Annotated in this window: 52 protein-coding genes and 1 tRNA gene (1 of these 53 only partly in view); 23 read left to right on the top strand and 30 right to left on the bottom strand. The window is 66.5% G+C overall.

Going from position 1 to position 56,631, the window contains the following annotated elements; genetic code table 11:
• The 3 genes from HWX39_RS26210 to nagE form a co-directional block, all read left to right on the top strand.
• Nucleotides 1–689, top strand: partial view of an SIS domain-containing protein gene (locus tag HWX39_RS26210; RefSeq protein WP_175970815.1) — the 3' portion only. 328 nt of this gene lie to the left of the window's left edge; 689 of the gene's 1,017 nt are visible here — the last part of the coding sequence; its start codon lies off the left edge, out of view; it ends in the stop codon at nt 687–689.
• Between the two features lie 15 nt (nt 690–704).
• Nucleotides 705–3,287 (top strand): phosphoenolpyruvate--protein phosphotransferase, encoded by a 2,583-nt coding sequence (gene ptsP / locus HWX39_RS26205; protein ID WP_175970688.1) that lies wholly within the window; start codon nt 705–707, stop codon nt 3,285–3,287.
• Nucleotides 3,288–3,374: 87 nt separating this feature from the next.
• Nucleotides 3,375–5,138, top strand: coding sequence for an N-acetylglucosamine-specific PTS transporter subunit IIBC (nagE, locus tag HWX39_RS26200; RefSeq protein ID WP_175970687.1), 1,764 nt, complete (start codon nt 3,375–3,377; stop codon nt 5,136–5,138).
• A 150-nt stretch (nt 5,139–5,288) separates the two neighbouring features.
• Here the strand turns inward: nagE and HWX39_RS26195 are convergent, their stop codons facing one another.
• The 6 genes from HWX39_RS26195 to rpoH form a co-directional block, all read right to left on the bottom strand.
• Nucleotides 5,289–7,772 (bottom strand): family 20 glycosylhydrolase, encoded by a 2,484-nt coding sequence (locus tag HWX39_RS26195; protein WP_175970686.1) that lies wholly within the window; start codon nt 7,770–7,772, stop codon nt 5,289–5,291.
• A 554-nt stretch (nt 7,773–8,326) separates the two neighbouring features.
• Nucleotides 8,327–8,449, bottom strand: coding sequence for a cytochrome bd-I oxidase subunit CydX (gene cydX, locus HWX39_RS26190; RefSeq protein WP_006477761.1), 123 nt, complete (start codon nt 8,447–8,449; stop codon nt 8,327–8,329).
• A gap of 60 nt (nt 8,450–8,509) precedes the next feature.
• Nucleotides 8,510–9,646, bottom strand: coding sequence for a cytochrome d ubiquinol oxidase subunit II (gene cydB / locus HWX39_RS26185; protein WP_175970685.1), 1,137 nt, complete (start codon nt 9,644–9,646; stop codon nt 8,510–8,512).
• Nucleotides 9,647–9,677: 31 nt separating this feature from the next.
• On the bottom strand, nt 9,678–11,258 hold the full coding sequence (locus HWX39_RS26180; RefSeq protein WP_175970684.1) for a cytochrome ubiquinol oxidase subunit I: 1,581 nt from the start codon (nt 11,256–11,258) through the stop codon (nt 9,678–9,680).
• Entirely contained in the window at nt 11,248–11,532 is a 285-nt protein-coding gene (gene cydP / locus HWX39_RS26175) for a cytochrome oxidase putative small subunit CydP (RefSeq protein WP_175970814.1), read from the bottom strand. Before cydP ends, HWX39_RS26180 begins: the two co-directional genes overlap by 11 nt.
• 361 nt (nt 11,533–11,893) lie before the next feature.
• Nucleotides 11,894–12,829 carry an RNA polymerase sigma factor RpoH gene (gene rpoH, locus HWX39_RS26170; RefSeq protein ID WP_175970683.1) on the bottom strand — a complete coding sequence of 312 codons (936 nt, stop codon included), beginning with the start codon at nt 12,827–12,829 and terminating at the stop codon, nt 11,894–11,896.
• A 359-nt stretch (nt 12,830–13,188) separates the two neighbouring features.
• Here rpoH and HWX39_RS26165 point away from each other — a divergent pair, with 359 nt between their 5' ends.
• Together HWX39_RS26165 and HWX39_RS26160 are read left to right on the top strand one after the other, a co-directional pair.
• On the top strand, nt 13,189–13,758 hold the full coding sequence (locus HWX39_RS26165; RefSeq protein ID WP_175970813.1) for an acyloxyacyl hydrolase: 570 nt from the start codon (nt 13,189–13,191) through the stop codon (nt 13,756–13,758).
• A gap of 45 nt (nt 13,759–13,803) precedes the next feature.
• Entirely contained in the window at nt 13,804–14,187 is a 384-nt protein-coding gene (locus tag HWX39_RS26160) for a nuclear transport factor 2 family protein (RefSeq protein ID WP_011353245.1), read from the top strand.
• 143 nt (nt 14,188–14,330) lie between these two features.
• Here the strand turns inward: HWX39_RS26160 and leuA are convergent, their stop codons facing one another.
• Both leuA and ybiB read right to left on the bottom strand, forming a co-directional pair.
• Nucleotides 14,331–15,977 (bottom strand): 2-isopropylmalate synthase, encoded by a 1,647-nt coding sequence (gene leuA, locus HWX39_RS26155; RefSeq protein ID WP_175970812.1) that lies wholly within the window; start codon nt 15,975–15,977, stop codon nt 14,331–14,333.
• A gap of 380 nt (nt 15,978–16,357) precedes the next feature.
• Nucleotides 16,358–17,332, bottom strand: coding sequence for a DNA-binding protein YbiB (gene ybiB, locus HWX39_RS26150; protein WP_175970682.1), 975 nt, complete (start codon nt 17,330–17,332; stop codon nt 16,358–16,360).
• Nucleotides 17,333–17,524: 192 nt separating this feature from the next.
• Between ybiB and maiA the strand changes: the two genes are divergently transcribed.
• Nucleotides 17,525–18,169 carry a maleylacetoacetate isomerase gene (maiA, locus tag HWX39_RS26145; RefSeq protein ID WP_175970681.1) on the top strand — a complete coding sequence of 215 codons (645 nt, stop codon included), beginning with the start codon at nt 17,525–17,527 and terminating at the stop codon, nt 18,167–18,169.
• 85 nt (nt 18,170–18,254) lie between these two features.
• On the opposite strand, the gene ftsY is transcribed toward maiA, so the two are convergent.
• Nucleotides 18,255–19,409 (bottom strand): signal recognition particle-docking protein FtsY, encoded by a 1,155-nt coding sequence (gene ftsY, locus HWX39_RS26140; protein ID WP_175970680.1) that lies wholly within the window; start codon nt 19,407–19,409, stop codon nt 18,255–18,257.
• 216 nt (nt 19,410–19,625) lie between these two features.
• Between ftsY and rsmD the strand changes: the two genes are divergently transcribed.
• From rsmD to HWX39_RS26125, 3 genes are all read left to right on the top strand, one after another.
• Nucleotides 19,626–20,240 (top strand): 16S rRNA (guanine(966)-N(2))-methyltransferase RsmD, encoded by a 615-nt coding sequence (rsmD, locus tag HWX39_RS26135; protein WP_175970679.1) that lies wholly within the window; start codon nt 19,626–19,628, stop codon nt 20,238–20,240.
• A gap of 111 nt (nt 20,241–20,351) precedes the next feature.
• Nucleotides 20,352–20,849 carry a pantetheine-phosphate adenylyltransferase gene (coaD, locus tag HWX39_RS26130; protein ID WP_039346084.1) on the top strand — a complete coding sequence of 166 codons (498 nt, stop codon included), beginning with the start codon at nt 20,352–20,354 and terminating at the stop codon, nt 20,847–20,849.
• A gap of 59 nt (nt 20,850–20,908) precedes the next feature.
• A complete protein-coding gene (locus tag HWX39_RS26125) occupies nt 20,909–21,175 on the top strand; it encodes a YfhL family 4Fe-4S dicluster ferredoxin (RefSeq protein WP_175970678.1) in 267 nt (88 codons plus the stop codon).
• Between the two features lie 84 nt (nt 21,176–21,259).
• Here HWX39_RS26125 and hisC read toward each other — a convergent pair whose 3' ends face one another.
• The 8 genes from hisC to HWX39_RS26085 all read right to left on the bottom strand — a co-directional run bounded on the left by hisC (nt 21,260) and on the right by HWX39_RS26085 (nt 28,415).
• Nucleotides 21,260–22,327, bottom strand: coding sequence for a histidinol-phosphate transaminase (hisC, locus tag HWX39_RS26120; RefSeq protein WP_175970677.1), 1,068 nt, complete (start codon nt 22,325–22,327; stop codon nt 21,260–21,262).
• 116 nt (nt 22,328–22,443) lie between these two features.
• A complete protein-coding gene (gene pth / locus HWX39_RS26115) occupies nt 22,444–23,043 on the bottom strand; it encodes an aminoacyl-tRNA hydrolase (RefSeq protein ID WP_031403074.1) in 600 nt (199 codons plus the stop codon).
• A gap of 121 nt (nt 23,044–23,164) precedes the next feature.
• Entirely contained in the window at nt 23,165–23,770 is a 606-nt protein-coding gene (locus HWX39_RS26110) for a 50S ribosomal protein L25/general stress protein Ctc (RefSeq protein ID WP_175970676.1), read from the bottom strand.
• 161 nt (nt 23,771–23,931) lie between these two features.
• Complete coding sequence (locus HWX39_RS26105) at nt 23,932–24,888, bottom strand: ribose-phosphate pyrophosphokinase (RefSeq protein ID WP_069248896.1); 957 nt, start codon at nt 24,886–24,888, stop codon at nt 23,932–23,934.
• 44 nt (nt 24,889–24,932) lie between these two features.
• Nucleotides 24,933–25,009 (bottom strand) — tRNA-Gln (locus HWX39_RS26100).
• 55 nt (nt 25,010–25,064) lie between these two features.
• A complete protein-coding gene (gene ispE / locus HWX39_RS26095; protein ID WP_175970675.1) occupies nt 25,065–25,946 on the bottom strand; it encodes a 4-(cytidine 5'-diphospho)-2-C-methyl-D-erythritol kinase in 882 nt (293 codons plus the stop codon).
• Between the two features lie 25 nt (nt 25,947–25,971).
• Nucleotides 25,972–26,592 (bottom strand): lipoprotein insertase outer membrane protein LolB, encoded by a 621-nt coding sequence (gene lolB / locus HWX39_RS26090; protein WP_175970674.1) that lies wholly within the window; start codon nt 26,590–26,592, stop codon nt 25,972–25,974.
• A complete protein-coding gene (locus HWX39_RS26085) occupies nt 26,592–28,415 on the bottom strand; it encodes a tetratricopeptide repeat protein (protein ID WP_175970673.1) in 1,824 nt (607 codons plus the stop codon). Before HWX39_RS26085 ends, lolB begins: the two co-directional genes overlap by 1 nt.
• A 394-nt stretch (nt 28,416–28,809) precedes the next feature.
• Between HWX39_RS26085 and mutM the strand changes: the two genes are divergently transcribed.
• Both mutM and mutY read left to right on the top strand, forming a co-directional pair.
• The gene (mutM, locus tag HWX39_RS26080) at nt 28,810–29,637 is read left to right on the top strand and encodes a bifunctional DNA-formamidopyrimidine glycosylase/DNA-(apurinic or apyrimidinic site) lyase (RefSeq protein ID WP_034189270.1); all 828 of its coding nucleotides are present in this window, start codon (nt 28,810–28,812) and stop codon (nt 29,635–29,637) included.
• Nucleotides 29,638–29,661: 24 nt separating this feature from the next.
• On the top strand, nt 29,662–30,768 hold the full coding sequence (mutY, locus tag HWX39_RS26075) for an A/G-specific adenine glycosylase (protein WP_175970672.1): 1,107 nt from the start codon (nt 29,662–29,664) through the stop codon (nt 30,766–30,768).
• Nucleotides 30,769–30,967: 199 nt separating this feature from the next.
• On the opposite strand, the gene HWX39_RS26070 is transcribed toward mutY, so the two are convergent.
• From HWX39_RS26070 to kdsD, 11 genes are all read right to left on the bottom strand, one after another.
• Nucleotides 30,968–31,603: an LON peptidase substrate-binding domain-containing protein gene (locus tag HWX39_RS26070; protein WP_175970671.1), complete on the bottom strand. Its 636-nt coding sequence runs from the start codon at nt 31,601–31,603 to the stop codon at nt 30,968–30,970.
• A gap of 27 nt (nt 31,604–31,630) precedes the next feature.
• Nucleotides 31,631–32,539 carry an RNase adapter RapZ gene (gene rapZ / locus HWX39_RS26065; protein ID WP_175970670.1) on the bottom strand — a complete coding sequence of 303 codons (909 nt, stop codon included), beginning with the start codon at nt 32,537–32,539 and terminating at the stop codon, nt 31,631–31,633.
• Nucleotides 32,540–32,614: 75 nt separating this feature from the next.
• The gene (gene hprK / locus HWX39_RS26060; protein WP_011353227.1) at nt 32,615–33,583 is read right to left on the bottom strand and encodes an HPr(Ser) kinase/phosphatase; all 969 of its coding nucleotides are present in this window, start codon (nt 33,581–33,583) and stop codon (nt 32,615–32,617) included.
• A gap of 129 nt (nt 33,584–33,712) precedes the next feature.
• Nucleotides 33,713–34,252 carry a PTS sugar transporter subunit IIA gene (locus tag HWX39_RS26055; RefSeq protein WP_226201053.1) on the bottom strand — a complete coding sequence of 180 codons (540 nt, stop codon included), beginning with the start codon at nt 34,250–34,252 and terminating at the stop codon, nt 33,713–33,715.
• A gap of 169 nt (nt 34,253–34,421) precedes the next feature.
• Nucleotides 34,422–34,781: a ribosome-associated translation inhibitor RaiA gene (gene raiA / locus HWX39_RS26050; protein ID WP_006477786.1), complete on the bottom strand. Its 360-nt coding sequence runs from the start codon at nt 34,779–34,781 to the stop codon at nt 34,422–34,424.
• 157 nt (nt 34,782–34,938) lie between these two features.
• Complete coding sequence (locus HWX39_RS26045) at nt 34,939–36,444, bottom strand: RNA polymerase factor sigma-54 (protein ID WP_175970669.1); 1,506 nt, start codon at nt 36,442–36,444, stop codon at nt 34,939–34,941.
• 159 nt (nt 36,445–36,603) lie between these two features.
• Complete coding sequence (gene lptB, locus HWX39_RS26040; protein ID WP_011353224.1) at nt 36,604–37,380, bottom strand: LPS export ABC transporter ATP-binding protein; 777 nt, start codon at nt 37,378–37,380, stop codon at nt 36,604–36,606.
• Entirely contained in the window at nt 37,377–38,042 is a 666-nt protein-coding gene (lptA, locus tag HWX39_RS26035; RefSeq protein ID WP_012329239.1) for a lipopolysaccharide transport periplasmic protein LptA, read from the bottom strand. The genes lptB and lptA overlap by 4 nt, the downstream gene beginning before the upstream one ends.
• 20 nt (nt 38,043–38,062) lie before the next feature.
• Nucleotides 38,063–38,677: an LPS export ABC transporter periplasmic protein LptC gene (lptC, locus tag HWX39_RS26030; RefSeq protein ID WP_175958408.1), complete on the bottom strand. Its 615-nt coding sequence runs from the start codon at nt 38,675–38,677 to the stop codon at nt 38,063–38,065.
• Nucleotides 38,678–38,680: 3 nt separating this feature from the next.
• Nucleotides 38,681–39,217 (bottom strand): HAD family hydrolase, encoded by a 537-nt coding sequence (locus HWX39_RS26025; RefSeq protein ID WP_175970668.1) that lies wholly within the window; start codon nt 39,215–39,217, stop codon nt 38,681–38,683.
• On the bottom strand, nt 39,217–40,200 hold the full coding sequence (kdsD, locus tag HWX39_RS26020) for an arabinose 5-phosphate isomerase KdsD (RefSeq protein ID WP_175034935.1): 984 nt from the start codon (nt 40,198–40,200) through the stop codon (nt 39,217–39,219). The genes HWX39_RS26025 and kdsD overlap by 1 nt, the downstream gene beginning before the upstream one ends.
• A 126-nt stretch (nt 40,201–40,326) precedes the next feature.
• Here kdsD and HWX39_RS26015 point away from each other — a divergent pair, with 126 nt between their 5' ends.
• From HWX39_RS26015 to purU, 5 genes are all read left to right on the top strand, one after another.
• The gene (locus tag HWX39_RS26015; RefSeq protein ID WP_175970667.1) at nt 40,327–42,333 is read left to right on the top strand and encodes a monovalent cation:proton antiporter family protein; all 2,007 of its coding nucleotides are present in this window, start codon (nt 40,327–40,329) and stop codon (nt 42,331–42,333) included.
• Between the two features lie 82 nt (nt 42,334–42,415).
• Entirely contained in the window at nt 42,416–42,982 is a 567-nt protein-coding gene (locus HWX39_RS26010; protein WP_011353218.1) for an adenine phosphoribosyltransferase, read from the top strand.
• A 43-nt stretch (nt 42,983–43,025) separates the two neighbouring features.
• The gene (locus tag HWX39_RS26005) at nt 43,026–43,640 is read left to right on the top strand and encodes a LysE family translocator (RefSeq protein ID WP_175221625.1); all 615 of its coding nucleotides are present in this window, start codon (nt 43,026–43,028) and stop codon (nt 43,638–43,640) included.
• A 5-nt stretch (nt 43,641–43,645) separates the two neighbouring features.
• Nucleotides 43,646–44,512 (top strand): DUF4743 domain-containing protein, encoded by an 867-nt coding sequence (locus HWX39_RS26000; RefSeq protein WP_175970666.1) that lies wholly within the window; start codon nt 43,646–43,648, stop codon nt 44,510–44,512.
• 73 nt (nt 44,513–44,585) lie between these two features.
• Nucleotides 44,586–45,470, top strand: coding sequence for a formyltetrahydrofolate deformylase (gene purU / locus HWX39_RS25995; RefSeq protein WP_175970665.1), 885 nt, complete (start codon nt 44,586–44,588; stop codon nt 45,468–45,470).
• A 141-nt stretch (nt 45,471–45,611) separates the two neighbouring features.
• Here the strand turns inward: purU and HWX39_RS25990 are convergent, their stop codons facing one another.
• Together HWX39_RS25990 and uvrA are read right to left on the bottom strand one after the other, a co-directional pair.
• Nucleotides 45,612–46,697, bottom strand: coding sequence for an AI-2E family transporter (locus HWX39_RS25990; protein WP_175970664.1), 1,086 nt, complete (start codon nt 46,695–46,697; stop codon nt 45,612–45,614).
• Nucleotides 46,698–46,946: 249 nt separating this feature from the next.
• The gene (gene uvrA, locus HWX39_RS25985) at nt 46,947–49,832 is read right to left on the bottom strand and encodes an excinuclease ABC subunit UvrA (RefSeq protein ID WP_175970663.1); all 2,886 of its coding nucleotides are present in this window, start codon (nt 49,830–49,832) and stop codon (nt 46,947–46,949) included.
• A 264-nt stretch (nt 49,833–50,096) separates the two neighbouring features.
• Here uvrA and HWX39_RS25980 point away from each other — a divergent pair, with 264 nt between their 5' ends.
• The 7 genes from HWX39_RS25980 to HWX39_RS25950 form a co-directional block, all read left to right on the top strand.
• The gene (locus HWX39_RS25980) at nt 50,097–51,284 is read left to right on the top strand and encodes an MFS transporter (RefSeq protein ID WP_175970662.1); all 1,188 of its coding nucleotides are present in this window, start codon (nt 50,097–50,099) and stop codon (nt 51,282–51,284) included.
• A gap of 101 nt (nt 51,285–51,385) precedes the next feature.
• Nucleotides 51,386–51,934 (top strand): single-stranded DNA-binding protein, encoded by a 549-nt coding sequence (locus HWX39_RS25975; protein ID WP_175970661.1) that lies wholly within the window; start codon nt 51,386–51,388, stop codon nt 51,932–51,934.
• 120 nt (nt 51,935–52,054) lie between these two features.
• Nucleotides 52,055–52,603: a G/U mismatch-specific DNA glycosylase gene (mug, locus tag HWX39_RS25970; RefSeq protein WP_175970810.1), complete on the top strand. Its 549-nt coding sequence runs from the start codon at nt 52,055–52,057 to the stop codon at nt 52,601–52,603.
• A complete protein-coding gene (locus tag HWX39_RS25965) occupies nt 52,590–53,213 on the top strand; it encodes a DNA-3-methyladenine glycosylase (RefSeq protein ID WP_175970660.1) in 624 nt (207 codons plus the stop codon). The genes mug and HWX39_RS25965 overlap by 14 nt, the downstream gene beginning before the upstream one ends.
• 101 nt (nt 53,214–53,314) lie before the next feature.
• Entirely contained in the window at nt 53,315–54,079 is a 765-nt protein-coding gene (locus tag HWX39_RS25960; protein ID WP_039345972.1) for a ParA family protein, read from the top strand.
• 500 nt (nt 54,080–54,579) lie between these two features.
• A complete protein-coding gene (gene phaP, locus HWX39_RS25955) occupies nt 54,580–55,164 on the top strand; it encodes a TIGR01841 family phasin (RefSeq protein ID WP_175970659.1) in 585 nt (194 codons plus the stop codon).
• Nucleotides 55,165–55,456: 292 nt separating this feature from the next.
• Nucleotides 55,457–56,631: acetyl-CoA C-acetyltransferase (locus HWX39_RS25950; RefSeq protein ID WP_175970658.1), on the top strand; the 1,175-nt coding region annotated here is incomplete at its 3' end.

Genomic DNA, 56,631 nt, shown 5'->3' with positions numbered 1-56,631 from the left:
CGCGCACCGTCGCCGCCGTGAACGTGCTGCCGTCGCCGCTCGCCGATGCGTGCGAGCACCAGTTGCCGCTGCTTGCCGGCCCCGAACTGTCGGTGGCCGCGACCAAGAGCTATATCGCGATGCTGTCGCTGTCCGCGCAGATCGTGGCCTACTGGCAGCGCGACGCCGCGCTGATGACCGCGCTGCGCGGTCTGCCCGACGTGCTCGCGCGAGCCGGCCAGCTCGATTGGTCGCAGGCCGTTGCCGCGCTGGCGGGCGTCGAACGGATGATCGTGATCGGCCGCGGCCTGGGCCTCGCGATCGCGCAGGAAGCCGCGCTGAAGCTGAAGGAAACGTCCGGCATCCAGGCCGAGGCGTTCTCGAGCGCCGAAGTCCGTCACGGCCCGATGGAGCTGATCGACCGCGACTATCCGCTGCTCGTGTTCGCGCCGCCGGGGCCCGAGCAGGCCGGCCTGCTGCAGCTCGCCGAAGACATGCGCGCCCGCGGCGCCGCCGTGCTGCTCGCGGCGCCCGCCGGCACGCCCGGCACATCGGGCACGGTGCTGCCGCTCGCGCAGTCCGCCCATCCGGCGCTCGACCCGATCGCCGCCATTCTTTCGTTCTACGTGATGGCGGCGGATCTCGCCGTCGCGCGCGGCCGCAATCCCGACACGCCGCGCCACCTGAACAAAGTCACCGAAACGCACTGATAGCCGAGACCGCCGATGAGACGCGCCGAGGAGTCCCAGTTGAAGAGCCCCACCCCCGATCAGATCGTCCTGCTTGCCCCGTTGACGGGGCCGATCGTCGCGCTGGCCGACGTACCCGATCCGGTGTTCTCCGGCGGCATGTTCGGCGACGGCATCGGCATCGACCCGCTCGCGGGCCAGCTCGTCGCGCCGTGCGCGGGCGTCGTGTCGCATCTCGCACGCACGGGCCATGCCGTGACGATCACGACGCCGCAAGGTGCGGAGGTCCTGCTGCACATCGGCATCGACACCGTTGAGCTGAACGGGCAGGGCTTCATCGCGCACGTCGAGGCCGGCGCGCGTGTCGAGGCGGGCACGCTGCTGATCGAGTTCGACCAGGACGCGGTGGCGCGCAGTGCGCATTCGCTCGTGTCGGTGATCGCGATCGCGAACTCGGATGCGTTCGAGGTCGTCGAGCGCGCCAGCGGTTTCGCGACGGCCGGCGAGACGCCGCTGCTGGCGTTGCGCGGCAAGGGCGAAGCGGCCGCGCAGGCGGCGCAGGTCGGCGCCGCCGCGCACAACGAAGTGCGCCGCGAAATCGTGCTGGCGCAGCCGGGCGGCCTGCATGCGCGGCCGGCCGCGCGTGCGCGTGAAGCCGTGCGCGGGCTCGACGCAAGCGTCGACGTGCTGTTCGACGGCCGCAAGGCATCGATCGCGAGCGTCGTCGGCCTGCTCGGCCTCGGCGCCGGGGAAGGCGCGACGGTCGAACTGGTCGGCCGCGGCGCGCACGCGCAGCAGGCCGTCGATGCGGTCGAGCACGAGCTGTTGCGCGAAGCGCACGGCGAAGTCGAGGAAAAGCCGGCGCGGCTGAGGTCGCCCGCGCCGCAGACGGTCGCGCGCAACGTCGGCGCGCCGATCGACCCGAACACGCTCGCGGGTGTGTGCGCGGCGCCCGGCATCGCGGTCGGCACGCTGGTGCGTCTCGACGACGCGGAAATCGTGCCGCCCGAGCAGGCATCCGGCACGCCGGCCACGGAAAGCCGTCAGCTCGACCAGGCGCTGAAGGCCGTCGATGCGGAACTCGACGAAACGGTGCGCAACGCATCGGCGCGCGGCGCGGTCGGCGAAGCGGGCATCTTCGCGGTGCATCGCGTGCTGCTGGAGGATCCGACGCTGATCGACGCGGCACGCGACCTGATCAGCCTCGGCAAGAGCGCAGGCTTCGCATGGCGCGCGACGATCCGCACGCAGATCGACACGCTGTCGAAGCTCGACGACGCGCTGCTTGCCGAACGCGCAGCCGACCTGCGCGACATCGAGAAGCGCGTGCTGCGCGCGCTCGGTCATACGAACGGCGCCGCGCGTGCGCTGCCGGACGAGGCCGTGCTCGCGGCCGAGGAGTTCACGCCGTCCGACCTGTCGTCGCTCGATCGCGAGCGCGTGACCGCGCTCGTGATGGCGCGCGGCGGCGCGACGTCGCATGCGGCGATCATCGCGCGGCAGCTCGGCATTCCGGCGCTGGTCGCGGTCGGCGATGCACTGTACGCGATTCCGGACGGCACGCAGGTCGTCGTCGATGCAAGCGCGGGCCGGCTCGAGCACGCGCCGACCGCACTCGACGTCGAGCGCGCGCGGCACGAGCGCCAGCGCCTGGACGGCGTGCGCGAGGCGAACCGGCAACTGGCGGGCGTTGCCGCCTCGACCGTCGATGGCCGTGCGATCGAGGTCGCCGCGAACATCGCGACGCTCGACGACGCGAACACCGCGGTCGACAACGGCGCAGACGCGGTCGGCCTGCTGCGTACCGAACTGATGTTCATCCATCGCCAGGCTGCACCGACGGTCGTCGAACACCAGCAGAGCTACCAGTCGATCGTCGACGCATTGCAGGGCCGCACGGCGATCATCCGCACGCTCGACGTCGGCGCCGACAAGGAGGTCGACTACCTGACGCTGCCGCCCGAACCGAACCCGGCGCTCGGCCTGCGCGGCATCCGCCTCGCGCAGGTGCGCCCCGACCTGCTCGACGATCAATTGCAAGGCCTGCTCGCGGTGAAGCCGTTCGGCGCGGTGCGCATCCTGCTGCCGATGGTCACCGACGCGGGCGAGCTCGTGCGGTTGAGAAAGCGTATCGACGAATTCGCGCGCGCACAGGGCCGCACCGAGCCGATCGAAGTCGGCGTGATGGTCGAGGTGCCGTCGGCCGCGCTGCTGGCCGACCAGCTCGCGCAGCACGCGGATTTCCTGTCGATCGGCACCAACGACCTGACGCAGTACACGCTCGCGATGGACCGCTGCCAGGCCGACCTGGCCGCGCAATCCGACGGCCTGCATCCGGCCGTGCTGCGCCTGATCGACATCGCGGTGCGCGGCGCCGCGAAGCACGGCAAGTGGGTCGGCGTGTGCGGCGCGCTCGGCGGCGATCCGCTCGCGGTGCCGATTCTGGTTGGCCTCGGCGTGACCGAACTGTCGGTCGACCCGGTGTCGGTGCCGGGCATCAAGGCGCGGGTGCGCCGTCTCGATTACCAGTTGTGCCGTCAGCGCGCGCAGGATCTGCTCGCACTCGATTCGGCGCAGGCGGTAAGGGCAGCAAGCCGCGAGGTCTGGCCGCTCGACTGAACGTCGAGGGCAGGCTCGCGACCCGTTTTACTACGAAAGCAATTAGGTCAACGACGCTTAACGACGAGACAAGGATTGGAGGACTGAATGAACGGGAATCCGTTTCTGAAAATACAGGGCCTGGGCCGGGCGCTGATGCTGCCGATCGCGGTATTGCCGGTTGCCGGCATCCTGCTGCGACTCGGTCAGCCTGACGTGTTCAACATCAAGATGATCGCCGACGCCGGCGGTGCGATCTTCGACAACCTGCCGCTGCTGTTCGCGATCGGCGTGGCGGTCGGGTTCGCGAAGGACAACAACGGCGTGGCGGCGCTCGCGGGCGCGATCGGCTACCTGATCGAAACCGCGATCATGAAGGACATCGATCCCAAGCTGAACATGGGCGTGCTGTCAGGGATCATCGCGGGTGTCGTTGCGGGCCTGCTGTACAACCGCTACAAGGACATCAAGCTGCCGGACTACCTCGCGTTCTTCGGCGGCAAACGGTTCGTGCCGATCATCACGGGGCTGGCCTGCGTGGTGCTCGGCATCGTGTTCGGGTATGTCTGGCAGCCGGTCCAGCATGCGATCGACGCGGCCGGCCAGTGGCTGACGACGGCGGGCGCGATCGGTGCGTTCGTGTTCGGCTTCCTGAACCGCCTGCTGCTCGTCACGGGCCTGCACCACATCATCAACTCGCTCGCATGGTTCGTGTTCGGCAACTTCACGCCGCCCGCCGGCGGCGAGATCGTGCACGGCGACCTGCACCGCTTTTTCGCGGGCGACCCGACCGCGGGCACCTTCATGGCGGGCTTCTTCCCGATCATGATGTTCGGCCTGCCGGCCGCGTGCCTGGCGATGCTGCACGAAGCGCCGAAGGAACGTCGCGCGATGGTCGGCGGCCTGCTGTTCTCGATGGCGCTCACGTCGTTCCTGACCGGCGTGACCGAGCCGATCGAATTCAGCTTCATGTTCCTCGCACCGGTGCTGTACGTGATCCACGCGGTGCTGACGGGGCTGTCGCTCGCGATCTGCCAGATCCTCGGCGTAAAGCTCGGCTTCACGTTCTCGGCCGGCGCGATCGACTACATCCTGAACTACGGGCTGTCGACGAAGGGCTGGATCGCGATTCCGCTCGGCATCGCGTACGGCGCCGCGTACTACGGACTGTTCCGCTTCTTCATCCGCAAGTTCAACATGGCCACGCCGGGCCGTGAGCCGGCATCGGCCGATTCGGCAGTCGAATCGTATGCATCGGGCGGCTTCGTCGCACCGGCTGCGGGCGCCGCCGCGGCTGCGCCGCGTGCGCAGCGCTACATCGCCGCACTCGGCGGGGCAGGCAACCTGTCGGTCGTCGACGCATGCACGACGCGTCTGCGCCTGACCGTCGTCGATCCGGAAAAGGTTTCGGAGCCGGAACTGAAGTCGATCGGCGCGCGCGGCGTGCTCAAGCGCGGCGGCAACAGCGTGCAGGTGATCATCGGGCCCGAGGCCGACATCATTGCCGACGAGATGCGTGCCGCCATCGGTAGCGGCGCGGCGGGCGCGGCATCGACGGCGACGGCTGCCGCGGCGCAGCCCGTCACCGGCGCGGCCGCCGGCCCGCTCGATCCGGAGCCGACGCGCTGGCTCGCGGTGTTCGGCGGCGCGACCAACGTCGCGTCGCTCGATGCGGTCGCGACCACGCGCCTGCGGGTGGTCGTGCGCGATCCGTCGGCGGTCGATCGTGATCGTCTCGGTGCACTCGACGTCGCGTGGGTGTCGCTCGACACGTTCCACATCGTCTGCGGCAACGCGGCGGCACGCTATGCCGAACAGCTCGGCGCGCGCCTGCCGCCGTCGGGCAGCGGGGCGGCTGCACAACCGGCCTGATGCGATGAAGCCGGCCTGATCCGCGATGCGGGTTCGGGCCGGCCGGCAAAACGAAAACGGCTTGCGATGCGTCGCAAGCCGTTTTTGCTTGGTGCGGATGAAGGTGCGATGCGCCCGCCAGCATCGCGCATCGCCTGGTCGCTCAGTGGATCACGGAGTCGTCAGCGTGAAGGTCGGCTTCCGGTAGCCGACGCCGGCCCGGTCGAGCTTCGGCAATTCGCGTTGCGCGAGCAGCGTCGCGAAGCCGGCCCAGTCGCGCTGCAGCGCGGCGACGTCGACGTGATGCGTGTCGCCGCGCTTGAAGCGCACGCCGGCCGCATACGGCAGCTCCCAGTCGGCCCGGTGCCATGCGCGCTCGGCCAGCGCGAGCAGCCTCGGATAGGCCATGTACTCGAGGAAGGTGTCGTTGCGCATCACCTCGCCCCACGCCTGCCCCTGCATGCCTTCGATGCGTGGCGCGGGGCCCGTGCCCGTGACCTCGAACGCGTTGCCGTCACGGTCGCCCATGACTTCGGCGTTCTGCGGCAGGTTCTCTGGCGCGAGCGAGAACACCTTGTACTCGTCCGTCGCGTGCGAGCCCCAGTAGTAGCCGCGCTCGCGCGGGTTGAGCGTGTACGGGAAGTCGAAGTACAGGTAGTCGGGCAGTGCCAGTACCGTCAGGTAGCCCTTGCCGCTCAGGTCGCGTGCGCTATCCGATGCGCCCCAGAAGATCGTGTCCCACAGCGACACCATCACGTGGCGCGTGCCGAAGTCCTGCGGCCCGTTGGCATGCTTGATGCCGTCCTGCCACGCGGCCATCGTGTCGATCCCGTTCGCGTTGACCGCCGCGCTTACCTGTTGCGCGAAACGCGTCGGCAACTCGTCGATCGACTTGATCTCGCCGCGCTGGAGCAGCGCCGTGCACGCGGGCGAACGCGCCCACGGCTTGTCCTGCGCGGCGAGATCGATGCGCCCCTTGTTCGGATCGGTGCCGTTCAGCGGCTGGAAACCCGCGCCGAGGAAGATGTTCTTCGCCTCGTCGCCGCCGTAGTGCCAGATGTGCAGCGGCGCCTGCGCGTCGGCATGCATCGCGGCGATCTCGCGGATCACCTTCGATGCGAAATTGAGCGCGCCCGGCACGCAGGGGTTCAGGTCGCTGCGCCGGTCGTAGAACTGCACCGTCGTCAGGTTCGACGCGTCCTGCGGATCGAGCAACCGGTATGCGTTCGCTTCCTGCTCGCGGCCGGCTGCATGCAGCCGCTTGTAACGTGCCTCCATCGTCACGACGGCCGCGCGCGCATGCGCGGGCATGTCGATCTCGGGGATGATCTCGACGAAATGCGCGGCCGCGTAGCGCACCAGCGACACGTAGTCGTCACGCGTCAGGTAGCCGCCGCCCGAGCGGTTGTCCGGGCCGGAGCCGAGCTGCGGCAGCAGGCAGCGCGTCTCGCTCGGGTCGTGGCAGCGGCGTCCCCCGATCTCGGTCAGTTCGGGCAGGCCGGGAATCTCGATGCGCCAGCCCTCGTCGTCGGACAGATGCAGGTGCAGGCGATTGAGCTTGTACGCGCTCATCTGGTCGATCAGGCGGCGCAGCGTGGCCGGGTGCTTGAAGTTGCGCGCGAGATCGACGTGCATCCCGCGATGCGTGAAGCGCGGCGCATCCTCGACCCGCATCGCCGGGATAGGGCCGCCGCCGGCGGGTGCGAGCGAGTAGAGCGTCTGCACGCCGTAGTAGAGGCCGGCGCGATCGTAGCCTTCGATCAGCACGCCGCGCGGCCCGATTGCGAGCCGATAGCCGCCCGGCGTCGCGATGTCGGCCGGCAGCCGGCGCGGCGCGACGGCGCCACGCACCGGCACGCGCGCGCCGTCGAGCCCGAGTGTCGTCGCGCGTTCGCGCAGCGCCGCGACCTGTGCGTCCGGTAGATCGGGTAGCGCGAGCTCGACGCCGCGCAGGTCGAGCGTGCCGGGCAGCGGCTGCTCGCGCTTCACGCTCGGCAGCGCGCGGCTCGCATCGGGCCGCGCGGCCACGGGCGGCGCATTGCCGGTCGAGTTGTTCTGCGCGTCGGCCGGCAGCGATTCGACGTAGCGCAGCTCGTCGTCGGTGTCGTTGTAGCGGAGCACCGCGGGCGGCGCGCCATCGACGACCACGTACGGGCGCGGGATCACGTCGCTGTAGCGCAGCAGCCAGTATTCGGCGACGAACGGCAGCTCGATGCGCTCGCCGGGCGCAAGCCGCACCGAGCCCGGCTGCGGCGTCAGTTCGTACAGATCGCCCGTGAGCCGCCGCAGCGCGAAGCCGGGGCGGTCGATCCGCAGCAGGCGGCGGATGCTGTGCAGGTAGAGCTTCCAGCCGCCGTCGGCGATCGCCTGGTGGCCGCGGTTCTGCAGGATCAGGCGGCCCGTCGCGCAGGCCGCGCCGTCGGCGCCGAGATCGGCGCACGGCACTCCGGCCGCGGCCGCGTGATTGTTGTCGACGGCGACGCGCAGCGCGAGGCCGTTCGACAGCCGCGCCGCGAGATCGGCCGGTTGCGCGGCCGATGGTGCGGCGCCCGCGGTCGCGACAGCGGCGGTCGACGCCAGCTGGGCGCCGATCGCGACCGGCGACAGCGCCGCGATCAACAGGCCGGCAAACAGGGATGGCAAGGTGCGCTTCATTCGAACTCCTGAGAAAAAAGGGGGCGTGGCGGCGTCGTGGAGCGACGTCGCTGCGTTCGGGTCTTTCAATGGAGCTGCGGGAGATACAGCACGCGGGGCGATGCGGCCGCACCGCGCACATTCGGCACGCGGGGCGTGCGTTACGGAACGGGGGGCGGGCAGGCGTGCCGATCGGACCGGCGGGGCGGCGTACGCGTGCTCATCGGTGGCGCGCGGCAACTGCCGCGGCGGCGTGGCAGCCGCAGCCGGTTGCGCTCGACCGGCCGCGCCCGCCGTCGACGGCGGGCGCGGCCTCCCACGGATGACGACATGGCGCGCAGGCGCGCGCCACATACGGAATTCGCATGTCTCCCCCACCAGATGGATTCGGCCTGTCAGCGGCCGTGTCCAAAGATCTTATGAAACCTTTTATTGGTATTCAAGTGGTATCAATCTGGCGCTAAATTGGCATCGGCGTGCCGGGCCTGTCAGCGCGGCCGGAACGAAAAAAAACCTCGCGCGAAGCGAGGTTCTGTCCGGACAGCGGCGGTGCGATCCGCCGCACGCGTCGTACGTCAGTCGCGGCGCGCCCGCACGGGCGCTTCCTGCGTCTTCTGCCGCGCTTCGAGCCACATCGCATTGACGATGCCGAACGACAGCGCGACGCCGATACCGAGAATCCAGCTGAAATACCACATGATCCGACTCCTTGCGAAACGGTGGGCGAGGGTGCGTGCGCCCCGGCCCGGTTCAAAGCATCAATACATCGAATGCTTGTTCTCTTCGAGCACTTCGCGCGTGACCTTGCCGCGCATCACGCGATACACCCAGCTCGTATAGAGCAGGATGAGCGGCAGGAACACGATCACCGCGAACAGCATCACCTGCAGCGTCATGTGGCTCGATGTCGAATCCCACACGGTCAGGCTGCTGCGCGGGTCGAGCGACGACGGCATGATGAACGGGAACATCGAGAAGCCGGCTGTCAGGATCACGCCGACGATCATCAGGCCCGTGCAGAAGAACGCCGTCTTTTCCTGCTTCGAGCCGGCGAGCAGCAGCGCGAACAGGCCGCCCGCGATTCCGACGACGGGCGCCGCGATCATCCACGGATACTCGCCGTAGTTCGCGAGCCACAGGCCCGAGCCGGCAGCGACGTCCTTGAGCAGCGGGTTCGCGACCGTATCGGTCGGCGCGGCGTGCGTGATGTGGAAGCCGCCGATAGTCGACGCGACCAACACGCCGGCCAGTACGAACAGCACGACCGCGAGGAACGACGCCGCCCGCAATGCGATCGATGCACGGCGTGCGATCACGCCTTCCGTCTTCATCTTGATGAAGGCCGCGCCGTGCGCGACGAGCATCGTGAGGCTGACGAGCCCGCACAGCAGCGCGAACGGGTTCAGCAGCGCCCAGAAGCCGCCGTAGTAGGTCACGCGCAGGTCGCTGTCGAACTTGAACGGCACGCCTTGCAGCAGGTTGCCGAACGCGACGCCGAACACGAGCGCCGGCACGAAGCCGCCGACGAACAGGCCCCAGTCCCAGCCCGCGCGCCAGCGCGGGTCAGGCCGCTTGCTGCGGTAGTCGAAGCCCACCGGCCGGAAGAACAACGCGAACAGCACGAGCAGCATCGCGAAGTAGAAGCCGGAGAACGACGCCGCGTAGACGAGCGGCCAGGCCGCGAACATCGCGCCGCCGGCCGTGATCAGCCATACCTGGTTGCCTTCCCACGTCGCGCCGACGGTGTTGACGATGATGCGGCGTTCCTCGTCGGTCTTGCCGAGGAACGGCAGCAGCGCGGTCGCGCCCATGTCGAAGCCGTCGGTGACGGCGAAGCCGATCAGCAGCACGCCGACGAGCAGCCACCAGATCAGCTTGAGAGTTGCATAGTCCATAGCGATTCCTTGTTCGGTTTGAGGTGCGTGCTCACGCCGGGGCGCGCTCGCTGGCGGCCGCGATTTCGTGGTGATAACGGCCGGTATGCAGCGACGACGGGCCGAGGCGCGCGTACTTGAACATCAGTTTGATCTCGATGACGAACAGCACCGTGTAGAACGCGATGAAACCGGCGAGGCTCAGGTACAGGTCCGTGGGCGTCAGGCTCGACGCGGACAGATGCGTCGGCAGGATGCCCGCGATCGTCCAGGGCTGGCGGCCGAGCTCGGCGACGACCCAGCCGAATTCCGCGGCGAGCCACGGCAGCGGAATCGCCCACACCGCATAGCGCAGGAACCAGCGGCGGTTGTCCTGCAGCAGCTGGCGGCGCGCGCAGAACCAGAACGCGGCGACGAAGGTCGCGAGGAACAGGAAACCGAGGAACACCATGATCCGGAACGAGAAGAACACGGGCGCGACCGGCGGGATCGTCTTCATGGCGGCGGCCTTGATCTGCTCGGGCGTCGCATCGACCACGTTCGGCGTGAACTGCTTGAGCATCAGCCCGTAGCCGAGATACTGCTTGTGCTGGTCGAACAGTTCGCGCGTGGCCGCGCTCGTGTCGCCTTCCTTCATCTTCTGCAGCGCGCCGTACGCGATCATCCCGCTCTGGATGTGCTCCTCGCTGTGCTTCGCGAGTTCGCGCAGGCCGACCACGGGTTCGTCGACCGAGCGCGTCGCGATCAGGCCGAGCGCGTACGGAATCCTGATCGCGTAGTCGGTACGCTGTTCTTCCTGGTTCGGAAGGCCGATCAGCGTGAACGAGGCGGGCGCCGGCTGCGTTTCCCATTCGGACTCGATCGCGGCGAGCTTCATCTTCTGCACTTCGCCGGTCGTGTAGCCCGACTCGTCGCCGAGCACGATCACGCAAAGCGTCGACGCGAGGCCGAAGCCGGCCGCGACCGCGAACGAGCGCAGCGCGAAATCGGTGTCGCGCTTTTTCAGCAGGTACCACGACGAGATGCCGAGCACGAACATCGCAGCCGTCACGTAGCCGGCCGACACCGTGTGCACGAATTTCACCTGTGCGACCGGGTTGAACAGCACGTCGAACAGGTTCGTCAACTCCATGCGCATCGTCTGATAGTTGAACTCGGCGCCGACCGGGTTGTTCATCCAGCCGTTCGCGACGAGGATCCACAGCGCGGACAGGTTCGAGCCGAGCGCGACCAGGAACGTGACCATCAGGTGCTTGACCTTCGACAGGCGGTTCCAGCCGAAGAAGAACAGGCCGACGAATGTCGATTCGAGGAAGAACGCCATCAGGCCTTCGACCGCGAGCGGCACGCCGAAGATGTCGCCGACATAGTGCGAGTAGTACGACCAGTTCGTGCCGAACTGGAATTCGAGCGTGATGCCGGTGGTCACGCCCATCGCGAAGTTGATGCCGAACAGCTTGCCCCAGAACTGGGTCATGTCCTTGTAGACCTGTTTGCCGGTCATCACGTAAACAGCTTCCATGATGACGAGCAGCCAGGACAGGCCGAGCGTCAGCGGCACGAACAGGAAGTGGTAGAGCGCCGTGATGCCGAACTGCAGACGCGACAGATCGACGACTTCACTACTTATCATGGTGGTCTCCCTCGGTGGGTGCTGGCGCCGGTACCGAGAGCAGTTTCTCGGCGACGGCGGCAGGCGCAAGCGACATGTGCTCGGCCTGCGGATGATTGAAGAATGCGTATTTGAGCGACATCAGGAGGATCAGCTTGACGATCAGCACCAAGGTGATGTCGCGGGCGAGGGTGGGGCCGCGAGCCCACGCGGCGATGCGAGCGCGCCAGCCGATCGTGCCGGCCGGCCGCGGGGGAGGCGGCGCGGGCTCTTTATTGATCGAGATCAAGGCGATTATCCTGAATCGATTTACGTCGAATTTGGGGCGACTTTACGTCGGATTTGTGACGGCCGTGAAGCTGTTTTAATCCTTTTGCGCCTGACATGCCAATTCTAAAAGGACGGCTTTCCGATTCCGAGTGCTGCGCTGCGGCAGACCGTCGCGAAACGCGGGCCGAAACTTGAGGCAGATCAAGGTTACGCGGAAGGGGCCTGCAAACGGCCTATTGCCTGACGAATCAGGTCAATTAATCGGCTCAGAAACGAGTGATGAAGCGGGCGGAGAAGCGAATGAAAAGCAGGAGAAAAGACGGGCGAAAAAAAACCGCTGCCGGTCGGGCAGCGGTTTTTGATGAAGCGCTCTAAATCGCAGCGATTTACGCGTATTCGGCGAGGGCGGTGCGCATCTTTTTCATGGCGCTCGCTTCGATCTGGCGGATGCGTTCCGCCGACACACCGAACTCGGCGGCGAGATCGTGCAGCGTCGAGCCGCCCGAGCCGTCGTCGTCGACGTGCAGCCAGCGCGCTTCGATGATGCGGCGGCTGCGCGCGTCGAGTGCGTCGAGTGCCTGCGCGATGCCGTCCGTCTGCAGCGTGTCACGCTGACGTGCGGCGAGCACGGCGGTCGGTTCGTTGTGCGAGTCGGCCAGGTAGGCGATCGGCGCGTACGACTCCTCGCCGTCTTCGACCTGCCCTTCGAGCGCGATGTCGCCGCCCGACAGGCGCGTTTCCATTTCGGTCACGTCTTCGCGCTTGACGTTGAGCTCTTGCGCGAGGCCGTCGATTTCCTCGGGCGTCATCGCCTGCATGCTCTTCTTGTGGCTGCGCAGGTTGAAGAACAGCTTGCGCTGCGCCTTCGTCGTCGCGACCTTCACCATGCGCCAGTTGCGCAGGATGTACTCGTGGATCTCGGCCTTGATCCAGTGGATCGCATACGACACGAGACGCACATTCTGAGCCGGATCGAAGCGCTTCACGGCCTTCATCAGGCCGATGTTGCCTTCCTGGATCAGGTCGCCGTGCGGCAGGCCGTAGCCGAGGTAGTTGCGCGCGATCGACACGACGAGCCGCAGGTGCGACAGCACGAGGCGGCGTGCCGAGTCGAGATTGTTGCCTTCACGGAATTCGGTTGCGTACTGGCGTTCCTCTTCGGCGGTCAGCAGCGGAATGCGATTGACGGCCTGGATATACGCGTCGATGTTGCCAAGCTGGCCCGGCAACATCGAGTGGGCTGCGAGCGCCAGCGAGCCTGCCGATTCGGCCTTGGCCGGCGTGGGGCTCAGGGTGTTCGGGAGGGTCAGGGCGTTGCTCACTAAAAAACTCCTTTGGAATCAGGGACAAACCCCCGGTCTCGAATGAGATTCCGTGGGCCATCTTAGCACTCCCGCAAGATGAGTGCTAATTCCTTAGAGCAAGCGTGGGCATCGGAGTTCCCATTTTTCTATCAAGAAAGTCGAGTCGATAGTCTATTCTGCGACCGGGGCGGCGAAGCGAAGTTCCGTAAGCCGTTGTTTCTGATGGTTATCAGTAGACGATTTCAATTTTTGTCGTTTTGGAAGGAAGCCATTTCGCTTTGTGATGCCGATCCGAAAAGTCCTTTACCATACCATTCAGTTCGCTTGAGCCGGCCAGAGCGGCAGGCTCCATTCAACCCACAAAGTTGGAGTGTCAGATGAACAATAAGAAGAATCGCTGGCCCCGCAGCCGGCTTGCGCTGCACGCGATGCTGGCGGCGTCCCTTCTCGGCGGATCAGGTGCGGCATGCGCGGATCGATGGGGGATTCAGGCGGGCGGCGGTTTTTCGGATCGCCACGGTGTCGACAAGGCCGATCTCGGCGTGGTGTGGGATCCGGGCTGGAACTGGTGGGAAATCGGCGGCTGGCACTTCGCGTTCGTCGTGGAAGGACACGCCGGCTACTGGCACACGGGCGGCAACGTCCACGGCAGCATTGGCGAATTCGGCGTGACGCCGATGTTCCGCTTCATCAAGAGCGCCGGGGAGATTCGCCCGTTCATCGAGGCCGGCGGCGGCGTCAGGCTGCTGACGCACCCGACGATCTCGGATCATTTCTCGATGGGGACCGCGTTCCAGTTCGCGCCGACGGCGGGGGTGGGCGTGCAGTTCGGCCAACGGCAACAGTATCAGGTCGGCTACCGTTTTGAACATGTGTCTAACGCGGGTATCAAAGAGCCGAATCCTGGTATAAATTTCCACCAGTTCTACTTGCAGTACAACTTCTGATCCGCATGCCCGCGCACGGCGTGCGCGTTGCCGAGGAGTCAGGCGATGGCGAAGGTGGTCGATGCGATCCGCGCGCTCGAGCGCGATCGGTTCCGGGCGATGGTGGACGGGGACGGCGAGGCGCTCGACGCGCTTTTGTCGGACAAGGTGTTCTTCGTGCACACCAACGGCAAACGCGAAACCAAGCAGCAGTTCATCGACGCCATCGTCGCCGGCCGCCGTCGCTATCGCCAGATCGAAATCCAGTCGCAGGACGTGCTGCCCGTCGGCGATGAAACCTGCATCGTCACCGGCCGCGCGTTGATCGAGATGGAAACGAACAACGGTGGCCTGGTCTTCCCGATTGCCTATACCTCCGTCCACACCCACGAACAGGGCCGCTGGAGCCTGTTCGCGTGGCAGGCGACGCGGTGCGCGACCGAGACATGAGCGCGCGTGGCGCTCCTTTCCATGTCCCGACCGAAGCGGCCTTCTGGGCCGCTTTTTGCTGCCTCGTGCGGCGCGGATCGCGCGGCGCACGGGCGGTCACGCCCCGCTCGCTGACGGTTGAACCCTGAAACGGAACCTGGCGCTCAGGCCGCCGCGCGGTGATCCACGTAGTGCCAGGCCGAGCGGTTGATTGCGCTGACGACCGCGTCGAGCGCGGCGCTCGTCATATCCGCGTGCAGGCCGACGCCGTGCCGCAGCGGCGCATTGCCGACCCGGCAGCCGACCGATACCGCGACCCGCCCATCCGTCGTGCGCGCGTGTTCGCACGACGCGATGTCGATCGTCGCGCCGGCGGCCGCCGCGAATGCCGCGGCCAAACGTCGCACGGCATCGTCGGGCGTCGTATCCGCCGAGGGCGCCGTCGCGATCTCGCGGTTCTGCCAGCGCGCGCCGTTGCCGTGGCGCGCGGCCGGCCCGTCGGTGTCGAAGAATTCGCGCGCGAACAGCGCGCAGATCGCGTCGCCCGTCACTTCCTCGCCGGACGCGTCGGCGAGCGTCTGCACCGCTTGGCTGAATTCGATCTGCACGCGGCGCGTCGGCGTGAAGCCCATCCCGCGTTCGAGCAGGAACGTCGCGCCGCCTTTGCCGGACTGGCTGTTCACGCGAATCACCGCGTCATAGCTGCGGCCGAGGTCGGCCGGGTCGATCGGCAGGTACGGCACTTCCCAGGCCGCGTCGGGGCGCTGCTGCGCGAAGCCCTTGCGGATCGCGTCCTGGTGCGAGCCCGAGAACGCGGTGAACACGAGGTCGCCCGCGTACGGATGGCGCGGATGCACGGGAATCTGGTTGCAGCGTTCGACGACCCGGCGCACGGCGTCGATGTCGGAGAAATCGAGGCCCGGATCGATGCCCTGCGTGTAGAGATTCAGCGCGAGCGTGACGAGATCGACGTTGCCGGTGCGTTCGCCATTGCCGAACAGGCAGCCCTCGATGCGGTCGGCACCCGCGAGCAGGGCAAGTTCGGCCGCTGCGACCGCGGTGCCGCGATCGTTGTGCGGATGCACGGACAGCACGATGCTGTCGCGATACGCGAGGTTGCGGTCCATCCACTCGATCTGGTCGGCAAACACGTTCGGGCTCGCGGCTTCGACGGTGGCCGGCAGGTTGACGATCATCTTGTGATCGCGGGTCGGCCGCCAGGTCTGCGCGACCGCGTCGCAGATCTCGCGCGCGAACGTCAGCTCGGTCACGCTGAAGGTTTCCGGCGAGTACTGGAAGGTCCACTGCGTGTCGGGGCGTGCGGCGGCGTGTTCCTTGATGATGCGCGTGCCGTCGATCGCGAGCGCCTTCACGTCGGCTTTCGACATCCCGAACACGATGCGGCGGAACGACGGGCAGACCGCGTTGTACAGGTGCACGATCGCGCGCGGCACGCCTTCGAGCGCGTCGAACGTACGGGCGATCAGGTCTTCGCGCGCCTGCACGAGCACTTCGATCGTCACGTCGTCGGGAATCCGCTTGTCGTCGATCAGCTTGCGGACGAAATCGAAGTCGGTTTGCGACGCCGACGGAAAACCGACTTCGATCTCCTTGAACCCGATCGCAATCAGCATCTCGAAGAACTCGAGCTTCTGCTCGATGCTCATCGGCTCGATCAGCGACTGGTTGCCGTCGCGCAGGTCGGTGCTCATCCAGACGGGCGCGCGCTCGATGGTGCGCGACGGCCATTTGCGGCCATTGAGGCGGACGGGCTCGAACGGACGGTACTTGTCTTGCGGATTGCGCTGCATCTTCTGGACCTCGGGTCTCAAGTCGCGAGCGAAGACGGGCGGCATGGGCGACGGTTGGCGCTGCCTCGCTCCGCGGCACGTGAACGCGCTGCGGATGCGGATGATCTTCGCGAGTCGGCCGACGGATAGACGGACGAACGCTGACGACTTCGGGTTGTAAAAACTGCGAGAGGGGTACTGCGAGGAACTGCTGGGAGGGACCGTGCGGACAGCACACGGCGCTACGAAAGCCTTAGGCTAGTCGTAGCGATAGCGGCCGCGCTAGGCGGCCGGAGGTAATTCGGAGGGTGTTCGGATAGGAACGCATGACGGCAACTCTATGCCAGGATGCGCTCGCGTGTCAAATGCCCTGCAAGCGGAGCCGGTTCGCGAGCGTGCCGTCAGCGCGCGATGCGGGCGATCCGCACGATCGTCGCGACCTGCCGGGTGACCGTGTCGGGCACCGGTACTTCGCCGCGCAATACGGCGTCCGTCCACGCGGCCGTCGTGGCCGCATCGCGCGATTCGGGCAGGGTGACAGGGGGCGCATCGGTCGACGAGCGCTCGGCCTCGATCAGCGTGTCGCATACGCCGTCGTGCAGCCAGTCGACCTGCACCTGGCGCCGCGTGTCGGCAACGGCTTCGCCCTCGGTGCCGCGTGCCAGCAGCGCGCCGCCGAGCGCGGCGTCCGGATGGTCGCGGAACAATTGAGCCAGGCTGTCGCGGTACGGCGGGTGCGTGTAGTTGACGAGCCGCAGGCCGGCCGGCGCGAACGGCTGCAGGATCTTCACGAGCGTGTGCGTCGAGTTGCGCACGCCGAGCACGCTGCGCATCGACAGCAGGCGTGCAATGCGCGGCGCCAGCACCTCGATCGACGCGAACGCGACGCGGCGCTCGGCAAGCGTGTCCTCGATCGCATCGTGCGACGTCGACGGCGCGAGTGACAGCGCCGAGAAGATCTCGGCACTCGTCACGCGGCCCGGATCCTGCTCGACGCCATGCACGAGCACCGGCACGCCTTCGCGCGCGAGCAGCAGCGCGAGCAGCGGCACGAGGTTCGGCTGCTTGCGCGCGCCGTTGTAGCTCGGGATCGACACGGGGCGGAACGCGGCGTCCTGCACGTGCACCGGCTCGAACGACGCCTGCGCGGCGGCGAGCATTGCGGCCAGTTCGTCGGCGGATTCGCCCTTCAGCCGATAGGCGATCAGGATCGCGCCGAGTTCGACGTCCGACACACGCGCGTCGAGCATCGCACGATAGAGCTCGAACGTGTCCTCGGCGGACAGTGCGCGCGCACCGTTCGGGCCGCGGCCGATTTCCTTGATGAAGCGGGCGCACGGGAATGGAACGGAGGCGGGATCGTGGGAAGCGGTCATCGGGGCGTGGGGCGGGCGGCCGGCATCGGGCCGCGTTGTGAGCGGTGAGGAATGCCTCGAGTATCGCACGGGTGCGGCCGTCGCAAGCGAGGCCGCACGGCGCGGCGCGCTACACTCTGATTCCCGGCGGTGCGCGCCGGCTGCGCCGCGCCCATGCCGTCGCCGGCCGAATACGACTACGAGAGACATCCCATGAAGCTTTACAGCTATTTCCGCAGTTCCGCGTCGTACCGCGTGCGGATCGCCCTGAACCTGAAGCGGCTGCCGTTCGACTATGTCCCGGTGCACATGCTGCGCGACGGCGGAGAGCAACTGAAGGACGCGTACCGCGCGCTGAATCCGGATGCGGTCGTGCCGACGCTGATCGACGGCGACGCGACGCTGCAGCAGTCGCTCGCGATCATCGAATATCTCGAGGAAACCCATCCGGAACCGGCGCTGCTGCCGAAGCAGCCGGTCGATCGCGCGTATGTGCGTGCGGTCGCGCTGCAGATCGCGTGCGAAATCCATCCGCTCGACAACCTGCGCGTGCTGAAGTACCTGAAGCACGCGCTGAAGGTGCCCGAGGAGGCGAAGAACGCGTGGTACCGGCACTGGATCGAGGCGGGCTTCGAAACGCTCGAGACGCGTCTCGCGAGCGATCCACGCACCGGCAAGCTGTGCTTCGGCGACACCCCGACGCTTGCCGACATATGCCTCGTGCCGCAGGTGTTCAACGCGAACCGCTTCTCGATCGACACGACGCGCTATCCGACGATCCAGCGGATCGTCGACCATGCGTCGACGCTCGATGCGTTCAAGGCCGCCGAGCCTGGCGTGCAGCCCGACGCCGAATGAGCGCGGCGCGCCCGGGCCATGCATGACCGGGCGCGCATGAAAAAGGGCGCCCGAAGGCGCCCTGTGCGATGCGTGCCGGCGGAGTTCAGCCGAGCAGCGCGTCCGCGAATTCGACCGCGCTGAACGGCTGCAGATCCTCGACCTTCTCGCCGACGCCGATGAAGTACACCGGCACCGGGCGCTGCCGCGCGATCGCGGCGAGAATCCCGCCCTTCGCGGTGCCGTCGAGCTTCGTGACGATGAGGCCGGTGAGGCCGAGCGCGTCGTCGAATGCCTTGACCTGGGTGAGCGCGTTCTGGCCGGTGTTCGCATCGATCACCAGCAGCACTTCGTGCGGTGCGCCGTCATGCGCCTTCGCGATCACGCGCTTCACCTTCTTCAGCTCTTCCATCAGGTGGAGCTGCGTCGGCAGGCGGCCGGCCGTGTCGGCCATCATCACGTCGATCTTGCGTGCGCGCGCGGCGCTGACCGCGTCGAAGATCACCGCGGCCGGATCGCCGCTTTCCTGCTGCACGACCGTCACGTTGTTGCGCTCGCCCCAGACCACCAACTGTTCGCGCGCGGCCGCGCGAAACGTGTCGCCCGCGGCCAGCAGCACCGACTGGTCGAAGCTCTGCAGGTGCTTCGCGAGCTTGCCGATGCTGGTCGTCTTGCCCGCACCGTTCACGCCGGCGATCATCATCACGAGCGGCTGTGCGCGGCCGAGCATCAGCGATTTCTCGAGCGGCGTCAGCAGTTCGACGAGCAGGTCGTGCAGCGCGGATTTCACCTGCTGCGGGTCGGTCAGGCGGCCCGTACGTACCTTTTCGCGCAGCGCGCCGAGCAGGTACTCGGTCGCGTCGACGCCCGCGTCGGACATCAGCAGCGCGGTTTCGAGTTCCTCGTACAGATCCTCGTCGATCTTCGTGTTGACGAACACGCCGGTGATGCTCGAGCCCGTCTTGGCGAGCCCCGTTTTCAGGCGCGCGAGCCACGATTTCTTCGCGGTGGCGTCCTGCAGCGGCGGCGGGACGATTTCGACCGTCTCGACGACTTCGTCGCGTCCGTCGTTGGTCGGCGTGACCGTCATCACGACGGCCGGCGCGGCCGGTTGCGCGGGCGCTTGCGGCAGGTCGGCCGCAGGCGGGGCCTCGACTGCGGGCGCATCGGACGGCTCGTCCGTTTGCTGCGCGTCGGCCGATTGCGATTCCGCCGGATCGGGCTCCTGCGTTTTCTTGAATCGTTTGAAGAAGCTGAACATGGTCTGGCGTCGGGAAGAGGGTGGGCCGCCGCCAGGGGCGGGGCACCGGACGGGCCGTCCTGCGTTCGCGCGGGCGCGGCGCACGGCGGCCGAAACCGTGCATTTTATCAGTGCGGCGTGGCGCTCGCGTCAGTGCGCGCCGCCGCTGTGGTAACGTGCGCCTGTTTAGCGGTGCGCCCTCGCGCGCGCCCGGTCCCTCCGTCGTCGATATTCCGTATGTCCCGTTCTTCTCCCGGCCGCCCGGCGGCCCCTTCTGGCCGCGGCAAGCCGCACACGATCCGCATCATCGGCGGTGACTGGAAACGCACGCCGCTCGCGGTGCTCGATCTCGACGGCCTGCGGCCGACGCCCGATCGCGTGCGCGAGACGCTGTTCAACTGGCTCGGCCAGGATCTCGAAGGCCGGCGCTGCCTCGACCTGTTCGCGGGTACCGGCGCGCTCGGCTTCGAGGCTGCGTCGCGCGGCGCGGCGAGCGTCGTGATGGTCGAACGCCATCCGCGCGCCGCGCAGCAATTGCGTGCCATCAAGGACAAGCTCGGCGCACGCGCGGTCGAAGTCGCCGAAGCCGATGCGTTGCGGCTCGCGGCCGGGCTCACGCCGGGCGCGTTCGACGTCGTGTTTCTCGATCCGCCGTTCGGTGATTCCGCTGCGCTCGAGCGCGCGATCACGCTGTCGGCGCCGCTCGTCGCGGCAGGCGGCGCGCTGTACGTCGAAACGGGGGCGGCGCTCGATCCGGCCGCGCACGACGCGCTCGCGGGCTGGGAGGTCGTGAAGCACGGCAAGGCAGGTGCGGTTCACTATCATTTGCTGCGGCGCGAAAATGATGAATAATGCGCGTTCCATACGAGGCGGCGCGCCGCAAAGGCGACGCGTGCCCATCTCGGCGGCGGCGTGCGCATCGCACGGCTGCCATCCCGTTTGCGTGATGACAGGAGGAGCGACATGGTAGTCGCCGTGTATCCCGGTACGTTCGATCCGCTGACGCGCGGGCACGAAGACCTCGTGCGGCGTGCGTCGAGCATTTTTGATACGCTGGTGGTCGGCGTTGCCGACAGCCGCGCGAAAAAGCCGTTCTTCTCGCTGGAAGAACGTCTGACGATTGCGAACGAGGTGCTCGGCCATTATCCGAACGTGAAGGTGATGAGTTTCACCGGCCTCCTGAAGGATTTCGTCCGCACCAACAATGCGCGCGTGATCGTGCGCGGCCTGCGCGCCGTGTCCGATTTCGAATATGAGTTCCAGATGGCGGGGATGAACCGCTATCTGCTGCCCGACGTCGAGACGATGTTCATGACGCCGTCCGACCAGTACCAGTTCATCTCGGGGACGATCGTGCGCGAAATCGCGCAGCTGGGCGGCGATGTCAGCAAGTTCGTGTTCCCGTCCGTCGAGAAGTGGCTGACCGAGAAAGTCGCCGCGATCGGAGGCCCTGCCGCGTGACGCGGCGCCGGCCGGTTTCGTCGAGAAGCCGGTCGCCGGCCTGAAGAAGTGAGATCAGTATGGCTTTGATGATTACCGACGAGTGCATCAATTGCGACGTGTGCGAGCCCGAGTGCCCGAACGGCGCGATTTCGATGGGCCCGGACATCTACGTGATCGACCCGAGCAAGTGCACCGAGTGCGTCGGCCATTTCGACGAACCGCAGTGCCAGCAGGTGTGTCCGGTCGAATGCATTCCGCGCGATCCGCAGCATGACGAATCGCACGCGCAATTGATGGAGAAGTATCACGCGTTGACCGCCGGTAAGCGCGACGACGCGTCGTGACCCAGCGGTGACGCGCGCGCTCGAGTGCTTCGGTGCGCACGTTGCGCCTCCGGACCGGCGCCGCCTGGCGCCGGTTCTTTCGTTTCAGGCCAGCAGCTCGCGCAACGCCGCGACGAGCGCATCGCATTCGGCGTCCGTGCCGACGGTGATGCGCAGGTGCTGGTCGATCCGCGGCAGCCCGAAGTGCCGCACGAAAATTTCCCGATCCTTCAGCTTTGCCGCAATCGCACCCGCGTCGTGCGCGGGATGGCGCGCGAACACGAAATTCGCGGCCGACGGCACGATGTCGAAGCCGAGCGCGTCGAGCGCATGCGTGAGACGCGTCCGGCTGTCGATCACGCGCCGGCAGGTTGCGCTGAAATAATCGGTGTCTTCGTACGCGGCCTGCGCGGCGACCTGCGCAAGCCGGTCGAGCGGGTACGAGTTGAAGCTGTCCTTCACGCGGTTCAGCGCGTCGATCAGCGCCGCATCGCCGAACGCGAAGCCGACGCGCATGCCCGCGAGCGAGCGCGCCTTCGACGTCGTGTGTACGACGAGCAGGTTCGGGTAGCGGTCGATCAGCGTAATCGCGGACTGCGCGCCAAAATCGACATAGGCTTCGTCGACCACGACGACCGACGACGGATTCGCGGCCGCGATCCGCTCGACGTCGGCGAGCGGCAGTGCGCGCCCGGTCGGCGCGTTCGGATTGGGAAACAGTACGCCGCCGGCGTCGTCGAGATAGTCTTCGACGCGCATCGAGAAGTCGTCCGCGAGGGGCACGATCGACGTCCGGACGCCGTACAGGCGCGCATAGGTCGGATAGAAGCTGTACGTGATGTCGGGGAAGCGCAGCGGCCGGTCGTGCTTGAGCAGCGCGTGGAACGTGTGAGCGAGCACCTCGTCGGAGCCGTTGCCGACGAACACCTGCTCGGGCTTGATGTGGTGATGGGCTGCGACCGTCTCGCGCAGCGCGCGCGCAACCGGGTCGGGATAGCGGCGCAGCGTGTCGCCGGTTTCGCCGAGTTCGCGCGCGATCGCCGCGACGACGCGCGGCGACGGCGGATAGGGATTCTCGTTGGTGTTCAGCTTGACGGGGTGTGCGAGTGCGGGCTGTTCGCCCGGCACGTAAGGCACGAGTTGCTGAACGACGTCGCTCCAGTAACGGCTCACCGCTTGGCTCCTGTCGGGCAAAGCGACCAGATTACCGCATGTGCGGCAGGGTGGGGCGGGTAACACCGTCCGGCGACGAGCCGGACGGCTCGGGGCACCGCAGCGGTGCGATGCGGTCAGCTGCGATGCAGCTGCATGGTCGCGCGGTCGAGTTCGCCCTTGACGACCATCGGCATCACGGCGAGCGCGCGTTCGATCGACGCGTCGATCACGTCCTGCTCCTCGCGGCGCGGCGGCTTCAGCACGAAGTTCGCGACGTCGGGCTTCGCGCCCGCGCGCGCGCTTTCCGGAATCAGGTCGCGCGGATGGCCGATGCCGATCCGCAGCCGCCAGTACTGTTGCGATGACAGGTGCGCGGTGATGTCCTTCAGGCCGTTGTGGCCGCCGCTGCCGCCGCCGAGCTTCAGCTTCACGGTACCGGGCGGCAGGTCGAGCTCGTCGTGCGCGACGAGGATCTGGTCGGGCAGGATTTTGAAGAACTGCGCGAGCGCGACCACCGACTGACCGGAGCGGTTCATATAGGTTTGCGGCTCGAGCAGGTGGACTTCCTCGCCGTGCAGGCGCGCTTTCGCGTAGAAGCCGTGGAAGCGGCGTTCGTCGCGCAGCGTCGTGCCTGCTTCGCGGGCGAGCTGGTCGATCAGCCAGAAGCCGGCGTTGTGGCGCGTCGCGGTGTATTCCGCCCCGGGATTGCCGAGGCCGACGATCAGTTTGATCATGACGTTTCGAAGGCGGCAACTGCCGCCTGGGCACAGAAAAAGAAAAACCCGCCGGGCAAGCCGCGGCGGGTTGCGTCGACCGTTTCGTGAAACGGATCGATGGGGCGCGTGAGCAGCCCGCTTAGGCAGCCGGCGTTTCGCCTTCTGCTGCGTCCGACACGGCGCCAGCCGGAACCGTCGCCGATGCGATAACCGGGTTTTCCGCGTCGACGTGCGCGACCAGCGCGACGCCCTTCGGCAGCGTGATGTCCTTCGCGTGCAGCGATTGACCGGCTTCGATCTTCGACAGGTCGACTTCGAGGAACTCCGGCAGGTCAGCCGGCAGGCACTCGATTTCGATTTCCGTCGCGACGTGCGAAACGATCGCGCTCGACAGCTTCACGGCCGGGCTGACTTCAGCGTTCAGGAAGTGCAGCGGTGCCTTCGTGTGCAGCTTCTTCTTCGCGTCAACGCGTTGGAAGTCCACGTGCAGCACCAGTTGCTTGAACGGGTGATATTGCACGTCGCGCAGCAGAACCTGTTGCGACTGGCCAGCCACTTCGAGGTCGAGGATCGACGAGTGGAAAGCTTCCTTCTTCAGGGCGTGCCACAGGGCGTTGTGATCGAGTTCGATCTTTTGCGGGGCTGCTTCGCCACCGTAAACGATACCCGTGGTCTTACCAGCGTTGCGCAGGCGGCGGCTCGCACCCGTACCTTGCTCTTGGCGCTCGAAAGCGACGACTTTCATGTGATTCTCCAATAGCTGCCCGCGACCAGGCAGTAAAACGGGGCCGTCAAACTGCGGCCCCCGATGAAACGGACGGGGTTTCGTCTATCCCGTCCGATTGTGCAAAAAGCGAAGCGTTGCCGCTTCGCTTTCTGCGCATGCTTTGTTCAGTCGATTCGCGATCAGGATTCCGCGAACAGCGACATCACCGAGTCGCCGCGGCGGATCCGCGAGAACGTTTCGGCCAGCAGGCTCGCGCTCGTCAGCGAACGGATCTTCGAGCAGCCGAGCGATTCGGCGGACAGCGGGATCGTGTCGGTGACAACCAGCTCGTCGAGCGCCGATGCGGCGATACGATCAGCTGCGCCACCCGACAGCACCGGGTGCGTCGCGTACGCGAACACCTGCTTTGCGCCGCGCTCTTTCAGCACTTGTGCGGCCTTGCAGAGCGTGCCTGCCGTATCGACCATGTCGTCCATGATCACGCAGGTGCGGCCTTCGACTTCACCGATGATGTTCATCACTTCGGAGACGTTCGCCTTCGGGCGACGCTTGTCGATGATCGCGAGATCGCAGTTGAGCTGCTTCGCGAGTGCCCGGGCACGCACCACGCCGCCGACGTCCGGCGACACGACGAGCAGATCCGGGTAGTTCTGCTTGCGCAGGTCACCCAGCAGGATCGGCGTTGCGTAGATGTTGTCGACCGGGATGTCGAAGAAGCCTTGAATCTGGTCGGCGTGCAGATCCATCGTGATGATCCGCTCGACGCCTGCGATTTCCAGCATGTTCGCGACGACCTTCGCCGAGATCGCGACACGCGCCGAACGCGGGCGGCGATCCTGACGGGCGTAACCGAAGTAGGGGATGGCTGCAGTGATCCGGCCGGCAGATGCGCGCTTGAGCGCATCGACCATGATCATCAGTTCCATCAGGTTGTCGTTCGCCGGTGCGCACGTGGATTGCAGGACGAAGACGTCCTTGCCACGCACGTTTTCCTGGATCTCGACCTGGATCTCGCCGTCGGAGAAACGGCTGACCATTGCTTTGCCGAGGGGAATTCCAAGGATATTGACGACTTCCTGGGCGAGCGCGGGATTCGCGTTGCCAGTAAAAACCATCAGGCCGTCATGGCTGCTCATCGTGCACCTGCTTCGGGCTTAGGCGGGAAATGCGGGAAAATTTTTGGCAGGGGAGGAAGGACTCGAACCCTCGCATGCCGGAATCAAAATCCGGTGCCTTGACCAACTTGGCGACTCCCCTACACTTAACTGATAACTTCACCGGACTTGTGTAGGCCATCCGGCAAAATAAAACTTCATGACGCGAAAGCGAAGAGCGGATGCTCGTTCAGGCTCTCGGCAACTGCACCGTTCCAGCCGGTGGGCAGCTTGGCTTGCGCCGCTTCTGCCTCATGCTTGCTGCGAAACGCTGCAAACACGCTTGCTCCGGAGCCGGTCATCCTCGCGGGGGTCACATCATACAACCATTTGACCACCTGCGCAACTTCCGCGTACTTACTTGTCACAACTTGCTGCATATCGTTCCGACCGAAACTGTCCGGCCATCCCGCATCGCTGCTTTGCTGTGCAAGAAAGTCCGTAATTGTGACGCGCTTCGAATCTCTTGTCAACAACTTATCTGAAAATATTTCAGCGGTTGGGACGTGAACGCGAGGCGTTACAACCAAGAACCAGCGAGTCGGCAATTGTACCTCAGCTAATTCTTCTCCGATACCCTCTGCGAATGCATTTTTTCCAAAAATAAAAAACGGAACGTCCGCGCCGAGTTTTACCGCGAGCGACTGAAGCTCCGCGCGCGGCAGGTCGAGTTGCCACAGGCGGTTCAGCGCGAGCAGCGTCGTCGCCGCGTCGGAACTGCCGCCGCCGAGGCCGGCCCCCATCGGCAGGCACTTGTCGATCTCGATGTCGACGCCGTGCGCGGTGCCCGTATGCGCTTTCAGCAAGTTGGCCGCGCGCACGACGAGGTCGCTTTCCTCGGGCACGCCGGGCACGTCGGTGACACGTGCGACGCGACCGTCGTCGCGTAGCGTGAAGTGCAGCGTGTCGCCCCAGTTCAGCAACTGGAACACGCTCTGCAGATCGTGATAGCCGTTCTCACGGCGGCCGGTGATGTGCAGGAACAGGTTGAGTTTCGCGGGCGCAAGGCAGTTGCGCAGCGAGCGGGTCGAATCGGTCATGCGTATGTCTGGGCTAGGCGGGTGCTCACTGATCGAGCACGAGCTTGATGTCGAGCGGCGGTGTCGCGCGCACGAGGTTGACGCGTTTGACGCCCGTGGCCGGGGCATCCGCGTAGGCAAGGTAGTCGATCGTCCAGCCGTCCTGGCGGATCTGCTTGACGCGCGTGCCGTCAGCCGGATCGGGCACCGTCTCCGCGGGCGTTGCCGGCGCGGCTGTCGGCAGCAGCCAGTAGCGCAGGCCCGCGAGCGGCAGTTCGAAGCCGAGCGTTTTCTGCATCAGGTCGCCGACGTCCGGCGCATATTGCGTCGGACGGTTCGGCAATTCGAGCGATGCCGCCTGCGGCGTCGACTTCACGACGGCGAGCGTCTGGCCGAGCGGGCTGCGAAGTTCGAGCGATACGTCGTCGCCGTGCTCCTGCCAGTCGAAGTTACCGTACACGTTCTGCTGCTTGCCGAGGCGGTCGTCGTACTGCACCGCAAAACGGCCATGGTAAGCGTGAGTTGCCGCGGTCGGCAGCGCCGTGCCGGCCGGCGTGCCGGCCGACGGCGGTGTGCTCGCGCAGCCGGCGAGCGCAAGCGCCGCGCCGACTGCGGCCAGCGTGCGCTGCGCGCGGAAGGACCGGAAAAACGTCGGGAACATCTGCATCAGAGACCGTTGATCTGGAGGCGTTTCAGCGTTTGCACGAGCGTTTCGTTGTCCGGCTCGAGCTTCTGTGCGTCACGCCACGCGGAACGTGCGTCGTCCTGCGCGCCGCTCTTCCACAGCACTTCGCCGAGATGCGCACCGATCTCTGCGTTCGGCTGCAGTTCGTACGCACGCCGCAGCACCTTCGCCGCGCCGGCCGTATCGCCCATCCGGTACTTTACCCAACCGAGGCTGTCCATGATGTAGGCGTCGTTCGGCGCGAGCGCCATCGCCTTGTCGATCAGCTTGCTGGCTTCGGGCAGCCGCTGGTTGCGGTCGGCGAGCGAATAGCCGAGCGCGTTGTACGCCTGCGGATTATCGGGCTGCGTGCGGATCAGCTCGCGCAGCTGCTTTTCCATCGTCGTGTAGTGGCCGGTCTTTTCGGCCGCCATCGCGTAGTCGTAGCGCAGGTCGGGATCGTCAGGGAAGTCCTGGACCGCCTGCCCGAGCCGTGCCTCGGCTTCCGGATAGCGCTTCGCGGTGAACAGGATCGATGCGTCGGTGCGTGCGACCACGGCCGCATCGCGCGGATCCGTGATCGGCAGGTCGTCGAGCACCTTGCGCGCCTCGTCGGTCTTGCCCTGTTTCTGCAGCAGTTGCGCGCGCGTGATCTGCGCGGGGAGGTAGTGCTGACTCGTCTGGTCGACCTTGTCGAGCCATTGCGACGCCTGCCCATCGTTGTTCTGGTCGATCGCGATCTGCGCGAGGTAGATGTAGCCCTGGCCGACGTCGAGGTTCGGCTGCTTGTCGCCGAGCTGTACGTACTGCTTCAGGTAGACGGTCGCTTCGTCGAGCTTCTTCTGCTGGATCTTGATCAGCGCGAGCGCCATCAGCGGCGTCGGATCCTTCGAGTCGAGCTTGCGCATCGTCTCGAACTGCTTCTGCGCGTCGTCGAGGCGATCGTCGGCGAGATAGAGTTGTGACAGCGCGAGCCGCGCATCGCGCGACTTCGGATTCTGCTGAACATACTTCTCGAACGACACGATGCCCGCCGCGCGTTCCGCGGGCCCCATCTGCGACAGCATCAGGGCCGCCGGCAGGTAGTCGGGGCGGATCTGCAGCGCCTGCTTCAGCGACTGCGCGGCGCCGTCCTTGTCGTCGACCGCGAGCTGCTGGCGCGCGATCGCGAGCTGGGCTTCGGGCCGGTTCAGGTCGTTCTTCAGCATGTCCTTCAGCACCGCGAGGCCGCCGACGCGGTCGGGGCCGCGCACCAGCAACGCCTGCAGCGCGAGGATCGCCGGGCCGCGCGTCTCGCCGGTCGCCCGGGCCAGCTCGCGCGCGAGCATCGGCTGCGCGTCGGCCGGCTTGCCGGCCAGCACCAGCAGCGCGGCGTCGACCTGCGATGCGCGATTCGAATCCGGTGCGTACTGGCGCCACAGGTTCGCGGCGGACAGCGCATCGGCCGGGCTCTGCGCGCCCAGCGCAATTTCGGTCGCGCGCTGCGCCATGCGCGGATCGCGCGTGTCGCGGGCGAGCGCGAGGTAGGTCTGGTAGGCCGGCGCGGGCTGGTTACGCTGCAGCGCGACCTCGGCGGCGAGCACCTGGTAGACGATCTGGCTCGTCAGCGGAACGCCGGGGAGATTCTTCTGCTCGTCCGGCATCACATGCTCGAACGCACCCTGCGACTCCGCGTCGTCCGATGCCGGATCCTGCGCGTGAGCCGGGAAGGCGGTGAGGGTCCAGGCGGCAAGCAGCGCGGCGCCGAGTGCGCGGCGGACCGGGAAGGCGCGCGCGCCGCGCACGGCGGCGGGGCGCTTCAGAAGCAGCTTCGAGGGCAGGGTCATGGAAATCCGTTCGATGTTTCAACCGATTGTAACGCGCTCGCTACAATACACGCACGATCGTGATAGGGTCTGTTTACATATGGAACGCACATGCGAATGCCCGAAATTGCCCGCATGGCAAGAAGCGAGGAGTGCCGTTTGGCGAGCCAAACGCCCCGAAGGAAGTCCCCTTGGGGGACAAGCGACGAGCGACGCCGCCATGCGGGCAATTTCGGGCATTCCCGTGACAGGAATTTTTTAATTTGGGGTTGCCACGAGAACGGCCGCTCGCCGCGTTGCGCTTCTTGCGAATACGTGAGTATTCGCGGCGTCGCGCGCCTCGCGAGCGGCCGTTCTCGTGGCAACGCATGAGCGTTCCATATGTAAACAGACCCTAGTCTCAGACCCGCAAAACATGCCAGAGTTGCCAGAAGTCGAAGTCACGCGCCGGGGCATCGAGCCCTTTGTCGCGGGCCGCCGCGTCGAGCGTGTCGACGTCCGTACCGAGATGCTGCGCTGGCCCGTGCCGGCCGGGCTCGCCGAGCAGTTGCGCGCACGTGAGGTGCTCGCCGTCGAGCGTCGCGGCAAGTACCTGCTGTTCGAGGTCGACGCGGGCTGGTTCATCGTCCATCTCGGCATGACGGGCACGCTGCGCGTGCTGCCCGCGGCGGGCGTGCCGGTCGCCGCGAAGCATGACCACATCGACTGGATCTTCGACGAATTCGTGCTGCGGTTCCGTGATCCGCGCCGCTTCGGTGCGGTGCTTTGGCACCCGCGCGAAGCAGGTGACGTCCATGCGCATCCGCTCCTCGCGAGCCTGGGCGTCGAGCCGTTCTCGCCGGCGTTTACCGGGGCGCTCCTGCACGCGCGCACGCGCGGCCGTACCGTGTCGGTCAAGCAGGCGCTGCTCGCGGGAGACATGGTCGTCGGCGTCGGCAACATCTATGCGTCGGAGAGCCTGTTTCGCGCCGGCATCCGGCCGACGACGGCCGCCGGCAAGGTGTCGCTGCCGCGCTACGAGCGGCTGGCCGACGCAGTGCGCGCAACGCTTGCCGACGCGATCGAGCGCGGCGGCAGCACATTGCGCGATTTTGTCGGCAGCAACGGCGAAAGCGGCTATTTCCAGCTCGACTGCTTCGTCTACGACCGTGCGGGCCAGCCATGCCGCGTATGCGGCACGCCGATCCGCCAGATCGTGCAAGGTCAGCGGTCGACCTATTTCTGCCCGACCTGCCAGCGTTGAAACCTTTTTCCACGACTAGATAACTTGAAGCCGCCCCGCATCGCCCCCGCACCGTTCCCCGTCACGCCGCTGCATCGCACGTTCGCCTCGCGCCTGGTCGCGTGGCAGCGCGAGCATGGCCGCCACGACCTGCCGTGGCAGAACACCCGTGATCCGTACCGGATCTGGCTGTCGGAAATCATGCTGCAGCAGACGCAGGTATCGACCGTCATCCCGTATTACACGCGCTTTCTCGAACGTTACCCCGACGTCGCCGCGCTCGCGGCTGCGCCGACCGACGACGTGATGGCGCTCTGGGCGGGGCTCGGCTACTACTCGCGCGCGCGCAACCTGCACCGCTGCGCGCAGGTCGTCGTCGCCGAGCACGGCGGTGCGTTTCCGGCGACGCCCGACGCGCTGGCCGAACTGCCTGGCATCGGCCGTTCGACGGCCGCGGCGATCGCGTCGTTTGCGTACGGCGCGCGCGCAACGATTCTCGACGGCAACGTGAAGCGCGTGCTTGCGCGGGTATTCGGCGTCGAGGGCTTCCCGGGCGAGAAGCGCGTCGAGAACGACATGTGGGCGCTCGCCGAATCGCTGTTGCCGGACGCCGCGAACGCGGCCGACGTGAGCGCGTATACGCAGGGGCTGATGGATCTCGGCGCGACGCTGTGCATGCGTGGCAAGCCCGATTGCATGCGCTGCCCGTTCGCGGGCGACTGCGTCGCGCAATCGACGGGCCGCCAGCGCGAACTGCCGGCCGCGCGGCCGAAGAAGGCCGTGCCGACGCGCAAGACCTGGATGCTCGTGCTGCGCGACGGCGACGCCGTGCTGCTCGAGCGGCGGCCGCCGACCGGCATCTGGGGCGGGTTGTGGAGCCTGCCGCAAGCGGACGGCGACATTGCGCTCGCGGAGCTCGCACGCGGCTTCGGCGGCGGCGGCACGGTACCGCTCGCGCCGCTTACGCATACGTTCACGCATTTCCGGCTTGAGATCGAGCCGCGGTTGAGCGACATGGCCGACGCTGGAGGCCTGCCGTCGCACGCGCGGGATGCGGAAACCGCTTGGGTGCCGCTCAGCCGGCTCGATGCGTACGGGGTGCCGGCGCCGGTGCGCAAGCTGCTCGATGCACTGAGCGGGCCGCTGCTTTAACGAGACGAGAGCGGCGGTTCGCGCCATCACGAAAATGCCGGGCCGCCCCGGGGTTTTCCGCTCCGAAGGGCGTTCCCACGGGGAATGATTCCGTCGGCGCAGGGGCTGGCGCTAAGCGGCAGGTTCGAGGGGGCGCTCGAGAGCGCGCCGGGCCGCGTCTCTCGGGACGCGTGGCGCGAAGCGACCGGTCCGGAGGCGCTTACAGCCAGCCGTGCCGGTCGAGCACGTGGTGCACGGCGTCGATGCGTGCGCCGACGTCCGGAAACTCCATCAGCTTCTGCCGCGCGCGCAGGTCGAGCGGCAGCAGTTCCGCGAGACGGTTCGATACCCAGGTCGGATCGTCGAGGCGGAACGGTTCACCGAACGGCATTTTCTCCGGATCGGACTTCTTCAGTGCGTTGATGATGCGCTCGAGCACCTCGGCGCACGAGCCGAACTGCGCGAGCGCCTGCTCGCCTTCGAGCGGGATGTCGTCGGGTAGCGGCTCCGCGATGCCGACCAGCAGCCCGTTGCTTTCGACGCGATACGACAGCAGCTCGAAACGCTGCGTGCCGACTGCCTGCAGGTACAGCATGCCGAATTCACCGGTATCGCACTCGGTGATGCGCGCCATGCAGCCGATGGTCTCGGGCACCGACACCGCGCCGTCCTGCGCGACTTCCGGCCCGCTCTTGAGCAGGCACACACCGAACGGTGCGTTGTCGCGCAGGCACGCGCGGGACATGTCGAGATAGCGTGCCTCGAACACCTTGAGCGGGAGCAGCCCCCCCGGAAACAGCACTGTGTGCAGCGGAAACAGCGGCAGGTCGATCAGGGTGGTCGATAGGGAGGACATGGCGCGCGGGTGAAGGGACGGGCGTCGCTAGGGTCGGTCGACCTCGGAGACGAGCCGCGACGACGCGTCGACATCCACTGGCGCATCACGATGCCGCACGATCACGTTCGCCTCGTGCGCAAGGCGCGCGGCGAGCGTTTCCGCGATGAACACCGACCGATGCTGCCCGCCCGTGCAGCCGATGGCGACGGTCAGGTAGCTGCGGTTGTCATCGCGGAAGTGCGGCAGCCATTTCATCAGGAACGCATGGATGTCGTCGATCATCTGGTGGACGATCGGCTGTGCGTCGAGAAAGGCGATGACCGGCTGGTCGAGCCCGGTGAGCGGGCGCAACTCGTGGTCGTAGTACGGATTCGGCAGCGCGCGCACGTCGAACATCAAATCGGCATCGAGCGGCACGCCGCGCTTGAAGCCGAACGATTCGAACATCACCATCAGGTCGTTGCTCTTCTGCTCGATGAAGCGCTTGACCCACGTACGCAGCGCGTTCGCGCGCAGCGTGCTCGTGTCGATCTGGTGGCCGAATTCGGCGAGCGGCGCGACGAGGTGGCGCTCGCGCTCGATCGCTTCCTCGAGCGACGACAGCAGGCCGACGTCCGCATCGTGCGACAGCGAGCCGGACAGCGGGTGGCGGCGGCGCGTCTCGGAGAAGCGCTGGATCAGCGCCTGGGTGCTCGCGTTGAGGAACAGCACGCGCACGTCGTGCTCGCGCGACAGATCGCGGATCAGGCCGGGCATTTCGTCGAGCGACGTGCTCGAGCGTGCGTCGATCGCGACCGCGAGCCGATGCTGCCCATGCTCGGCGAGGTAGCGGGCGAGTTCGGGGAGCACGTGCGGCGGCAGGTTGTCGACGCAGTAAAAGCCTGCGTCTTCGAGCGCGTTCAGCGCGACGGACTTGCCTGAGCCGGAGATGCCGGTGATGAGGACGATGCGCATGGGAAGCAGAGAATCCTGACGTTTCATCATAGCACCGGCTCGACGCGTCGGCGTTGCGTGGCCGGCGCGTGAGGGTTACACCAGTTTGCCGGGGAACTGACTGTCGGGATCTTGCATCGCGAGTCGTTGCCGATCCATGAAATCGCGCAATGTGTCGATTCCGCGCAACTGCAGGATCGTGTTCCGGACGGCCGCCTCGACGAGCACCGCGAGGTTGCGGCCGGCCGCGACCTGGATCGTGACCTTGCTGATCGGCAAGCCGAGCACGTCGACGGTCTGGCTTTCGAGCGGCAGGCGCTGGAATTCGCCGTCGGGGCGCCGCACGAGCTGGACGATCAGCTTCAGCTTCATTTTCCGCCGCACGGCGGTTTCGCCGAAGATCGTCTTGATGTCGAGCAGGCCGAGGCCGCGCACTTCGAGCAGGTTCTGCAGCAGCGGTGGGCAGCGCCCTTCGACGAAATCGGGGCCAAGTCGGACGAAATCGACCGCGTCGTCGGCGACGAGGCCGTGGCCGCGGCTGATCAGCTCGAGGCCGAGCTCGCTCTTGCCGAGGCCCGAATCGCCGGTCAGCAGCACGCCCATCCCGAGGATGTCGATGAACACGCCGTGCAGCGTCGCGCGCGGCGCGAGGATGCGCGACATGTAGAGCCGCAGGCTGTCGATCACCGCGGCGGCCGACATCGGCGTCGTGAACAGCGGGGTCGACGAGCGCGTGCAGCGCAGCACCAGTTCGGGCGGCGCCGCGGCGCCGCCGGCGACAACGAGGAACGGCGGTTCGAGCGCGATCAGCTCGGCCATGTGGCGCGAGCGGTCTTCGTCGGTCTGCCGCTGGTAGTAGTCGATTTCGGCTTCGCCGAGCACCTGGATCCGGTTCGGGTGGATCAGGTTCAGGTGACCGACGAGGTCGGCGCTCGAGGTTGCGTTGCCGACGGTGTCGGCTGAAAAGCCGCGCTCCCAGCCTTCATGCCCCGTCAGCCAGCTCAGTTTCAGCGTGGCCGCGTTGTCGTCGAAGATGCTCTGGGCGTTGATGCTGGACGTATCCATGACTCTCGTCACTCCAATGGGCCGGTGCGTGCGCGTGGCGACGGACGTCGCCATGCCGGGCCGGCGCCGGGCGGTCCTGAACGGCGGCGTGTGCCGCCGCGTACGGGAAAATATTCCACCCGGATCAACTCAAGGTTGCCACTGAGTGAGCAGGCGATGCAACTCGGCGATATCCGTTTCGTTGTGCAGACGCTCGCGCGCGTCGCGATCGGACAGCAGTTGCGCGATTTCCGACAGGATCTCGAGGTGCTGCTGGGTGGCTTGCTCGGGCACGAGCAGGAAAATCAGGAGGCCGACCGGCTGGCCGTCGGGGGCTTCGAACGGAATCGCATCGGCGAGGCGGACGAACGCGGCGAGCGGGTGCTTGAGACCCTTGATGCGCCCGTGCGGAATCGCGACGCCTTCGCCGAGCCCGGTCGAGCCGAGGCGCTCGCGCGCGAACAGATTGTCCGTGACAGTGCTGCGGGCGATGCCGTTCTGATTCTCGAACATCAGCCCGGCTTGTTCGAACACGCGTTTCTTGCTGGTGACTGAGAGGTCGATGACGACGTTCTCTATGGGCAGGATTTTGGCTAGGCGATTCATGTTGGCAGGCGATTGGGCGGCCTGGGGTCCCCTTGCGGCGGCAGACTGATTATCCATGTTCGGCGATATCAAGGCGTTCGGCATCGGCAACGTGCAACGCAGCTACCGCATCCAGCGCCCCCCGGCGATAACCGGAACATTATAGAGCACAGCCGCGTGCGTGGCGCAGCGCGGGCGGACCGGTTGCACCACGGGCGCGGAGTCGCAAAAAAAACGCCCGGCGAACCGGGCGACGTGTGTGTTGCGGTGCAGGTTACTGCGGCGGCAGTTCGATCTGGTCGATCGACGGTTGAAGCTTGATCGGGTCGTGCGCGTGCGTTTGCAGGCGCTCCATGTGCTTGACGACCTGGCGGTCCAGCTTGTCGATCAGCAGGTCGATCGCGGCATACAGGTTACCGTTCGCGCTTTCGACGAAGATGTCCTTGCCCTTCAGGTGCAGGTTGATTTCCGCGCGCTGCTGCTTGTCCTTTTCCTTGTGGTTGTCGACCGAGAGGATCACAGTGCCATCGATCACCTGATCGCTATGCCGTAGCACCCTGTCCAGCTTGGTGATCACGTATTCGCGAATTGCAGGCGTGACTTCGAGATGATGTCCACTGATCTTCAGGTTCATAGTGCTTCTCCAAGCGAGTGACCACCCGGCCGCATCGAGGCGGCGCTCCGGTCGACTTGCCCGTGCCGCACGAGGCGGCGTATCGTGGACAGGTCGCCCGGCCTGTTCCCCGTGTGCGCGGTGGCCGGAACACGCCTGCCGCCGGGCAGGCAGCAGGCTAAAGAGACTTGCGCAGATTCACTGCCGGGATCTTGAGGGCTTCGCGATACTTCGCAACCGTGCGGCGCGCGACCACGAATCCTTGTTCTGCCAGCAGCTCGGCAATGCGGCTGTCCGAAAGTGGCGATTTAGGGTCTTCAGCTCCTATCAGTTGCTTGATGAGGGCTCGGATGGCAGTCGACGAAGCGGCGCCACCGGTGTCGGTCGAAACGTGAGATCCGAAGAAGTACTTAAATTCAAGCGTCCCGAACGGGGTCAGCATGTACTTCCCGGTTGTCACACGGCTGACAGTCGACTCGTGTAGGCCCAGCGTATCAGCAATTTCCCGCAAAACCAAGGGGCGCATGGCAATTTCACCGTGCGCAAAGAAGTTCTTTTGACGCTCGACAATCGCCTGCGCGACACGCAGGATCGTGTCGAAACGCTGCTGGATGTTTTTGATCAGCCAGCGTGCTTCCTGGAGCTGCTGCTTGAGCGAACCGGCCGACGGATCGCCGCGGCTGTTGCGCAGGATGTTCGCGTAGAGGTTGTTGATCCGCAGGCGCGGCACGACTTCCGGATTGAGCTCCGCGAGCCACCCCTGGCCGGCCTTCTTCACGATGATGTCGGGCACGACGTAGTCGGCCTCGGCCTTGCCGTACGCGGCGCCGGGGAACGGCTCCAGCGAGCGGATCAGCGTGTGCGCGTCGCGCAGCGCGTCGTCGCTCGCCTTCAGGTGCTTGCGCAGCCGCGTGAAGTCGCGGGCGGCGAGCAGTTCGAGATGCTGCGACACGATCTCGAGCGCGAGCGTGCGTGTCGGGGACGGATCGAGGCGCAGCAACTGCAGCTTCAGGCATTCGGATGCCGAGCGGGCGCCGACCCCTGCTGGATCGAAGCTGTGCAGCAGTGCGAGCGCCGCGTTCAGTTCGTCGCAGTCGATCTCCAGCTCGGGCGGCAGGTCGGCGAGCACTTCGTCGAGCGTGGCGGTCAGGTAGCCGTCGTCGTCGAGCGACTCGATCAGGAACATCACGAGCGCGCGATCGCGCGGGCTGGCCTGCGTGACGCGCAACTGTGCGGACAGGTGGTCGCGCAGCGACGTCGCCGCTTCCTGCACCTGCAGCGGCGGGAGGTCGTCGTCGTCGGACGCGCCGCTCGAGCGGCCGAATTCGTCGAGGTTCCACTGCGGGCCGTCGTTGCCGTCGCCGGACGCGTAACCGTCGTATTCGTCCGCGCCGGCCGGCTCGTCGCGCTCGGCGCGCTCGCTCGACGAACTGCTGCCGTTTGTCGCAGCGGGCTCGGTGTTCTGTGCGGGAGGCGTCTGCGCGATCAGCGATCCGTCCGCGGCGACACGCAGCGGGCTCGCGATCCATTCATCGTCGTTCTCGAGCAGCGGGTTCTGCGCGACGGCCATCGCGACTTCCTGCTGCAGTTCGAGCGTCGACAACTGCAGGAGCCGGATCGACTGCTGTAGCTGGGGCGTCAGCGCCAGATGTTGCGACAGGCGGAGTTGAAGGCTGGCTTTCATGGCGAGGAGGGAGTCATACCGGCAGTTTGCCACGACCCAGGCGCGTTGAGCCATCCGCGATTACGCGCGGCGCGCCGCCCGGCCGCGGGCATGGCCGCGAAGCGGGGCGCGGCCCCGCGCGGCAGCGCCGGGCGGGGTGCAGCCAGCCACGAGGAGGAGTTACATCCGGAAGTGTTCGCCGAGGTACACGCGGCGCACGCTTTCGTTTTCGATGATTTCGCTCGGTGCACCGGCGGCGAGCACCGAGCCGTCGCTGATGATGTAGGCGTGGTCGCAGATGCCGAGCGTTTCGCGGACGTTGTGATCGGTAATCAGCACGCCGATGTTGCGCTGCTTCAGGAACTTGACGATCTTCTGGATCTCGAGCACCGCGATCGGGTCGACGCCGGCGAACGGTTCGTCGAGCAGGATGAAGTTCGGGTTGGTCGCCAGCGCGCGCGCGATTTCGACCCGGCGCCGCTCACCGCCCGACAGCGACAGCGCGGGGTTTTCGCGCAGGTGGCCGATCTGCAGTTCGTCGAGCAGCGCTTCGGCGCGCGACGAGATCGCGTCCTTCGACAGCCGCTTGCCGTCTTCGCCGTGCTGCAGCTCGAGCACCGCGCGGATGTTCTCCTCGACGGTCAGCTTGCGGAACACGGACGCTTCCTGCGGCAGGTACGACAGGCCGAGCGACGCGCGCTTGTGGATCGGCAGCAGGCTGATCGAGCTGCCGTTCAGCGAGATCTCGCCCGCGTCGAGCGGCACGAGGCCGACGATCATGTAGAACGACGTGGTCTTGCCGGCGCCGTTCGGGCCGAGCAGGCCGACGACCTCGCCGCTCTTCACGTCGAGCGACACGTCCTTGACGACCGTGCGCGAGCCGTAGCGCTTCTTCAGGTTGCGGACGACGAGCGAGCTCGTCGTGCCGGCCGGCTGGCGGTTCGGTAGCGCGTTCATTGGCCCGGCGCCCCCTGGATCGTGGTCGACGGCGACAGCTTGGCAGGCGCGCCGTTCAGTGGCGCGGGGCCGCCGTTCTTCGGCGACAGCATCGCGCGCACGCGGCCGTTCGGGTTGCCCGGCGCGGCGACGTCCTTGCCGCCCTTCGCGGTGTAGAAGTCGCGCTGGCCGTCGTACGTGATCACGCTGCCGTGCACGGTATCGGCGATCGTCGACGTACCCTGCAGGCGGCGCACGGTCGCGGCGGTGGTCAGCGTGGTCAGGTCCTGCTTGCCGTCGTAGTCGATGCGCTCGGCGTCGCCGTCGATGTACTCGTCGAGGCCTTCGCGCTTCTGGCGGAACGTCGCGTGCTTCTTGCCGCTGCCGAACGACGTTGCGTACTGATAGCCTTCCGGGTCCTGGCGCACTTCGACGCGATCGCCCTTGATGATGATCGTGCCCTTCGTGATCACGACGTTGCCGGTCGCGACCGTGACCTGCTTCAGGTCGTCGTAGGTCAGGTTGTCGGCCTCGACGTTGATCGGCTTGTTCTGGTCGGCCTTCTCGGCATGGGCGAGCGGCGCCAGCCCGACCAGCGGGAGCGCCACGAGCGTCGCGGCAAGCGCGGCGCGGACGGCGCGCGCAGCGCCGCCGGAAATCTGTCGAGGGAACGGTTCGTTCATGCAGTCACGTGAGGGAGTCGTCACTTGGGTTGACCTTTCGAGCCGCCGGACGTGTCCGCCGCGGCGATCGTGCCGCGCACGTTGCCGTAAAGCTCGATGACCCGGGTGACGTTGTTGTACTTCATGCCGTCGGTCGCGTTGACGAGCGACAGGCCGCGCTGAAGTTTAACCGGCTTTTCGGTCTGGATCACATCGTCATTGACGAAGATCCGGAAATGCTGGGAATCGGCCTGCATCTGCGGATCGCCGCCGCCGGCCGCGCGCAGGATGCGCGCGTCGTCGTACAAGTCGACGATCGACACGTCGCCGTTGACCGTGCCGCGCTTCGCGGTGGTCGTCACGACCGGCTTGCCGGGCTGGAATGCGCGCATGGCCGGATCGGCCAGGTCGCTGTTTTCGGTGTCTTCGTAATGGATCAGCTTCGCGGCCGTCAGCCGGTACTGGGTCGTGCCGGACTGGTCGAGCTCGGTGACCGAGAAGTTGTCCGCGAAATAGTCGGGCGTATGGCGCTTCGGCTGCGCGACGCCTTCGCCCGGCGGCGGCAGCGTCGCCTGCAGCAGCCACCACGTGATGCCGGCGAGCGCGGCGACCGCGGCGAGCGGCAGCAACTGGGTCCAGCGGAAATGCTTGTTCATCCGTCAGGCTCCGCAGGCGGCCGCGAGCAGCGCGTCGTAGCGGCGCTGCGCGCGCAGGATCGCGTCGCAGGCTTCGCGCACGGCGCCGTGGCCGCCGCGGGCCTCGGCCACCCAGTGCGCGCGGGCGATCACCTCGGGGTGCGCATTGGCCGGAGCGGTCGCGAAGCCGCAGCGCAGCATCACGGGCAGGTCGGGCCAGTCGTCGCCCATGTAGCCGCACTGGTCGGCGGTGAGGCCGAGCGAGGCGATCAGGTCGGTGAACACGGTCAGCTTGTTCTCGACGCCCTGGAACAGGTGCGCGATCCTCATTTCCTTCGCGCGCGCCGCGACGATCTCCGAGCGGCGGCCCGTGATGATGGCGGTCGCGATGCCGGCTTCGCCGAGCAGCTTCACGCCGTGGCCGTCGAGCGAATTGAACGACTTCATCGCGTCGCCGGTCGCTGTAAACAGCAGGCCGCCGTCGGTCAGCACGCCGTCGACGTCGAAAATCATCAGCTTCACACGGCTCGCGCGTTCGGCCGCAGTCAGCGCTGCGCTCATCAGATCACCTTCTTCGAAAACAGGTCGTGCATGTTCAGCGCGCCGATCAGCACGCCGTCGGCATCGACCACCAGCATCTGGTTGATCCGGTGGCGCTCCATCAGTTCCACGGCCTCGACCGCCAGGTGATCCGGCGCAACCGTGCGCGGGTCGCGCGTCATCACGTCGGTGATCGGCAGCGTGCGGAAGTCGCCGTCGCGCGCGAGCACGCGGCGCAGGTCGCCGTCCGTGAAGATGCCCGCGACCTTGCCGTCGGCGTCGACCACGGCCGTCATGCCGAGGCGCTTCGCGGTGATCTGGAACAGGGCGTCCGACAGCGTCGCGTCGAGCCCGACGGACGGAACGTCGTCGCCCGAGCGCATCACGTCGCGCACGTAGGTGAGCAGGCGCCGGCCGAGTGCGCCGCCCGGGTGCGAGCGTGCGAAATCTTCCGAGCCGAAGCCGCGCGCGTCGAGCACCGCCACCGCGAGCGCGTCGCCGAGCGCGAGCGCGGCGGTCGTGCTCGCCGTGGGTGCGAGGTTCATCGGGCAGGCCTCTTTCGAGACCGCGGCGTTCAGGTTCACGTCGGCGAGCGTGCCGAGGCTCGATTCCGCGCGGCCCGTGATCGCGATCAGCTTCGCGCCGATCCGCTTCACGAGCGGCAGGATCGCCACGAGCTCTTCGGATTCGCCGGAGTAGGAGATGCCGATGAAGACGTCGTCGGAGGTGACCATCCCGAGGTCGCCGTGGCTGGCCTCGGCAGGGTGGACGAAGAAGGCCGGCGTGCCGGTACTGGCCAGCGTGGCCGCGATCTTGCGGGCGATATGCCCCGATTTGCCGATACCGGACACCACCACGCGGCCGCGGCAGCCGAGCAGCAGCGCGACGGCCTGGACGAAGCCGCCGTCGAGCTGGTCGCGCAGCGCGCGCACGGCGTCCGCCTCGATGTCGAGCACGTCGCGGGCGAGCGCGAGCGCCCGATCATCATTGATTTTCGCTATCATGCGCGGAGTATAGCAAAGGCGTTTGTTCGCCGCGCCGGGCCATCGGACTCGTCCGATGCCGCCTATCCCACGCTACGCCACCGTTTCTGCTTCGCGGTGGCCCCGACGAACGAGGACGCTTTGCCCGTGATTTCCCCGCTCGAAATGACCCTGCTGCTGCTGCTGGCCTCGGTGGTGGGTGTCGTCGTATTCCGCTCGCTGAACCTGCCGCCGATGCTCGGCTACCTGACCGTCGGCATCCTGGTCGGCCCGCACGCGCTCGGCATTACGGCGGATCTCGAACGGGCCGAACATCTCGCGGAATTCGGCGTGGTGTTCCTGATGTTCTCGATCGGCCTTGAATTCTCGCTCGCGAAGCTGAGGTCGATGCAGCGGCTCGTGTTCGGGCTGGGCCTGATGCAGGTGGTTGCGACCCTGGCGCTCGCACTCGTGCTCGGTGCGCTGTTCCAGCGCTGGGAGCACATCACGTGGCAGGGCAGCATCGCGCTTGGCGGGGCGCTCGCGATGTCGTCGACGGCGATCGTGTCGAAGATGCTCGCCGAGCGGCTCGAGATCGAGACCGAGCACGGCCGCAACATCTTCGGCGTGCTGCTGTTCCAGGATCTCGCGGTGGTGCCGCTGCTGATCGTGATCGCCGCGTTCGGCGCCGAATCGTCGAAGGACCTCGCGATCACGCTCGGCTTCGCGGCCGTCAAGATCGTGATCGCGCTCACGCTGCTGCTGGTCATCGGGCAGCGCTTCATGACGCGCTGGCTCAACGTCGTCGCACGGCGCCGCTCGCAGGAACTCTTCGTGCTGAACCTGCTGCTCGTCACGCTCGGCGCCGCGTTCATCACCGACCGCTTCGGCCTGTCGCTCGCGCTCGGCGCATTCATCGCGGGGATGCTGATCTCCGAGACGCCGTTCCGCCATCAGGTGGAGGAGGACATCAAGCCGTTCCGCGACGTGCTGCTCGGCCTGTTCTTCGTGACGACCGGGATGCTGCTCGATCCGCGCGTGATCTGGGAGCACCCGTTCCTCGTGTTCGGTTTCTTCGTCGGGCAGATCCTGTTCAAGGCGACGATGATTGCCGGGCTCGCGCGGCTGTTCGGCGCGACGCCGGGCGTCGCGATGCGCACGGGTATCGGCCTCGCGCAGGCCGGCGAATTCGGCTTCGTGCTGCTGAACCTGATTCTCGACCGGCATCTCGTCGATTCAACGCTGCTGCAGGCGATCCTCGCGTCGATGCTGCTGTCGATGCTCGCCGCGCCGTTCCTGATCCAGAACGCCGACCGGATCGTGATGCGGCTGTCGTCGACGGAATGGATGCAGCAGTCGCTGCAGATGACGCGGATCGCGACGCAAAGCCTCAAGCAGCGCGGCCACGTGATCATCTGCGGCTACGGCCGCGCGGGCCAGAACCTGGCGCGGATGCTCGAGCAGGAGGGCATTCCGTACGTCGCGCTCGACCTCGACCCCGATCGCGTGAGCGCGGCCGCGGCGGCCGGCGAATCGGTCGTGTTCGGCGACGCGGCGCGCCGCGAGTCGCTGCTCGCGGCCGGTATTCACCGCGCGGCGGCGGTGGCGATCACCTACGCGAACACGCCGTCCGCGCTGCGCGTACTGCATCACGTGCACGAACTCGAGCCGACGCTGCCCGCGATCGTGCGCACCGTCGACGATGCCGATCTCGAGAAGCTGCTCGCGGCCGGCGCGACCGAGGTGATTCCGGAAATCGTCGAAGGCAGCCTGATGCTCGCGTCGCATACGCTGGTGCTGGTCGGCGTGCCGATGCGCAAGGTCGTACGGCGCGTCGAGGAAATGCGCGACGAACGCTACAGCCTGCTGCGCGGCTATTTCCGCGGCGCGGACGACGCGGACGACGACGACCGCGAGCTGGTGCGGCTACAATCGGTGCCGGTCGATGCGCGCGCGGACGCGGTCGGGCGTTCGCTGGAAGAACTGGGGCTGTATGCATTCGGGCTCGAAGTCACGGCGATCCGCCGGCACGGTATCCGCGGCGTCGAACCCGATCCGCAGACCAAGCTGCGCGCGAGCGACATCGTCGTGCTGCGCGGGCTGCCCGAGGCGCTCGCGCTCGCGGAGGAGCGGCTGTCGCGGCATCGGCGCGATCCGCCGGCTGCGGCCGCCTGAGCCGCGCTTGGTTTCACAATCTGACCCGTATTGATTCGAAACGGTGCCCGATCTTCGCGCACCGTTTTTTTCGGAGAGTTTCATGCCGCATTCGTCGTCGGGCGCACCGCTCGATCCGGTCGCCTTCATCCACAGCCAGATCCGCACGGTGCCTGACTGGCCGCAGCCGGGCGTGATGTTCCGCGACATCACGACGCTGCTGCAGAGCCCGAAGGCGCTGCGCATCCTCGTCGACCTGTTCGTCGAGCGCTATGTCGACGCAAAGCTCGACTACGTCGCGGGCCTCGACGCACGCGGCTTCATCATCGCGCCGATCGTCGCGTACGAACTGAGCGTCGGCTTCGTGCCGATCCGCAAGGTCGGCAAGCTGCCGTACAAGACGCGCTCGGAATCGTACGACCTCGAATACGGCAGCGCGACGGTCGAGATCCATGAAGATGCGTGCCGCCCCGGCGACCGCGTGATCATCATGGACGACCTGATCGCGACCGGCGGGACGATGATGGCGGGGCGCAACCTGCTGCAGCGGCTCGGCGCGGAGGTCGTCGAAGGCGCGGCGATCATCGACCTGCCCGATCTCGGCGGCTCGGCGCTGCTGCGCAACGCCGGACTGCCGGTTTATACCGTCACCGAATTCGCCGGCCACTGAACGCCGGCCCGTCTGAACTTCCACGTTACTCAGCGAGGTCACGATGCCCAACTTCATGCTGTTTCTCGCCACGTCGATCGCGATCACGTTCGCGCCGGGGCCCGACAACCTGCAGGTGCTCGCACGCGGCATCTCGCAGGGCCGCGCGGCCGGCTTCGTCGCCGCGCTCGGCTTCACGGCCGGGATCCTGTTCCACACGACGCTCGCGGCGCTCGGCGTCGCGGCCGTGCTGCGTTCGTCTCCGGTCGCGTTCGAGATCCTGAAGCTCGCGGGCGCCGCGTACCTCGTGTGGATCGGCATCAAGGCGCTGCGCAGCCAGGGCCTCGCGAATGCGCATGCGCGTCCGCCGCAGCCGCTTGGCACGATCTTCCGGCAGAGCGTGATCGGCAACCTGATGAACCCGAAGGTCACGCTGTTCTTCGTCGTGTTCCTGCCGCAATTCGTCGATCCGCACGGCGGGCAGAGCGTGACGCTGCAGATGTTCGAGCTCGGCGCGCTGTTCATGCTGCAGACGGCCGCGATCTTTTCGCTGTTCGGCGTCGGCGCGGGCATGATCGGCGCGTGGCTGAAGCGCCGCCCGAAGGCCGGCGTGTGGCTCGACCGGATCGCCGGCGCGACGTTCATCGCGATCGGCATCCGCGTCGCGCTGAAGGACTGATCTCGATGACGTTTCCCTGCATCGCGGCCGCGCGCCGCTTCGATCCGGCCGCGCACCTGCGTTTCGAGATTGCCGGCCAGGCAGTCGGCTGGGTGCGCCGGCAGGACGTCGCGATGCTCGCCCGCTGGCCCGACGTGTTCGAGCTGACCGGCGAGCGCGTCGTGCTGTCGGCGCGCTACGACTCGGTCGACGCACGCAGCATGGCGCTGGCAAGCGCGATCGGCGCGCTCGCGGCCGAAGGCGCGATTCCCGGCTGGCGCGACGAGATCTACGCGATCCGCAACCGCTTCGACGATCCGCCGCTGGCGTACATCGAGCGCGCCGCGTCGCGCTTCTTCGGTACGCAGACTTACGCGGTGCATCTGAACGGCATCGTAGAATATGCGGCTGCGTCGGGCGAGCCGTCCGCCGCGGCCGTCCCGCAGATGTGGCTCGGCCGCCGCAGCGAGACCAAGGCAACCGACCCCGGCATGCTCGACAACGTCGTCGCGGGCGGGATCGGCTGGGGCCTGGGCGTTCACGAGACGCTCGCGAAGGAATGCTGGGAAGAAGCCGGCATTCCGGCCGAACTGGCCGCGCGCGCGATCGCGGGCCGCGCGGTGCAGGTGCTGTGCTCGCTGCCGGAAGGCACGCAGTCCGAACTGATCTTCGTGTACGACCTGCCGCTGCCGCGCGACTTCGCGCCGCGCAACCAGGACGGCGAAGTGGCCGAACACCTGCTGGCCGGCGTGCCCGAGGTGATCGGCTGGCTGCGCGCCGGCCGCGCGACGATGGATGCAAGCCTCGCGACGCTCGACACGCTGCTGCGCCACCGCTGGATCCCGGCGGCCGACGCGGCGGGAATCGACGCACTGTTCGCACCGGCCGCGTGACGCGTGCCACGCATGCAGCCTGGCCGCGCGAACGGGCAATTTGACGAATACGGAAACGAAGGGAGTAGCGGTCATGCCGACCGATCACAGCTTTATCTTGAAACTGTCGTGCCCCGACCGGCACGGCATCGTCCATGCGGTCTCGGGCTTCCTGTTCGAACGCTGCAACAACATCCTCGATTCGGCGCAGTTCGGCGACAGCCGCACCAGCGAATTCTTCATGCGCGTGCACTTCGAGCAGGACGGCGGCGGCGCGGATGCCGCGTCGGCGCTCGACACGCTTCGCAAGGAATTCGCGCCGCTCGCGGAACAGTTCTCGATGCGCTGGGAATTGCATGACGCGGCCGTGAAGCCGCGCGTCGTGATCATGGTGTCGAAGATCGGCCACTGCCTGAACGACCTGCTGTTCCGCTATCGCACCGGCCAGCTGCCGATCGAGATCCCGGCGATCGTGTCGAACCACAAGGAGTTCTATCAGCTCGCCGCGAGCTACAACATCCCGTTCCATCACTTCCCGCTGATCGGCGGTTCGTCCGATGCCGCGAAGGCCGCGCAGGAAGCACGCGTGCTGGAAGTGGTCGACGAGCACCAGGCCGATCTCGTCGTGCTCGCGCGCTACATGCAGATCCTGTCGCCGAACATGTGCGAGCAGCTCGCCGGTCGCGCGATCAACATCCACCATTCGTTCCTGCCGAGCTTCAAGGGGGCGAAGCCTTACTACCAGGCGTTCGACCGTGGCGTGAAGCTGATCGGCGCGACCGCGCACTACGTGACGACCGATCTCGACGAAGGCCCGATCATCGAGCAGGAAGTCGAGCGCGTCGACCACAGCATGACGCCCGATCAGCTGACCGCGATCGGCCGCGACGTCGAATGCGTGACGCTCGCGCGCGCGGTGAAGTGGCACGTCGAGCACCGGATCGTGCTGAATGGGACGAAGACGGTCGTGTTCCGCTGATTCGTCGGGCGCCGGACGGTCGTCTGTCGGACGGTCGACCCCCGGATGGCCGGCCCCCGGATGGCCGGACCCCCACAAACAAAAACGCCGCGCCCTTCACGGGGCGCGGCGTTTTTTATTGCCGTTGATGCACGGGCTGCGTCAGATCAGCCGCAGCAGGTACAGCTCGCGCTTCAGGTACGCATAGAAGATCGGCGCGGCGATCACCCCCGGCAGCCCGAACGCGGCTTCCATGATCAGCATCGCGAGCAGCAGCTCCCATGCGCGCGACTCGATCTGGCCGCCGATGATCTTCGCGTTCAGGAAGTATTCGAGCTTGTGGATGATCACGAGGAACGCCAGCGACGCGATCGCGGTGCCCATGCTGACCGACAGCGACACGGCGACGATCAGCGTGTTCGAGATCAGGTTGCCGATCACGGGCAGCAGCCCGACGATGAACGTGACGAGCACGAGCGTTTTCGACAGCGGCAGCCGCTGGTGAAAGATCGGCAGGGCGACGAGCAGGTAGATGCCCGTGAACACCGCGTTGATCGCCGAGATCTTGATCTGCGCGAACACGATCCGGCGGAAAGCGTCGGCGAAGCGCGACACGCGCGTGACGAGCGCCGTGGACAGCGGCCGGCGCACCTTGCCGTGCTCGACGCCGATCGCGATCATCGCACCGATGATCATCCCGAACAGCACGTGGCCGAAGCCGCGCGCGACGCTCTTGCCGCTTTGCTGGAGCTGGTCCATGTGCGAGTGCATCAGCACGGCGGCCTTCGTCTTCATCTGCTCGACATCGACGGGCAGCAGGTTCGCGATCCAGGCCGGCGTGCGTGCGCGGGTCTGCTCGACGATCTGCATCAGCTGGTCGAGCAGGCTTTGCAGGTTCGGCACCGTGCGCTCGAAGTGTTCGATGATGCCGATCGTCAGGCCCGTCAGCGCGCCGACGATCGCGATCGACAGCAGCACGACGGCGACCCAGCGTGCGCGCATGCTCGTGGTGTGGCGTTCGATCACGGGGGCGATCGTGTGGATCAGCTGGTAGACGAGCAGGCCGGCCAGCAGCCCGCCGAGCAGCTTCAGCTCGATCACGAGCCACATGGCGAGGATCGCGAACACATAGCTGCCGATCTCGAGTGCCGACAGCTTCGGCAGGCTGAAGTCGCTCGTCAGCCGCACGCTGCGCAGGTGCGGTTCGCGATTCTGCACATCGCGAGACGAGTCTGGTTGCTTCTCCATCGTGGATTCCTGTCGTTCGTGTGTCATGCCGCGGAATGCGCGGCAGAGCCGTGTTCGCCCGGTGTTGCACCGGATTGGTGCGTACGGCGAACCTTACGACCGTAAAGTATAGCCGCCATTATGGTCCGCAACGGAGCCGTTTGGCGCATGGTGTAAACGCAGAAGGGAAAACGAGAGGGGGCGCGTTGCGCGGTACGCAGGGGCGCGCGCGGCCGGGCGGCCGCGCGCGGCAGGAGAGGGCGGGACGCGTCAGCCTGCCGCGACCTTGCGGGCCGGGCGCTTGAGCAGCGGCGCGAGATACTTGCCGGTAAAGCTCGCCTTCGTCTTCGCGACCTGCTCGGGCGTGCCCTGCGCGATGATCTGGCCGCCGCCGGCACCACCTTCGGGGCCGAGGTCGATGACCCAGTCGGCCGTCTTGATCACGTCGAGGTTGTGCTCGATGATCACGACCGTGTTGCCCTGGTCGCGCAGCCGGTGGATCACTTCCAGCAGCAGCGCGATGTCGTGGAAGTGCAGGCCGGTGGTCGGCTCGTCGAGGATGTACAGCGTGCGGCCGGTGTCGCGCTTGGAGAGTTCGAGCGACAGCTTCACGCGCTGCGCCTCGCCGCCCGACAGCGTCGTGGCCGACTGGCCGAGGCGGATGTAGCCGAGGCCGACATCGAGCAGCGTCTTCAGCTTGCGCGCGATGACCGGCACCGCGCTGAAGAACGCGTACGCGTGCTCGACCGTCATGTCGAGCACTTCGCTGATGTTCTTGCCCTTGTACTGCACTTCGAGCGTTTCGCGGTTGTAGCGCTTGCCGTGGCACACGTCGCACGGCACGTAGACGTCCGGCAGGAAGTGCATTTCCACCTTCAGCACGCCGTCGCCCTGGCACGATTCGCAGCGGCCGCCTTTCACGTTGAACGAGAAGCGGCCCGGATCGTAGCCGCGCTCCTTCGAGGTCGGCACGCCCGAGAACAGCTCGCGGATCGGCGTGAACAGGCCCGTGTAGGTGGCCGGGTTCGAGCGCGGCGTGCGGCCGATCGGCGACTGGTCGACGTTGATCACCTTGTCGAAGTGCTCGAGGCCCTCGATCGCCTCGTGCGGCGCCGGTTCGGCCGACGAGCCGTACAGGTGTCGCGCGACCGCGTGATACAGCGTGTCGTTGATCAGCGTCGACTTGCCGGAACCCGACACGCCGGTGATGCAGGTCAGCAGGCCGACCGGCAGTTCCAGATCGACGTGCTTCAGGTTGTTGCCGTGCGCGTCGACGATGCGCAGCATCCGCTCGGGGTCGGGGGCAAGCCGCTCGTCGGGGTATTCGATCGTGCGCTTGCCGACCAGGTACTGGCCGGTGAGCGACTGCGGGTTCGACTGCACCTGCTTCGGCGTGCCTTCTGCCACGATCACGCCGCCGTGCTCGCCGGCGCCCGGGCCCATGTCGACGACGTAGTCGGCCGTGCGGATCATGTCCTCGTCGTGCTCGACGACGATCACCGAGTTGCCGAGGTCGCGCAGGTGCTTGAGGGTCGCGATCAGGCGGTCGTTGTCGCGCTGGTGCAGGCCGATCGACGGCTCGTCGAGCACGTACATCACGCCCGTGAGGCCCGAGCCGATCTGCGACGCGAGCCGGATGCGCTGGGCCTCGCCGCCCGACAGGGTTTCCGCGCTGCGTTCGAGCGACAGGTAGTCGAGGCCGACGTTGTTCAGGAAGGTGAGGCGCGCGACGATTTCCTTGATCACCTTGTCGGCGATTTCGCGCTTCGCGCCGTCGAGCGACAGGCCGTCTAAATAGCCGAGCGCGTCGCGCAGCGGCCAGCCGCTGATTTCAAAGATGCCGCGCGCGTAGTCGCCCGTGCCGATCCGCACGTGGCGCGCCTCGCGGCGCAGGCGCGTGCCGTCGCACGACGGGCAGGGCTGGTTGTTCTGGTACTTCGAGAGCTCTTCGCGCACCGCGACCGAATCGGTCTCGCGGTAGCGGCGCTCGAGGTTCGGGATGATCCCTTCGAACACATGCTCGCGAATCGTCGTGCGACCGCGCTCGTTGATGTACGAGAACGGAATCGTCTGCTTGCCCGAGCCGAACAGCAGCACCTTCCGGATCTTTTCCGGGAGATCCTCGAACGCGGCGTCGATGTCGAATTCGTAGAACGCCGCGAGACTCTGCAGCATCTGGAAGTAGAACTGGTTGCGGCGGTCCCAGCCCTTCACGGCACCGGCGGCGAGCGACAGCGACGGGTGCGCGACGACCCGCTTCGGGTCGAAGAACGTGATTTGGCCGAGGCCGTCGCATTCCGGGCACGCGCCCATCGGGTTGTTGAACGAGAACAGGCGCGGCTCGAGCTCCTGCAGCGAGTACGAGCAGATCGGGCACGCGAACTTCGAGCTGAACAGGTGCTCGTGGTCGGTATCCATCTCGAGCGCGATCGCGCGGCCGTCGGCGAGGCGCAGCGCCGTCTCGAACGACTCGGCGAGGCGCTGCTTCATGTCCGGGCGCACCTTCAGGCGATCGACGACGACGTCGATCGTGTGCTTGTCGTTCTTCTTCAGCTTCGGCAGCGACTCGACTTCGTAGATCTTCGCGACGCCTTCGTTCGCGGCGCCGCCGCCCGAGCGCACGCGAAAGCGCACGAAACCCTGCGCCTGCATCTCCTCGAACAGCTCGGCGTGCTCGCCCTTGCGGTTCGCGACGACGGGCGCGAGGATCATCAGCTTGGTTTCCTCGGGCAGCGCGAGCGCCGCGTCGACCATCTGCGACACGCTTTGCGCTTCCAGCGGGATGTCGTGGTCGGGGCAGTACGGCGTGCCGACACGTGCGAACAAAAGTCGCAGGTAGTCGTGGATTTCCGTGACCGTGCCGACGGTCGAACGCGGGTTGTGGGACGTCGCCTTCTGCTCGATCGAGATCGCCGGCGACAGGCCTTCGATCAGGTCGACGTCGGGTTTCTCCATCAACTGCAGGAACTGGCGGGCATACGCGGACAGGCTTTCGACGTAGCGGCGCTGACCCTCGGCATAAAGGGTATCGAACGCGAGCGACGACTTGCCCGACCCGGACAACCCGGTAATCACGACCAGCTTGTGGCGCGGCAGGTCGAGATTGACGTTTTTCAGGTTGTGGGTACGAGCCCCACGGATGCGGATCTGTTCCATGAACCTGGCGAAAATGGAGGGAACCAAACCTGCTACTATAACGGCTTTTCGAGGCCGTCGTTTGGGGCCCCCAGCCTTAGCAGCAGGTGGCAGCAAGATGGCGCCTGCGCCGGGAAAGCGGCTGCGCCGCGCGGTTCCGGGCGGCCTGCGGGCTGCCTGAATCCTGCCCCGACGTGTTGCCGGCCAAGCCCCCCGGGCCGCTGGTCCTGATCTTCCGCCGCCCGGTGTCGGGCGGACATTCCGATCGTTCGAAATTCATTCCCGATGTCCAATCCGTCCGCCACGTCTTCTCGCATGACTGCGCCCGAATTGCGCGCGACCGCGTCGCTCGCGGCGATCTTCGCGCTGCGCATGCTCGGCCTGTTCATGATCATGCCGGTGTTCTCGGTCTACGCGAAAACCATCCCGGGCGGCGACAACGTGCTGCTCGTCGGCATCGCGCTCGGGGCCTACGGCGTCACGCAGTCGCTGTTCTACATCTTCTACGGCTGGGCGTCCGACAAATTCGGCCGCAAGCCGGTGATCGCCACGGGCCTCGTGATCTTCGCGCTCGGCAGCTTCGTCGCCGCGTCCGCGCACGACATCACGTGGATCATCGTCGGTCGCGTGATCCAGGGGATGGGCGCGGTGTCGTCCGCGGTGCTCGCATTCATCGCCGACCTGACCTCCGAGCAGAACCGCACGAAGGCGATGGCGATGGTCGGCGGCTCGATCGGCGTGTCGTTCGCGGTCGCGATCGTCGGTGCGCCGATCGTGTTCCATTGGGTCGGGATGAGCGGGCTGTTTGCGATCGTCGGCGTGCTGTCGATCCTCGCGATCGGCGTCGTGCTGTGGGTCGTGCCCGATGCGGCGAAGCCGGTGCACGTGCCCGCGCCGTTCGCCGAGGTGCTGCACAACGTCGAGCTGCTGCGCCTGAACTTCGGCGTGCTGGTGCTGCACGCGACGCAGACGGCGCTGTTCCTCGTCGTGCCGCGCCTGCTCGTCGACGGCGGCCTGCCGGTCGCCGCGCACTGGAAGGTCTACCTGCCGGTGATGGGGCTCGCGTTCGTGATGATGGTTCCGGCGATCATCGTTGCGGAAAAACGGGGCAAGATGAAGCCGGTGCTGCTCGGCGGCATCCTGGCTATCCTGATCGGCCAATTGCTGCTGGGCAGCGCGCCGCATACCATCCTGATTGTGGCGGCGATCCTGTTCGTGTACTTCCTCGGGTTCAACATCCTGGAAGCGTCGCAGCCGTCGCTCGTGTCGAAGCTCGCGCCCGGCTCGCGCAAGGGCGCGGCCACGGGCGTCTACAACACCACGCAGTCGATCGGGCTCGCGCTCGGCGGCATCGCGGGTGGCTGGCTGCTGAAGCACGGAGGCGCCAATACGGTGTTCTACACGTGCTCGGGGCTCGTTGCCGCCTGGCTTATAATCGCGGCCAGCATGAAAGCGCCACCGCGCAAGGCCTGAACTTACTTCGGGCAGGCACCGACGGCGTTCGCCGGCTTGCCCGGCGGGCCGTACCGACACTATGAGCGGGCGGCCCGGCATCGAATTTACTGGAGAAACACATGGCATCCGTCAACAAGGTCATCCTCGTCGGCAATCTCGGCGCCGATCCTGAAGTCCGTTACCTGCCGAGCGGCGACGCGGTTGCGAACATCCGTCTCGCGACGACCGACCGCTACAAGGACAAGGCAAGCGGCGATTTCAAGGAAATGACCGAGTGGCATCGCGTCGCGTTCTTCGGTCGCCTGGCGGAAATCGTCAGCGAATACCTGAAGAAGGGTTCGTCGGTCTATATCGAAGGCCGCATCCGCACGCGCAAGTGGCAGGGCCAGGACGGGCAGGATCGTTACTCGACCGAAATCGTCGCCGACCAGATGCAGATGCTCGGCGGCCGCGGTGGTGCGGGCGGCGGCGGTGGCGGCGGCGATGAAGGCGGTTACGGCGGCGGCTACGGTGGTGGTGGCGGCGGCCGCGGCGAGCAGATGGAGCGTGGCGGTGGCGGTCGTGCCGGCGGCGCAGCGCGTGGCGGTGCAGGCGGCGGCGCGCAAAGCCGTCCGAGCGCACCGGCAGGCGGCGGCTTCGACGAGATGGACGACGATATTCCGTTCTGATCGGCAAGTCGGCATCCCGCATCACGATGGGCCCGAATGTCCGAGTCAAGCCAACTGCTTGGCCCGGGTCTTCGGGCCTTCTTTCGTTTACGTCGATGTTCCTTGTGCGCGAGGCAAAACGTGGCTGACGAACTTCCCGACCTCATCGCTGCGCATCTCGACGTGCTGTTCTGCGGAATCAACCCCGGCCTGGCCGCGGCCGCGACCGGGCATCACTTCGCGGGGAGAAGCAACCGCTTCTGGCGCGTGATCCATCTCGCGGGCTTCACGCCGGCGGAAATTTCGCCGCAGGACGATCACTTGATACTCCGGTATGGCTACGGCCTGACGGCGGTGGTGAAGCGTCCGACCGCGAGCGCCGATCAGCTTTCGCGTGCGGAATTCACTGCTGCGGCCGCGGCATTCGGCCAGAAGCTGGCGCGTTACAAGCCGCGCTTCGTCGCTTTTCTCGGCAAGGCGGCGTACGCGGCGCTTGCCGGACAGCGAGAAATCGAATGGGGATTGCAACCGGCCCGAATGCAGGGGGCGAACGTCTGGGTGCTGCCCAATCCCAGCGGGAGAAATCTCGCGTTCGGCCTCGACGCTCTGGTCGATGCGTACCGTCAGCTTCGTCTGCAGGTGACGGCCGTGTCCGGTTTTCAACCGGAGGGGCAGGATGCGGCGCAATGACTCCGCGTCCCGGTGGCCGGGCACCGTGCTGCCGCGCGCATTCTTCGACCGCGTCGCTACCGACGTCGCGCCGCAACTCCTGAACAAGATTCTCGCGGCTGCGGACGGCCGGGCCGGACGGATCGTCGAAGTCGAAGCCTATGCCGGCGCGATCGACCCGGCCGCGCATACCTATCGCGGCAAGACGCCGCGCAATGCGACGATGTTCGGGCCGCCGGGGCACCTGTACGTCTATTTCACCTATGGCATGCACTGGTGCTGCAACTGCGTGTGCGGCCCGGATGGCACGGGCACGGGCGTGCTGATTCGTGCGCTCGAACCGCTGCGAGGGCTCGAACGAATGCGTGCGGCACGGCCGCCGCAGACGCGCGATCGCGACCTGTGCCGGGGGCCGGCGCGGCTGACCCAGGCGATGGGGATCGGCGGCGCGCAGGATGGTATCGACCTGATCGGCGCGCGCGACGGGTTCGCGATCGTCGACGACGGTATCGCGCCGCCTGCCGATCTGGCTGGCGTGCCGCGCATCGGCATTCGTGTCGGCAAGGATCTGCCGTGGCGGTGGAGCGTGCCCGCCAATCGATATGTGTCAGGGCCGGTGACGCGCCGCTGATACACCTCGTGCCAAGATGCGCACATTTCGACCTGCGTCACGCGACCGCCATTATTGACCGGCTAAGCTTGTTCTTTCGACGTTTCGATCGAGGAGACACAATGCGGCGGGTCGTATTCAACCAGAAGGGCGGCGTGGGCAAATCGACGATCGTCTGCAACCTGGCGGCGATCAGCGCGAGCGAAGGGCTGCGCACGCTTGTCATCGACCTCGATGCACAGGCGAACTCGACGCGTTACCTGCTCGGCGACGCCGCAGCCGACGCGCAGCCGGGCGTCGCCGATTTCTTTGAAACCGCGCTGACCTTCAACTTCCGCCCGGTCGACGTCGCGTCGTTCATTCATCCGACCCCGTTCGAAGGGCTCGACGTGATGCCCGCGCATCCGGAGCTCGACACGCTGCACGGCAAGCTCGAATCGCGCTACAAAATCTACAAGCTGCGCGACGCGCTGAACGAGCTCGACACCTATGACGCCGTCTACATCGATACGCCACCCGCACTGAATTTCTATACGCGCTCGGCGCTGATCGCGGTCGAGCGCTGCCTGATCCCGTTCGACTGCGACGATTTCTCGCGCCGTGCGCTGTACACGCTGCTCGAGAACGTGAAGGAAATCCAGCAGGACCACAACGCGGCGCTCGAAGTGGAAGGGATCGTGATCAACCAGTTCCAGCCGCGAGCGAGCCTGCCGCAGCGGCTGGTCGACGAACTCGTCGAAGAAGGGCTGCCGGTGCTCGCGTCGAGGTTGTCGGCGTCGGTGAAGATCCGCGAGTCGCATCAGCAGTCCAAGCCGGTGATCCATCTGGAGCCCGGGCACAAGCTCGCGCAGGAGTTCCTCGCGCTGCATCGCGAACTGGCCGGCTGATCTCGCGCCTGTCTGGCGAACCCGCGGCCGCATCGCGCGGCCGTTTTTTATTGCGGTCCGCAATTCATCCGATCATTGATTTCGTCATTAATAATCCCGAAAACGATTTCATAATAAACCCAGAAAAACGATTACATCAGTGACCGCTCCATTTTCAATGTGCTCTGGTTTTCTAATAAATGGAATAATAAATTGGTAAATGTTGCGCGACGTCATGACGCGGTATCCTGTAAAAAGGTAGAAATGCATTGCGGGGTAGGATGATGTTCGACCTTGTCTGCGATGTCGACGCATCATAGGCTCCATCGGTCAGTCCGGGTTGAAACAAGGGTTTACACCTACTATTAATGCAATTTAATTGACAATTAATCGATCTAAAATTGGCCCCTTCAACTTCCCGTGCTCAAGCAAGTGACGGGTTGTCAATAAGGAAGTCTGCCGTCGATCGGCTTCCAATTTTCTTTACGTCGTCTCTCGCATTGCTAACAGGAGCGTGCCCGATGTCCGTATTTGCCCCCGAAAAAATCAACGCCGATTATCAATCCGGTATCGCCGCGTGGTTTGCGATCGCACGTCCGGCGATCCAGGGTTTCGAGGCTGTCGTCGAACTCAACCTGCAAGCGGCCCGCACGGCGCTCGAGGAATACGAGGACAAGCTGAAGAACGCGTTCAACAGCAGCAACCCGGCCGTGGGCTTCGCGCAGCAGGTCGCCGCACCGCAGGAAGCGGCCGGCAAGGCCGTGTCGTACGGCCGCCATCTGTTCGACATCGCAGTGTCGACGCAGTCCGAATGGGCGAAGGTCGCACAAGCGCAATACGAACAGAACGACAAGCGCCTGAAGGACGTGCTCGGCGAGTTGTCGAAGCATGCGCCGGCCGGCTCGGCGCCGGTGGTGGCCGTGCTGAACTCGGCGTTGTCGGCGGCGACTGCCGCGGCCGACTCCGTGCGCGCAGCGACGGGGCAGGCGATCGAAGCCGCACAGAGCGGTTTCGATGCGGTCAGCGAAACGGCATCGCGCGGTGTGAAGCAAACGGCTGCCGCCGCACGCAAGGACGCAGCGGCTGCACGCGAATCGGCTGCGTAATCGCGTAGCCACGCAAGCACGTGTCGCGCACGGGCGCGACACGATTGATCGGCGCCGGAAGGCGCCGGGCGCCGCGTGTGCCGCGTGGCGTCCGGCGAATGTCCGGTTTGCCGCAAGACGCCGGTGAACCGGCGGGCCGTACCGATGTGCGACTCGTGCGAACGGGTGCCGCGCGCCGTCTGGTGGCGTGCGGCCGCTATCGCGCCGATTGGCTCGAGATGTGTGATCGCCAGCCGAAGCCGGCTCGCGCCGGCGTCAGAACGACCAACTGATTTCAATGCAGGAACTGGACATGACGGACGTAGTGATCGTATCGGCCGCGCGGACCGCGGTCGGCAAATTCGGCGGTTCGCTTGCGAAGATTGCGGCGCCGGAGCTGGGCGCGACGGTGATTCGCGCGGTGCTGGAGCGTGCGGGCGTGAAGCCCGAGCAGGTCAGCGAAGTGATCATGGGCCAGGTGCTGACGGCCGGTTCGGGGCAGAACCCGGCGCGGCAGTCGCTGATCAAGGCCGGGCTGCCGAATGCAGTGCCGGGGATGACGATCAACAAGGTGTGCGGCTCGGGCCTGAAGGCCGTGATGCTGGCGGCGAACGCGATCGTCGCGGGCGACGCGGAGATCGTGATCGCGGGCGGCCAGGAGAACATGAGCGCGTCGCCGCACGTGCTGCCGGGCTCGCGCGACGGGTTCCGGATGGGCGACGCGAAGCTGGTCGACACGATGATCGTCGACGGCCTGTGGGACGTGTACAACCAGTACCACATGGGCATCACGGCGGAGAACGTCGCGAAGGAATACGGGATCACGCGCGAGGAGCAGGACGCATTCGCGGCGCTGTCGCAGAACAAGGCGGAAGCCGCGCAGAAGGCCGGGCGCTTCAACGACGAGATCGTGCCGGTGTCGATTCCGCAGCGCAAGGGCGAGCCGCTGCAGTTCGCGACGGACGAATTCGTGCGTCACGGCGTGACGGCGGAATCGCTGTCGGGGCTGAAGCCGGCGTTCTCGAAGGACGGCTCGGTGACGGCGGCGAACGCATCGGGCCTGAACGACGGTGCGGCGGCGGTGCTGGTGATGTCGGCGCAGAAGGCGGCGGCGCTGGGCCTGACGCCGCTGGCGCGGATCAAGGCGTATGCGAACGCGGGCGTGGATCCGAGCGTGATGGGGATGGGCCCGGTGCCGGCCTCGCGCCGGTGCCTGGAGCGCGCGGGCTGGACGCCGGGCGACCTGGACCTGATGGAGATCAACGAGGCGTTCGCGGCGCAGGCGCTGGCGGTGCACAAGCAGATGGGCTGGGACACGTCGAAGGTGAACGTGAATGGGGGGGCGATCGCGATCGGTCACCCGATCGGCGCGTCGGGCTGCCGGATCCTGGTGACGCTGCTGCACGAGATGGCCAAGCGTGACGCAAAGCGCGGGCTGGCGTCGCTGTGCATCGGCGGCGGGATGGGCGTCGCGCTCGCGGTCGAGCG

The sequence above is a fragment of the Burkholderia sp. BCC0322 genome, assembly GCF_902833045.1.
GTDB lineage: Bacteria > Pseudomonadota > Gammaproteobacteria > Burkholderiales > Burkholderiaceae > Burkholderia.
This window is presented reverse-complemented; position numbering and strand designations above follow the sequence as displayed.

Bases quoted from the DNA above. Each gene is read 5' to 3' on its own strand.
- ptsP (WP_175970688.1), top strand. From the start codon at position 705: ATGAGACGCGCCGAGGAGTCCCAGTTGAAGAGCCCCACCCCCGATCAG.
- nagE (WP_175970687.1), top strand. From the start codon at position 3,375: ATGAACGGGAATCCGTTTCTGAAAATACAGGGCCTGGGCCGGGCGCTG.
- HWX39_RS26195 (WP_175970686.1), bottom strand. From the start codon at position 7,772: ATGAAGCGCACCTTGCCATCCCTGTTTGCCGGCCTGTTGATCGCGGCG.
- cydX (WP_006477761.1), bottom strand. From the start codon at position 8,449: ATGTGGTATTTCAGCTGGATTCTCGGTATCGGCGTCGCGCTGTCGTTC.
- cydB (WP_175970685.1), bottom strand. From the start codon at position 9,646: ATGGACTATGCAACTCTCAAGCTGATCTGGTGGCTGCTCGTCGGCGTG.
- HWX39_RS26180 (WP_175970684.1), bottom strand. From the start codon at position 11,258: ATGATAAGTAGTGAAGTCGTCGATCTGTCGCGTCTGCAGTTCGGCATC.
- HWX39_RS26165 (WP_175970813.1), top strand. From the start codon at position 13,189: ATGAACAATAAGAAGAATCGCTGGCCCCGCAGCCGGCTTGCGCTGCAC.
- HWX39_RS26160 (WP_011353245.1), top strand. From the start codon at position 13,804: ATGGCGAAGGTGGTCGATGCGATCCGCGCGCTCGAGCGCGATCGGTTC.
- leuA (WP_175970812.1), bottom strand. From the start codon at position 15,977: ATGCAGCGCAATCCGCAAGACAAGTACCGTCCGTTCGAGCCCGTCCGC.
- ybiB (WP_175970682.1), bottom strand. From the start codon at position 17,332: ATGACCGCTTCCCACGATCCCGCCTCCGTTCCATTCCCGTGCGCCCGC.
- maiA (WP_175970681.1), top strand. From the start codon at position 17,525: ATGAAGCTTTACAGCTATTTCCGCAGTTCCGCGTCGTACCGCGTGCGG.
- ftsY (WP_175970680.1), bottom strand. From the start codon at position 19,409: ATGTTCAGCTTCTTCAAACGATTCAAGAAAACGCAGGAGCCCGATCCG.
- rsmD (WP_175970679.1), top strand. From the start codon at position 19,626: ATGTCCCGTTCTTCTCCCGGCCGCCCGGCGGCCCCTTCTGGCCGCGGC.
- coaD (WP_039346084.1), top strand. From the start codon at position 20,352: ATGGTAGTCGCCGTGTATCCCGGTACGTTCGATCCGCTGACGCGCGGG.
- HWX39_RS26125 (WP_175970678.1), top strand. From the start codon at position 20,909: ATGGCTTTGATGATTACCGACGAGTGCATCAATTGCGACGTGTGCGAG.
- pth (WP_031403074.1), bottom strand. From the start codon at position 23,043: ATGATCAAACTGATCGTCGGCCTCGGCAATCCCGGGGCGGAATACACC.
- HWX39_RS26110 (WP_175970676.1), bottom strand. From the start codon at position 23,770: ATGAAAGTCGTCGCTTTCGAGCGCCAAGAGCAAGGTACGGGTGCGAGC.
- HWX39_RS26105 (WP_069248896.1), bottom strand. From the start codon at position 24,888: ATGAGCAGCCATGACGGCCTGATGGTTTTTACTGGCAACGCGAATCCC.
- ispE (WP_175970675.1), bottom strand. From the start codon at position 25,946: ATGACCGATTCGACCCGCTCGCTGCGCAACTGCCTTGCGCCCGCGAAA.
- lolB (WP_175970674.1), bottom strand. From the start codon at position 26,592: ATGCAGATGTTCCCGACGTTTTTCCGGTCCTTCCGCGCGCAGCGCACG.
- HWX39_RS26085 (WP_175970673.1), bottom strand. From the start codon at position 28,415: ATGACCCTGCCCTCGAAGCTGCTTCTGAAGCGCCCCGCCGCCGTGCGC.
- mutM (WP_034189270.1), top strand. From the start codon at position 28,810: ATGCCAGAGTTGCCAGAAGTCGAAGTCACGCGCCGGGGCATCGAGCCC.
- HWX39_RS26070 (WP_175970671.1), bottom strand. From the start codon at position 31,603: ATGTCCTCCCTATCGACCACCCTGATCGACCTGCCGCTGTTTCCGCTG.
- rapZ (WP_175970670.1), bottom strand. From the start codon at position 32,539: ATGCGCATCGTCCTCATCACCGGCATCTCCGGCTCAGGCAAGTCCGTC.
- hprK (WP_011353227.1), bottom strand. From the start codon at position 33,583: ATGGATACGTCCAGCATCAACGCCCAGAGCATCTTCGACGACAACGCG.
- HWX39_RS26055 (WP_226201053.1), bottom strand. From the start codon at position 34,252: ATGCCGAACGCCTTGATATCGCCGAACATGGATAATCAGTCTGCCGCC.
- raiA (WP_006477786.1), bottom strand. From the start codon at position 34,781: ATGAACCTGAAGATCAGTGGACATCATCTCGAAGTCACGCCTGCAATT.
- HWX39_RS26045 (WP_175970669.1), bottom strand. From the start codon at position 36,444: ATGAAAGCCAGCCTTCAACTCCGCCTGTCGCAACATCTGGCGCTGACG.
- lptB (WP_011353224.1), bottom strand. From the start codon at position 37,380: ATGAACGCGCTACCGAACCGCCAGCCGGCCGGCACGACGAGCTCGCTC.
- lptA (WP_012329239.1), bottom strand. From the start codon at position 38,042: ATGAACGAACCGTTCCCTCGACAGATTTCCGGCGGCGCTGCGCGCGCC.
- lptC (WP_175958408.1), bottom strand. From the start codon at position 38,677: ATGAACAAGCATTTCCGCTGGACCCAGTTGCTGCCGCTCGCCGCGGTC.
- HWX39_RS26025 (WP_175970668.1), bottom strand. From the start codon at position 39,217: ATGAGCGCAGCGCTGACTGCGGCCGAACGCGCGAGCCGTGTGAAGCTG.
- kdsD (WP_175034935.1), bottom strand. From the start codon at position 40,200: ATGATAGCGAAAATCAATGATGATCGGGCGCTCGCGCTCGCCCGCGAC.
- HWX39_RS26010 (WP_011353218.1), top strand. From the start codon at position 42,416: ATGCCGCATTCGTCGTCGGGCGCACCGCTCGATCCGGTCGCCTTCATC.
- HWX39_RS26005 (WP_175221625.1), top strand. From the start codon at position 43,026: ATGCCCAACTTCATGCTGTTTCTCGCCACGTCGATCGCGATCACGTTC.
- HWX39_RS26000 (WP_175970666.1), top strand. From the start codon at position 43,646: ATGACGTTTCCCTGCATCGCGGCCGCGCGCCGCTTCGATCCGGCCGCG.
- purU (WP_175970665.1), top strand. From the start codon at position 44,586: ATGCCGACCGATCACAGCTTTATCTTGAAACTGTCGTGCCCCGACCGG.
- HWX39_RS25990 (WP_175970664.1), bottom strand. From the start codon at position 46,697: ATGGAGAAGCAACCAGACTCGTCTCGCGATGTGCAGAATCGCGAACCG.
- uvrA (WP_175970663.1), bottom strand. From the start codon at position 49,832: ATGGAACAGATCCGCATCCGTGGGGCTCGTACCCACAACCTGAAAAAC.
- HWX39_RS25980 (WP_175970662.1), top strand. From the start codon at position 50,097: ATGTCCAATCCGTCCGCCACGTCTTCTCGCATGACTGCGCCCGAATTG.
- HWX39_RS25975 (WP_175970661.1), top strand. From the start codon at position 51,386: ATGGCATCCGTCAACAAGGTCATCCTCGTCGGCAATCTCGGCGCCGAT.
- HWX39_RS25965 (WP_175970660.1), top strand. From the start codon at position 52,590: ATGCGGCGCAATGACTCCGCGTCCCGGTGGCCGGGCACCGTGCTGCCG.
- HWX39_RS25960 (WP_039345972.1), top strand. From the start codon at position 53,315: ATGCGGCGGGTCGTATTCAACCAGAAGGGCGGCGTGGGCAAATCGACG.
- phaP (WP_175970659.1), top strand. From the start codon at position 54,580: ATGTCCGTATTTGCCCCCGAAAAAATCAACGCCGATTATCAATCCGGT.